This window comes from Paraburkholderia sp. USG1, assembly GCF_031570135.1.
In the GTDB taxonomy this organism is placed as follows: Bacteria; Pseudomonadota; Gammaproteobacteria; order Burkholderiales; family Burkholderiaceae; genus Paraburkholderia; species Paraburkholderia dioscoreae.
The window spans coordinates 1-55305 of sequence record NZ_JAMWXW010000010.1 but is presented as its reverse complement, the minus strand read 5'-3'; the positions used below and the strand labels follow the sequence as shown (position 1 = coordinate 55305).

The window sequence follows — 55305 nt, the reverse complement described above, 5'->3', positions numbered from 1 at the left end:
GCGACGAAGATGTCCTCACCGAAGAAGAGGCCCACGTTGTCGGTCGCCGCGGAGAAGGCGCGCAATTTGAAACGCACCGCGTCGCTGATCTTGCCGAAGCGCGTTTCGGTCGCGCCTTCGGCCATCGGCGCGATCAGCGGACGCACCATCTGCGGATGGCCGCCGAGTCCGGTCAGGCCGACCGCCGCCGTCAACTCCCGCACCAGCAGGTAGACGATCAGAAGACGCCCGGCGGTCGCGGCCTTGATGCCGCCGATCCACGCTTGCGCCCGTTCACGCAGTCCATGCCGTTCGAGCAGACCGATGACGGCAAGCGGCAGGAGAATGATCAACGGGATATTGCGCGTCTTGATGAAGCCCGTGCCGATCTCGGCAAGAATCTTTTCAGGCGGGAAGTGCGCGGCGAGGCCCGTGATAATCGCGGCGACCGCCACGATCAGCATCGGATTGAACCGCAATAAAAAGCCGACGATGATGACGGCCACGCCAATGAGCGGCCATAGACTGACTGTTGTCTGCATCTGGATCTCCAAACAGGGTTTCAACCTTGCCGCTTGTGGCGGCTAACGTGGGCCGGCGCCTGATGGTCCGGGCGCCGTCTTGTTGCCGCGGCTCTTGATGGCCGCGTCTGCTTCGAACTACACCTGCACCTGCTGATCGACTGCGGGTACTGCAATGCGTCCTGTACCTGGTCAACGCCCCGCGTCAGGCGGGGCGTTGGAAGGTGCGCAGGGGTTGAGTCGCGCTGTCCGGCTCGTGCCCGGATGAACGCGTCCGGCTTGTGCCCGTGCCGACGTTCAGGCGCGGGCGGCGCCGGCCGCGTGGACTTCGATGCCGGCGTCCTGGAGCGCGCCGCGGATGCGCCGCGCGAATGCCAGCGCATGCGGGCCGTCGCCATGCAGGCAGATGGTCTGCGCGTTCAGCGGCACCCATTGACCGTCCACGGCCTGCACGCGTTGCTCGCGAATCATCGAGAGCGTGCGCGCCAGCACCTTGTCTTCGTCGTCGAGCAACGCGCCGGGTTCTTTGCGCGGCACCAGCGAACCGTCCGCGCGATAGCCGCGGTCAGCGAAAACTTCTTCGACGGCGGTGAGACCCACGTTGCGCGCGGCCGTCACGAGTCCGCTGTTGGCGAGCGCGAACACTGCCACCGACGGGTCGAAATCGTGCACCGCCGAAACGATCGCGTCGGCGATCCTGCTGTCGCGCGCGGCCTGGTTATAGAGCGCACCGTGCGGCTTGACGTGCGCGACGCGCCCGCCCTCGGCCTGGGCGATCGCGGACAGCGCGCCGAGTTGATACAGCACGCCCGCGTAGATGTCGTTGGCCGGCAGATCCATTTCCTTGCGGCCGAAATTTTCCGGATCATTGAAGCTTGGATGCGCGCCGATCGACACGCCTTTCTGCACCGCCCAGCGCACGCAGTCGCGCATCGCATTGGCGCCGCCCGCGTGCCAGCCGCACGCGATATTCGCCGAGCTGACCAGATCGAGCAGTGCCTCGTCGGACCCGCAGCCTTCGCCCAGATCGGCGTTCAAATCGATTTCCATGGTGTTCCTCTGCCTCAGTATCACAGCGTCGCGACGGCCGACCGGCGCGCGCAGCGTTCTTCATGCATCGCGATCGCGGCGTCGATCTGCCGCAAATACGTGCGTTCTTCGAGTAAAGCCTGACGCGCCTCGTGGGGCGTCGTCGGGATAAAGCGGACGGATGCGTTCAGGCGAACCTGCGCGAGCTTCCAGAGGTCGGCCTGGATCACGGCGCCGATCTTCGGATAACCGCCGGTGGTTTGCGCGTCGCTCATCAGCACGATCGGCTGGCCGTTCGGCGGCACCTGAATCGTGCCGGGCAAGACCGCGTGCGAAAGCAGATCGGTTTTGCGGGTGCGTTTGAGCTCGGCGCCGGCAAGGCGGTAGCCCATGCGGTTGCTGTTCGGCGTGACGAGCCATTCATCGGCCCAGAACGATTCGTGGGCTTCGTCGGTGAAGCTCTCGTATTCCGGTCCGCGCAGCACACGGATCGGCACCGCCCACGGCACGCCCGACGGATGACGGCCACGCCGCAGCGGCTCGTGAACCAGCACGAACTTGCACCAGGCGGGCGCCTTCACGCCGAACTCCGGCGCCTCGGGCGTAAAGCCGGCATGGCCGCGTTGCGGCGGTGCGCCAACCGGCAGACGGTCGCCGTCGCGCAACGCACGGCCGCCGAGTCCGCCGAAATGGCCGGCGAGATCGGTGCTGCGCGAGCCGAGCATCGGCAGGACGTCGACGCCGCCCGCCACGCACACATAACCGCGCATGCCGCGTTTGGCTGCGTTCAGCACCAGTTCCTGGCCGGCCTGTACCGGCAGGCTCCACCACGAGTAGACGGGTTTGCCATCGAGCGTCGCGCCGAATTCGGTGCCGGTGATCGCCACCCGCGTGGCGCGCAGAAAGCGCAGCACGGTCGGACCGAAGGTGATTTCGAGTCCCGCCGCATCGGGGCGGTTGCCGACCAGCCGGTTGCCCACTTCGAGCGACAGACGATCGAGCGCGCCGCCCATCGCGACACCCAGATGCCGATAGCCGTGGCGGCCGAGATCCTGAATCGTGGTCAGCAGACCCGCGCGAATCACATCGATCATGCGTGTATCCCCGCGATGGTGAAGCGCACCAGGTCGCCCGGCTGCAGCAGCGTGGGCGGCCGGCGCGTCGGGTCGAACAGCGGCAGTTCGGTGCGGCCGATCAACTGCCAGCCGCCGGGCGAGGTGGCCGGATAGATGCCGGTCTGCTCGCCGCCGATGCCGACGGACCCGGCCGGCACTTCGAGCCGCGGCGACGCGCGGCGCGGCGTGTGCAGCGCGGCTTCGAGTCCGCCCATATAGGCGAAGCCCGGCTGGAAGCCGAGGAAGAACACCACGTAGTCGCCCTTCGAATGACGTTCGACGACCTCGCGCACGCTCAAGCCCGTGTGATTGGCGACCTCGTGCAGATCGGGGCCGAACTCGCCGCCGTACTGCACCGGAATCTCGACTTCGCGGCCTGGCGCAGGCGCGTCGCTCACCGCATTCCAGGCCGCCTGTAGGTGACTCACCAGGGCGTCGCGGTCGGCTTCGAGCGGATCGAAAACGAGGGTGAGGTTGTTCATGCCAGGCACCACTTCCAGCACATGCGGCCATTCGCGCGCGGCTTCGGCGGCCGCCCACACGCGACGCTGGCATTCCAGCGTGGCCGGCGGCGGCGCTTCGCAGACTAGCGCGGTATCGCCGAGCGGAAAGATTCTTGGTTGGCTCATGGATTAACAGCCCAGATCGAGTCGGAGGATTCGGGCACAGCGTACCCTTTGAACAGCTATCGGCATCGGATGGACGACGATTGAAGCGTACATTATCAATAAAATATCAACAATTTATCAATAAGCGTTTTTGCCAGGCTCCCCTGGATCGGGCGCTCGTCGTACACTCCCGACACCTTCCCAAACTGCCTCTCGAGAATCTTCGCCATGTCGCGCCATCCCACCAAGATCGTCTCCTCGGAACATCTCGTGTCCGAGACCAGCGCGGAGCTGTCAGAACTCGAGTACGCGCTCATCATGGCAGGCAACGCATTCAACCGATGGATGGTGCGCTGCATGTCGGCGGCCGGCGACAAGGACATGACCGCCATCGAGGTCTCGCTGCTGCACCACGTCAGCCATCGCGAGCGCCGCAAGAAACTGGCGGACATCTGCTTCGTGCTGAACATCGAAGACACGCACGTCGCCACCTACGCGTTGAAGAAGCTCGTAGCTAGAGGGTATGTAAAAAGCGAAAAGACCGGCAAGGAAGTGTTCTTCTCCGCGACCGAGGCCGGCCGCGAACTCTGTCTGAAATATCGCGAGGTGCGCGAGAGCTGTCTGATTTCGACGCTCAAGGAAAGCGGCCTGACCAACGAGCAGATCGGCGAAGCGGCGCAACTGATGCGCAACGCGTCCGGTCTCTACGACACGGCCGCGCGGGCGGCCGCGTCTTTATAACGCAGCCCGGTTTGCGCGGCGGCGGCGCAGCCGCTTCGTGCAGCGCTCACCAAACGCTTAATCCGCCGGGTGCGGATAGAGCGCCGCCTCGGTGACGATCAGGTCGAGTGGAATGTCATGGGCTTCGCGCCGCAATGCCGGCGTGCGGCACGCTTCGTACGCGATACCCACGGTGATGGGCTTTTTCGCGCCCGGCCACGCAGCCAGCGTACGATCGTAATAGCCGCCGCCATAACCGAGCCGGTAGCCGTGAGCGTCGAAACCGACGCACGGCACGAACAGCAGCTCGGGAATCACGACCCGCCCGGAAGCCGGCACGGTGATTTTGTGATGACCGATCTTCATGGGCGTATCGGGCGTCCATGCATGAAATTCGAGCGGCACGCCGCGCTCCTTGACCACCGGCAAACTCGCTTCACGCTGCGTGCTTGCCGCAAGCCAGATCGAGATCGCGGCGCGGGCGTCGAATTCGCCGGCGAGCGGCCAGTAGAATCCCACGCTGTTCACGTCGTACTGCTTCAACGCATCGAGCAGGTGCCGTGCGAGCGCGCTATTGCGCGCGGGCTCGGAAGCCGCTTGCAGCCTTGCTTCCAATAGCATTTTACGCAGTGCCTTTTTCGATTCCGCGGCAGGGTTGCATGCTATGCTTGGGTTCAATTCGCGCTCCAGAAACAACGATGTCAAAACGCCTTTACCGAGTATATCGCGCGGCCGGTCTGGCGCTTGCCGCCGCGGCACTCGTCGCGTGCAGCACGGCCTCCGCCGTCAAGCCCGTTCCTCTTTCGCAACTCACGAACGACGACCAGATCTTCGTTCAACTGCGCGAGGCGGCCCGCAGTAACGACGCGGCGCGCGCCGCGCAGTTGGCGAGCATGATCCCGAGCTATCCGGCGCCTTCATATCTGGAGTACTTCCAGATCAAGCCGCAGCTGTTCGATTCTGGCGGGCACGCACGGGTCGACGCGCCGGACGCGCCGGTGCTGAGCTTCCTGCAGAAGTACGACGGCCAGGCGATCGCCGACCGCTTGCGCAACGACTATCTCACGGTGCTAGGTGCGCGGCACGACTGGCGCAATTTCGATCAGCAATACGCCCGCTTCGTGCTGAACGACGACACGCAGGTGAAGTGCTACGCGCTCGAATCGCGCGCCTCGCGCGGCGAGAACGTGGCCGACGCGGCCCGCGCGCTGCTCGTCGATCCGAAATGGTACGGCGACGGCTGCGTGGATCTGATCAACGCGCTCGCCATCAACCAGCAGTTCAGTTCCACCGACGTGTGGCAACAGATCCGCCTCGCCTACGAACAGAACTACACCAACACGGGCGCGAAGCTCGTCGACGCGCTCAGCAACCAGCCGCCCGACCCGGTGCTGTTCAATCAGGCCACCACCACGCCGCCGTTGCTGCTGGCGCGCGGTGTCGGGCCGGATACGCAGTCGCATCAGCTCGCGTTGCTGGCCATCACGCGCATGGCGCGCAACGACCCGGCCATGGCCGCGGCCACGTTCGCGTCGGTGGCGCCGTCGCTGAGTTCGCCGGAGCGCGCCATCGGCTGGGGCACGATTGCTTATCAGGCAGCGGCCAAGCAGATGCCGGGCGCGGTGGACTGGTATCGCCTGTCGGTGAATGCGCCGCTGTCGAACCCGGCGTATGAATGGCGCACCCGCACCGCCTTGCTCGCGGGCGACTGGACGATGGTGCGCTGGTCGATCGAACAGATGCCGGCGGCGCTGCGCAATCAGCCGTCGTGGGTGTATTGGCATGCACGCGCGCTCAAGCAGGCGGGCGACACGAGCACGGCCAACCAGGAATTCGAGTCGATCTCGCAGGGCTACAACTTCTACGGCCAGTTGGCCGCGGAAGAATTAGGCCAGAAGATCACGGTTCCGCCGAAAACCACGGTGACCGACGCCGAAGTGCAACAGGCCGGCAACACGCCCGGCTTCGATCTGGCGCAGCGCTTCTATGCGCTGAATCTGCGGCTCGAAGGCAATCGCGAATGGAACTGGCCGCTGCGCAACATGAGCGACCGGCAACTGCTCGCCACCGCCGAATACGCACGCCGTATCCAGCTGTATGACCGCACCGTCAACACGGCGGACCGCACGAAGACCGAGCACGATTTCTCGCTGCGTTATCTGTCGCCGTTCAAGGATATCGTCGAGCGCGATTCGCAGTCGAATGGGCTGGATGTGGAATGGGCCTATGGCCTGATTCGCCAGGAGTCGCGCTTCATCATGAATGCGCGCTCGGAAGTCGGCGCGAGCGGTTTGATGCAGTTGATGCCGGGCACCGCGCAACTGGTCGCGAAGAAGATCGGCCTGGGTCCGATCTCGCGCGAACAGATGAACGACATCAACACCAATATCCTGCTGGGCACGAACTATCTGTCGATGATCTACAATCAGTTCGACGGGTCCGCCGTGCTGGCCACCGCAGGCTATAACGCAGGGCCCGGCCGTCCGCGTAGCTGGCGGCAATCGTTGCAGCATCCGGTGGAAGGCGCGATCTTCGCCGAGGCGATTCCGTTCCAGGAAACGCGCGACTACGTTAAGAATGTGTTGTCCAACACGGTCTACTATGCGGCATTGTTCGAAGGCCGTCCGCAATCGCTGAAGGCGCGTCTGGGTTACATCGCACCGTAAGCGCCGTGCCGCCGCCGTCTCGTTTCGAGCGGCGGCGCGCCACGCCAGCCGTTGCCGCGGCTTCCACCAGGGAGTCGAAAAATGCGACACAAAGCTATTGCGATCATCGGCGGTTCCGGGTTTATCGGCAGCCATCTCGTCAACGCGCTCGTCGAAGCGGGCAAAGACGTGCGCATCGCCACCCGGCGACGCTACAACGCACGCCATCTCACCCTCCTGCCCATCGACGTGATCGAAGCGGACGTGTTCGATCCGGTTCAACTCGCGCGTTTTGTCGAGGGCGCTGATTGCGTGATCAATCTCGTGGCCACGCTGCACGGCAAACGCGGCACGCCGTATGGTCCGGAGTTCGCGCGAATGCACGTGGAGTTGCCCACCAGAATCGTGGCCGCGTGCGAAGGCAAGGGCGTGCACCGGCTGCTGCATGTCGGCGCGTTGGGCGCCGACCCGAACGGCCCGAGCATGTACACGCGCTCGAAGGGCGACGGCGAGAAGGCCGTGCACGCGGCCAATCTCGCATGGACGATTTTCCGGCCGTCGGTGGTGTTCGGACCTGAAGATCAATTCCTCAACAAGTTCGCCTTCCTGCAGCGGATGTTTCCGGTGATTCCGCTCGCCATGCCGGATGCGAAATTCCAGCCGGTGTACGTGGGCGATGTGGCCAAGGCGATCGTCAACGTGCTCGATCTCGATGCAGCCGGCGGCCGCACCTACGAACTGGGCGGTCCGACCGTCTATACGCTCGAAGATCTCGTCAAGTATTGCGGCGATGTGATCGGCAAGCATGCGCGCATCATCCGCCTGCCGGAAGCGTTCGCGCGCCTGCAGGCGTTGACCTTCGAAATGGCGCCCGGCGAGCCGGTGATCTCGCGCGACAATCTCGATTCGATGAAGGTCGATAATGTGTTGAGCGGACCGCTTGCGCCTGAACTCGGCATCGAGCCGGCCAGCATCGAAACGATCGCGCCGATCTATCTGACTGGCGCGTCGACACGTTCGCGTTTCGACACGTTTCGCGCGAGCGCGGGGCGCTGATTTTTTCTCTCATTTCTTATTCAAAGCATGAAGCTGCTTATAGGTGACAAGAACTACTCCTCATGGTCGATGCGTCCGTGGCTGCTGTTCAAACATTTCGGCATTACGTTCGAGGAAGTGCTGATCCATCTGAATCAGCCGGACACCAATTCGAAAGTGCTCGCGCACGCGCCGTCGGGGCCGGGCAAGATCCCGTGTCTGATCGGCGACGACGGTACACCCACGTGGGATTCGCTGGCGATCGCCGAAACACTGGCTGAGCGTTTCCCTCAGCATGCGCTGTGGCCGCGCGATGCGGCGGCGCGTAGCCACGCTCGCAGTGTGAGCGCGGAAATGCACTCGGGTTTCGGCGAGCTGCGCTCGAACATGTGGATGAACATTCGCGCGTCGTTCCCGGGCAAGAACGCCACGCCGGGCGCACTGGCCGATGTCGCGCGGATCGAGGCAATCTGGCGCGACTGTCTGGACACTTATGGCGGCCCGTTTCTGTTCGGCGAATTCAGCATTGCCGATGCGATGTACGCGCCGGTCGTGATGCGCTTCCGGACCTGGCAGCCGGCGCTGTCGGACGTGTCCAGAGCTTACGTGCAGCGCGTGACGGAACTGCCGGCGGTGAAAGCGTGGATCGACGACGCGCTGAGCGAAACGTATGCGATCGCTTATCAAGACGTATGCCCATGAACATCTATGCAGTAGGCGGCGCGATCCGCGACGAGTTACTGGGCGTACCGGTGCAGGATCGTGATTACGTGGTGGTCGGCGCAACGCCGGAGCAGATGGTGGCGCAAGGCTACCGTCCGGTGGGCAAGGATTTCCCGGTGTTCCTGCATCCGCAGACTCATGAGGAGTATGCGCTCGCCCGCACTGAGCGCAAGACGGCGGCCGGCTATCACGGTTTCCAGTTTTTCTATGCGCCGGATGTCACGCTGGAAGAAGACCTCGCGCGCCGCGATCTGACCATCAACGCAATGGCGCGCGAAGTGCGTCCGGACGGCGAGTTGACCGGCCCGGTGATCGACCCCTTCAACGGCCAGGGTGATTTGCAGGCGCGCCTCTTCCGCCACGTCAGTGACGCGTTTCTCGAAGACCCCGTGCGGATTTTGCGGATCGCCCGGTTTGCGGCCCGCTTTGTGGACTTCACCGTCGCGCCGGAGACGCTGGCGCTCATGCGCAAGATGGTGGCCGACGGCGAAGTGGACGCGCTGGTGGCCGAACGCGTGTGGCAGGAAGTGTCGCGCGGTCTGATGGAAAAGAAGCCGTCGCGCATGTTCGAGGTGCTGCGCGAGTGCGGTGCGCTGGCGCGGATTCTGCCGGAAATCGACGCGCTGTTCGGCGTGCCGCAGCGCGCCGACTATCATCCCGAAGTGGACACGGGCGTGCACGTGATGATGGTAGTCGACCATGCAGCGCAGCAGGGTTATACATTGCCGGTCCGGTTTGCGGCGCTGACGCATGACCTCGGCAAGGCGACCACGCCCGAAGACGTGTTGCCGCGGCATATCGGCCACGAAGGGCGCAGTGTGGATCTGCTGAAGCCTTTATGCGAGCGGCTGCGCGTGCCGAACGATTGCCGCGATCTCGCGCTGCTGGTTGCGCGCGAGCACGGCAACATTCATCGCGTGATGGAAATGGGTGCTGCTGCGCTGGTGAGGCTGATCGAGCGCAGCGACGCGATCCGCAAACCCGCGCGCTTTGCTGAAGCCTTGCAGGCCTGTGAAGCCGATGCCCGTGGGCGGCTGGGGTTTGAGATGCGGGACTATCCGCAGGCTGAGCGGTTGAGAGTGGCGCTCGTCGCGGCGCGGGGCGTGGATGCCGGCGCCGTGGCCAAACGGCTCGCCGACGCGCCGGCCGGCATCAAGGACGCCGTGCATCAGGAGCGGGTCCGGGCCGTGGAAGCGGTCCTCGGCTAAGACCTTCAGGTTGCGAGAGCGGCGGCAAGCGTGAGGCCCACGCCATTGCCGCCGCTAAAGGCAGCGGACCCTAGAGCAGTCTGGCCAGAAGCGACAACACCATCGACAACACCAGCGTCGACATGAACGGAAACGGGTACTCGCGCCCAAAGAGGCGCAAGGTTACGTCACCCGGCATGCGGCCAATGCCAATTTTTCTGAGCCACGGCCAGCACGACGACAACACCGCCACGGCAATAAACGTAGTCAACAGCCAGCGGATCATCGTCGGTTCCTGATGCGGAAATTCACAGGGTATGCGACCGGTCGCCGCTCGCGAATGCTTGCAGCGTATCGTCCAGTCCGCGCGAGAAGGCAATCACCTTGAACAGTTCACCCATCTCCGCTTCCGACAACAACTTCTGCACCGCATTCGCCGCGGGCAAATACTGTTTGGTGTCCGCGGGATCGATCTCCGCCAGCGCCTCGGTGATTCCCGCATTGAGCAGAAACCGCGCTTGCGACGTAAAGCCCAGCAGGTCCGCGCCCGTCTCGACGCCCGCCTCGGCGATGCCGGTGAATTCAACGTGTGCGGTGATGTCCTGCAAGCCGGGGTAGAGGAACGGATCGCCGTGCGCACGATGCCGGTAATGGCACATCAACGTGCCTTGCGCGCGCTGCGCGTGGTAATACTCGTGACGCGGAAAACCGTAATCGATAAAAAAGGCCGCGCCGCGTACAAGCATCGTGCAGATGGTGCGCGTGAATGCGCTGGCGGCTTCGTGCGTCTCCGTCACGTAGTCTTCGCCGGCTGTGTCGATTTCCGACAGCAGCGCGAGATCCGCCGCGGCGGACACGGGCCGGTCGTCGAATGCGAACGCTTCGTCGCGCCACACCACGCCGCGTTCGTGCCAGGCGCCGCCGGTGAAGGCGAACAGCCGCACAGGCATTGCGTCCAGCACCTCGTTGCCGATCACCACACCTTCGAACCGCTCCGGCAGCGCGTCCAGCCAGCGCACTTTGGCGGCGAGCGCCGGCACCGCGGCCTCGATCGCCTCGCGTTGACGCTCACGGAGTTCGCCCGACAGATCCACGATCGAGTAGCTGTCGAATTCGGCACCCAACGCGTCGAGCGCATCGAGCAGGCCGGCGGCGAGTTTGCCGGTGCCGGCGCCGAATTCCATCACGTTGCGCGTGCCGCTCGCCTGCAAGGCTTCCGCAATCGGGCGCGCCAGCGTTGCGGCGAACAGCGGCGACAGTTCCGGCGCGGTGACGAAGTCGCTGCCGTCGTCGCCGCGCAGACCGAATTTGCGGGCGCCGCCGCTGTAATAGCCCAGTCCCGGCGCGTACAGCGCGCGTTCCATGTAGCGGTCGAACGGCAGCCAGCCGCCGGCGGCTTCGAGCTCCGCACGGATCTGCGCGACCAGCGCTTCGGACTGCGCAAGCGCGCTAGGGCCGGGAGCAGGTAAACTATCGGGTTGGTGAGCTTTCGGATTCATCCCCGCATTGTAAATGACCGCCTCTCTGGACACCGTCTCCGCCCGCGCGCCTGACACGCCGCGCGTCGTGCTGATTACCGGCGCCGCCCGCCGTATCGGGCGCTCGCTCGCGCTCGGTTTTGCCGCGCGTGGCTGGGACGTGGCCGTCCATTACGGCGCCTCGGGTGCGCAAGCCGACGAACTGGTCGCAGAAATCACCGCCCTGGGCCGCCGGGCGGTCGCGCTGCACGCGGAATTGGCCGACGAGGCGCAAGTCCAGCGGCTTTTACCGGCTTGTATCGACGCCTTGGGCCGGCCCTCGTGTATCGTCAACAACGCCTCGCGCTTCGAGGAGGACACGGCGTACACCGTCGGTTACGAGCTGCTGCTGAAGCTGACCGCGATGAACCTCGGCGCGCCGCTGGTGCTGGCGCGCGGTTTGTACGAGTTGACGCCGGAGGCCGCGCGCGCCGACGAAAGCTTGCGCAGCGTGGTGATCAACGTGCTGGATCAGAAGCTGTACAACATGAACCCGGATTACCTGTCGTACACGCTGACCAAGGCGGCGTTGCAGACAGCCACCGTCGCGCTGGCCCAGGCGTTGGCGCCGAAAGTGCGCGTGGTCGGGCTCGCGCCCGGTTTGACGATGCAATCCGGCGATCAGACGCCGGAGGGTTTTGAAGCCGCTCACCGTACTACGCCTTTGGGCCGCGCGTCGCGGGCCGAGGATATTGTCGCCGCCGCGCTGTATCTCGCGGACGCAGCGGGCGTGACCGGAACGACGCTGGTGGTCGACGGCGGGCAGCACCTCGTGCCGCTGCCGCGTGACGTTATGTTTTTGATGGGCGCCTGAAGCGCACGGCGAGCCGCCACTCTGGCGGCCGCCGTCGTTTGACGCGCCCCTTTGCGTGCTCCGCACGCTTTTTTCGACTGGAACGAACATGTTTGCCGCTCTTTCGCATCCCCGGCTCGCCGATTGCCGCCGGCTTTTTCTGCGCAATTACGAAGTGCACATCAACATTGGCGTGCACGACTTCGAAAAGCGCGGCGAACAGCGCGTCGTGATCAACGTCGAACTGTTCGTGCCGCTCGCGCTGTCCACGCCGGTCCACGACAAGCTGAACGAAGTGGTCGACTACGACTTCATGCGTTCCACCATCTCGCGCCGCGTCGAGCAAGGCCATATCCACTTGCAGGAAACGCTCTGCGACGATCTCGTGAAGACCATGCTCGAACATCCGCAAGTGCGGGCGGCGCGCGTGTCGACGGAAAAGCCGGACGTTTATCCCGACTGCGACGCGGTGGGCGTCGAAGTCTTCCGTATCAAGGAGGATTGAGCCATGAATGCTCCGGAAATCCTGAACGGCGCCGCAACCGCCGCAACCGCCGCTGCCGCCGAGGCCGTGGGCGCGGCCGGCGCGACGCAAACCGCCGCGCGCGCCAAGTCGCCGCTCACACGCCGCGAACAGAAGGAAGCGTACGAGAACAACAAGCTGTTCAAGCGGCTCGCGCGCCAGGTCGGCGAGGCGATCGTCGACTTCAACATGATCGAGGACGGCGACAAGGTGATGGTCTGCCTGTCCGGCGGCAAGGACAGCTATGCGATGCTCGAAATCCTGATGCGGCTGCGCGAGCGCGCGCCGATCAACTTCGACATCGTCGCCGTCAATCTCGACCAGAAGCAGCCGGGCTTCCCCGAGCACGTGCTGCCCGAATACCTGAAGCAGCTCGACATTCCGTTTCACATCGAGAATCAGGATACGTACAGCATCGTCAAGCGGCTGGTGCCGGAAGGCAAGACCACCTGCTCGCTGTGCTCGCGGCTGCGGCGCGGCATTCTGTACCGCGTGGCGGGCGAACTGGGCGCGACCAAGATCGCGCTCGGCCATCATCGCGACGACATTCTGCAAACGCTGCTGCTGAACATGTTCTACGGCGGCAAGCTGAAGGGCATGCCGCCCAAGCTGCAATCGGACGACGGCAAGAATATCGTGATCCGCCCGCTCGCCTACGTGAAGGAAACCGATCTGGAGAAGTACGCCGAGCTGCGCGAATTCCCGATCATTCCGTGCAACCTGTGCGGCAGCCAGCCGAATCTCAAGCGCGCGGAAATGAAGGCGCTGGTGCGCGACTGGGAGAAGCGTTTCCCGGGCCGCATTGAAAATATGTTCAATGCGTTGTCGAATGTCGTGCCCTCGCATTTGATGGATCACAAGCTGTTCCCGTTCGCCGCTCTGCGCGCGACCGGCGAGGCCGATCCGCAAGGCGATATTGCGTTCGACGAAGAGCCGTGTTCGACCGACGCCGGTAATGGCATGGCGCTTGACGGAGCGCAATCGATTGCAATCGTCCAGTTTGACGATCTTTGACCAAAACGCCCGTGGCACGGGCGTCTCCGTCCATTCCAGTTTGCAACGAGGCCGCTAAAGCGGCCTTTTTCGTTAGAGGGTGCGTGTTAGAATCGTCGGCTCCAAACTCGTCTATTTGCGGTGCCATGAACATTGTGATTTTGGCGGCAGGCACCGGCAAGCGCATGCGGTCCGCGCTTCCCAAAGTGCTGCATCCCCTGGCCGGTCGGCCGCTCCTCGCTCACGTCATCGACACGGCTCGCACGCTCGAGCCCACGCGTCTCGTGGTGGTGATCGGCCACGGTGCCGAAGCCGTGCGCAAAGCCGTCGCGGCGCCGGACGTGCAATTCGCCGTGCAGGAGCAGCAACTCGGCACGGGCCACGCGGTGCAGCAGGCGTTGCCGCTACTCGACCCGTCCGCGCCCACGCTGGTGCTTTACGGCGACGTGCCGCTCACGCGCGCCGGCACGCTGCGGGCGTTGACCGATCGCGCGGGGCAGGGCGGCTACGGCGTGCTCACCGTCACGCTCGCTGACCCGAGCGGCTACGGGCGCATCGTGCGCGATGCGCATGGCAAGGTGGCGCGCATCGTCGAGCAGAAAGACGCGACGCCCGAGCAGCTCGAGATCGCCGAGATCAACACCGGCATCATCGTCGCGCCGACCGAACGTCTGGGCGACTGGCTCGCCGCGCTGAAGAACGACAATGCGCAAGGCGAGTTCTATCTGACCGACGCGGTGGAAATGGCGATCGAGGCCGGTCTCGAAGTCGTCACCACGCAACCGGACCACGAATGGGAAACGCTCGGCGTGAACAGCAAGCAGCAGCTTGCCGAGCTCGAGCGGATTCATCAGCGCAACGTGGCTGACGCGTTGCTGGTCGCGGGTGTGACGCTTGCCGATCCGGCGCGTCTGGACGTGCGCGGCACGCTGGAATGCGGCCGCGATGTCTCGATCGACGTGAACTGCGTATTCGAAGGGCGCGTCACGCTGGCCGACAACGTCACCGTCGGGCCGAACTGCGTGATCCGCAATGCGAACATCGGCGCCGGTACGCGCATTGACGCGTTCACCCATATCGAAGGCGCCGAGGTCGGCGCGAATGTCGTGCTCGGACCGTATGCGCGCTTGCGCCCAGGCGCGTCGCTGCATGACGAGTCGCATGTCGGCAACTTCGTCGAGGTGAAGAACGCGGTGCTCGGTCACGGTTCGAAGGCGAATCACCTCACGTATATCGGCGACGCGGATATCGGCGCGCGGGTGAACATCGGCGCGGGCACCATCACCTGCAATTACGATGGCGCGAACAAATTCCGCACGATTATCGAAGACGACGTGTTCGTCGGTTCGGACACGCAACTGGTTGCGCCGGTGCGTGTGAAGCGCGGCGTGACGATCGCGGCGGGCACCACGGTCTGGAAGGACGTCGAAGCGGACGCGCTGGTCCTGAACGACAAGACGCAAACGAGCAAAACGGGCTACGTGCGCCCGACCAAAAAGAAGAGCTGATGGGCATGACGCGCGCACGAGGCGCGCTCCTTGAAACCCGGCACTAGCACTGAAAAGGAATGATCCATGTGTGGCATTGTCGGCGCGGTAGCGCAACGTAACATCGTTCCCGTCCTGATCGAAGGACTGCGTCGCCTCGAGTATCGCGGCTACGATTCGTGCGGCGTGGCCGTGCTCGGCAGCGACGGTCCGCGCCGTGCGCGCAGCGTCGCGCGTGTGGCCGATCTCGACGAGCAGGTGCGTGAAAGCCATCTCGAAGGCATCACGGGTATCGCGCATACGCGCTGGGCCACGCATGGCGCGCCGGTCACGGACAACGCCCACCCGATCTTCTCGAAAGACACGCTCGCGTTGGTACACAACGGCATCATCGAGAACTACGAAGTGCTGCGCGAAATGCTGCGCGGCAAGGGTTACACGTTTGTCTCGCAGACCGACACAGAGGTTATCGCGCATCTGATTCACAGCCTGTATCGCGGCGATCTGTTCGCGGCGGTGCGGGAAACGGTCGGGCAACTGCACGGCGCGTATGCGATCGCTGTGTTGCATAAAGACCAGCCGCATACGGTGGTCGGCGCGCGGCAGGGTTCACCACTGGTGGTCGGTCTCGGCGAGGGTGAGAACTTCCTTGCCTCGGACGCGCTGGCGCTCGCGGGCAGCACCGAACGGTTCATCTTCCTCGAGGAAGGCGACGTCTGCGAACTGTCGCTTGAGGGCGTGCGCATTGCCGATCGCGACGGCTATGAGGCGCAGCGCGAAGTGCGCCAGGTGGCTGCGTATGGCGGCGCGGTCGAACTCGGCCCGTATCGTCACTTCATGCAGAAGGAAATTTTCGAGCAGCCGCGCGCGATCACGGACACGATTCCGCAAGCGGATTCGTTCGATCCGTCGCTATTCGGCGAGGGCGCGGGCAAGGTGTTCGCAGAGATCGACAGCCTGCTGATTCTGGCGTGCGGCACGAGCTATTACTCGGGGCTGACCGCGAAGTACTGGCTCGAATCGATCGCGAAGATTCCCACTCAGGTGGAAATTGCCAGCGAGTATCGCTATCGAGAGTCGGTGCCGAATCCGAAGTCGCTGGTCGTCGTGATATCCCAATCGGGCGAAACGGCGGACACGTTGGCGGCGCTCAAACATGCACAGGATCTCGGTCACAAACATACGCTGGCAATCTGCAACGTCGGAACGAGCGCGATGGTGCGCCAGACCGAGCTGGCGTTCCTGACCCACGCGGGCCGCGAGATCGGTGTTGCATCGACCAAGGCGTTCACGACGCAACTGGTTGCGCTGTTCGTGCTGGCGGCAACGCTGGGCAAGTTGCGCGGGCGTGTGAGCGAAGAGCAGGAAGCTGAGTATCTGAAGCAACTGCGTCACTTGCCGGCGGCATTGAATAGCGTGCTGGCGCTGGAGCCGCAGATCATTGCGTGGTCGGAAGAGTTTTCGCGTAAGGAACATGCGCTGTTCCTAGGGCGCGGCTTGCATTATCCGATCGCACTTGAGGGCGCGCTCAAGCTCAAGGAAATTTCGTATATCCACGCCGAGGCTTATCCGGCCGGCGAGTTGAAGCATGGGCCGCTCGCGCTCGTGACTGAAGCCATGCCGGTGGTAACGGTGGCGCCGAACGACGCGCTGCTGGAAAAGCTGAAGTCGAATATTCAGGAGGTGCGCGCGCGGGGCGGTCAGCTGTATGTGTTTGCCGACGCGGATACGAAGATCGTCAACGATGAAGGCTTGCATGTGATCCGGATGCCGGAGCATTACGGCCTGTTGTCGCCGATCCTGCATGTGGTGCCGCTGCAGTTGCTGGCGTATCACACGGCGTGTGCGCGGGGTACGGATGTGGATAAGCCGCGGAATCTGGCGAAGTCGGTGACGGTGGAGTGAGGGGGATGGTGTTCGTTTAACGTCACCACCACGCCACGCCGTTGAAAAAACCACCCGCCCACGGGTGGTTTTTTTCGTCCCTACGGTTGGCGCCGAACAACCCTCACTCTCGCACCAATTTCACCGCCGCCGCCGAAACAAACTCCGCGCGCACGCTATCGCCCACTTTCAACTGATCGAGCGAAATTCCCTTCGCGGCCCTGAGCACTTGTCGATGCTTCGGTCCACGCAGCGTCACCATGCGGCTCTTGCGGTCAATCTTCAACACCGTGGCGATCACCCTCACGCTATGCGCCGACGACGCGTAGCCCGCCGAAGCCGGTATCGCTGCGGTCGTCTCCACGCGTTCGCGCACACCCTTGGTGGATAACCTGTCGATGTTAAGCAGTAGCGCCTGCTGATACGCAACATTGAGCTTGTCGCCGATCTTGAGCCGGCTGACATCGGCGAGGGCAGGATTGACGTCCACGTCAGCCAGATTGCCGCGCGGACCGCGCAGCGTAACGCTGTTCGTGGCGGTATTGATTGCGACGACGCGGACTTGAGCGTGAATCAACTCGGCGCGCGCCAGCGCCTGTTGCCCGGCGTGAGCATCGGTGTCCTGCGCGAAGGTGGATTGACAGTGCGCGGCCAGCACGCTCGCCAGCACAACTACCCCAAACATCACAGCGGTCCATGAGCGGACTTTGCGCGAACAGGTCATTCTCTGCTCCCGAAGTGATCATCACGATCAATAACGCAAGCAATCAACTCAAAACCCGCCACGCGCGGGCGCCTACAACTCCGGGCGTGCCAGGTCGCTGGTGACAATATGTTCGCCGTACACCTGCGCTGCGGCGATCGCTTCCAGCTTGGTTGCATACGGCCCGAGTTCGGGCGCGCCGTCGAATGGAAACAGTACGCGTCCGTCCGTGGTTCGAACCACTTTCAGCACGCCGAAAAAACGCTTGTAGCCGGCGAGTTTCGACGTGGCCGAAATGTCGAAATCGTCCTCCGACGTCGCGGGCACGCTTGGAATAAATGCGGTCTTGCTCATTACCTGGGAGCATCGCTTGTTCAATGGGCCGGCATCGGCAGGAAACGCCAAGCCTACACCCGGTTGTCCCGGGAAGACATTCACCGGTAGGCTTCATTGTCTCAAATCCGGGAGGATTCGATCGGCGGATCGGCGAGCCAAACGGCGCTTCTCCTGTCGCCGTGGGGTATGCGGATTCTCGTAGTCTTCACGTCGCCGCTTTCCCGGTCACGCTGAACGACCATCACGCCCCGAAGCCGAACCCGTCGCATTGCGATGCGAAAAGAGCCCTTGGCCGGCTGCGATTCTTAAGACGAATTTATGCTCGTTCTGGGTCTAATTTGGGGGCAGAGCTATAATGCCCGGATCCCTTTCTTTTCCCATCTTCCGCTATGAGCCGGTTACTTTGCCTGATCGTGCTTTCGCTCGGCCTCATACAGACCGCGGCGGCCGACGAGAACAACGAGCGAATGTCCGCGTATCTGACGCACAAATTCGGCCTGGCAAAGGAAAAGGCTCAGAAGATTTCGGACGCAGTGCAATCCGCCGCGTCGAAATACTCCCTCCCGCCGGCGCTCCTGCTGGCGATCATCTCGATCGAATCCCGCTTCAAGGAAAAGGCCAAGGGCGCCAACGGCGCAACCGGGTTGATGCAGGTCGTGCCGGGCGCGCATCGCGGGTTGCTGAGGAACGTCAAGGATCTTACCGAGCCGACCGCGAACATCGAAGTAGGCTCGGCGATCCTGTATGGCTATATGCGCTCTGCCAATGGCGACATGAACGCCGCGCTCAAGAGCTACGGCGGGTCGCAAGCTTATGCACAGAAGGTGAACTTGCGGGTCGGCGATTTCGCGGCGGTCGCCGCACCGCAAGACACGGCGCAGCAGACAGACGCGCAAGCCGCCGCGTGCGCGGCGCAGTCAGTGTCCGATCACTGCGCGGCGCTGGATAACTGGGCCGATGCGTTCACCGTGCCGGCTATAGGCGCAGCCGGGAAAAACGGCGCGGTCGCGTCTTCGATGGGACTTCCTCCAACGTCGCGCTAGGCGACATCCTGTTTCCCTCCGCTCCTTTTCCCGCCACGGCACCGCGGTCATGGTGATGCACTGTCACGTCCTGTAAGACTACGGGTTTGCGTGCTTTTTACGCATATCTGGCAACCGCTCTACAATGCATTCCCATTCGCGCTTACGTGGCGCCTCTTCCGATCGACCATGTTGACCTCGTTTTCCAGAACCACAGCCGCCGCGCTTATCGGCCTGTTGACCGTTGCCGCCTGTAGCAGCACGCCGCAGCTGAAATTCCAGCAGGAACTGTTCGAAACCGGCGCGAGCCCGTACGCGCGCAATTTCAATTCGAGCACTACGGACACCTGTGAGGCCGCACGTCGTGCCCTGTTGAGCCAAGGCTACCTGACGACGATGACGCGCAACGACACCGTCGACGGCACCAAGAATTTCCAGCCGACGGGCGATAGTCACGTGGTGGTCGAATTTCATGTGGTCTGTACGCCGGGCGAAGAGGCGAGCGACACCAGCATCGTCTACGTCAATGCCGTGCAGAATGGCTTTGCGTTGAAGAAAAGCGATACCTCGGCGAGCGTTGGGTTGAGCGTGCTGGGTTCACTGTCGCTGCCGATTCGTTCGAACAGCGATGCGTTGGTCAAGATTTCGAGCGAGACGATTCCGTCGGGCAAGTTCTACGACCGTTTCTTCGGCCTCGTTGATCACTATCTGCAAACGGTGGTGCGCACGCAACCGGTCGCGAGTAGCCGGATCGAGACGCGCCTGCTGCCGGTGCCAGTCGAAGCGACGGCTCCGGCACCCATTCCCGAGATGCCCGACGCGATCGGCGCGGCGGCGTCCTTGTCCCCGGCGAGTGGGGTTGGCGTGGCGCCCTGAGTCACCGGTAGCAGATCTCGTATGAAGGCTGATCAAGCGCCGATCAGCCTTCAATCTCATCACGAAGCGCGGCTTATCCTATGTCTTTTACTTCATACGTATATATATGTAGTAATAGTTAACAAGGGTTAACCCCTTCTGTGGATAACTCGCAAATGTGCCGACATATCAATGTAATACGGACGGCATAACCCTGCGGGACACCTCTGTAGAAAAACTACAGAACCGGGATAACTTTGATGGGCTTGCCCGGCCGGCCGCCTTATCAAGATTCCACTCACAGGCTGTTCCATGCGCTATCCCGAAGTTATTCATAGGCAATTGTGGATAACTCGCCTTCCAGGCGCTTTCTTCACTGCTTGCCGGGCAGGTTTTTCAACTTCGGCAAGCGCTCGGCACCGTACAGACCGCTGGACGGCAGACGCGCACATTGAAGACGGACGGTACAAAGATTGCGTCTGTCTTTTTGCAAGCGCGACTGTTGCTATTTAGTCAAAACGATTTGGGCAATGGCCGATCCAGGCATAGAGTTAAAGTGTTTTCTGAGGTTATTGGTGCAGTGCGGGGGGTGTGTAATGAAACGCAGAACAGCACGACAGCTTGTCCGTCTTCTATCGGATATTCGACATGCCACCCATTGCAGCACGCTGCGGGCGGCAGCCACCAACCGGGCCATCACGCTCGCGTCCGCCGAACACGACGCGGACGTTGCAGACCGCGACGACAATACCGAGGCCACGCGTGATGCGCATCAGGATAAGCCAGCCCGGAGCGGATCATGAGAATGGAGAGCGAGCAGTCGCTGCGGTTTCTTGTGGAAAAATGGCTCGCGCCAGAGCCTTCCGTGCCAGTTCATGTCACCGAATTCAGCCGCACCCGCTTGGGTGGCCGGCGCTACGTACGCGTCGAGACTTCGCTCGAAGCGGGTTCACGCGGATTATTCTTCTTTCGTCACGACGACGGCTGCTGGTGCGTGTTTCCGCCTACCGCCGATACGCCGGCACTGTTTGCCCAGCATTCGCGAGCGGCCTGAAGGCGCGGGTGCGCAACTCACCGACGTCGACCGTCTTCGCAACGGCTTCGCACGCTTCGGCGTGGAATGGAGCGGCTGGCTACATCTTCAGGACGATGCGCGAGGCAAGCGTTCATGCCCGCGTTGCCAGGCCGGCATCACCTGACACACGATCAAACCCGCCAGCACCAGCGCACATCCAGCCAGCGCGCGCGCCGACATTGTCTCGTCGAGCACGAGCCAGGCTGCCAGCGCGGCGAATACGCCTTCCATGCTGAAGATCACCGCGGCGTGCGACGGCGCCGCATGCTTCTGCGCGACCACCTGAATCGTATAGGCGACGCCGACCGACAGCGCTCCGCCGTACACGATAGTCGGTGCGGCGCGCGCGATTACCGCAAGACTGAACGGTTCGATGGCGAGACCGACAACGAGGCACGCGAGCCCACACGTCACGAACTGCACGAGTGCGAGCATGAGCGCGTCGTGGCGCAGCGCGAAGCGTCCGACCAGCATCATCTGGATGGAAATCACGAGTGCACCGGCAAGCTGATACCAATCGCCGTACAGTATCGAAAACTGCTCGTTCACGCTCAGAAAATACATGCCGACCGCGGCGAGCGCCGCACCGAGCCACGTGCCGATTCCCGTGCGATGTTTGAAGAGCACACCAAGCAAGGGCACGATTACCACGTACAACGAACTGATGAAGCCTGCGTTGGCGACCTTCGTGTATTGCAGGCCGATCTGTTGCAGCGAAATCGAGGCGGCCAGCACCATGCCGAGCAGCACGCCCGCGCCCAGCAGTTCGCGTGCGCCGCCGGGTTCGCGCTTCGACAGTTCAGCCAGCGCGGAGCGCCGGACGCAAACGATCAGCGTCAGCACGACGAGTGCGCCGAGCAGGAAGCGCAGTCCGGTGAACAGAAACGGTCCGATCGCATCGAGACTCAGGCGCTGAGCGACGAACGCTGAGCCCCAGATCATCGCAGCGATCAGCATCAGCACATTGGCACGCAGGTGTTGGCGGGTTTCGGCTTTCAACGGTGGTCTTTCAGTTTCGGTGGTTGTCACAAGGTGTTCGCGGCCGGTCGGCGACGGCTCGAGCGGTACGCCGCGGCTCGGCGCAGACATGATACCTGGGCACGGCAGCTCTGGCGTTCGCACATCGCGCAGTGCCGGCATCCTCGAACAGATGCGCTTGGCGTCGAATGCTCCAATTGACCCACGGCCGCGCGCCGATGCCGACTCGCGCGATAATCGCGCGACGGCCATTGAGCTCAGTACACCACTGGCCCGACGAGCCGGCTGATTCTCAGGCAAACGCAATGGACGAGAAAGACTGGATCGCCGGCGCCGCGAAAGCGCTGGCGATCATCGAAGCATTCGATGAAGAGCACGCGCGCATGACGCCAGCCGCAGTGGCCGCTCGCGCAGGCCTGTCGCGCACGGCGGCGCGGCGCTATCTGTTGACGCTGAGTCGGCAAACGCCGCGCTGCACCGCGTGTTGCCAACCCTTCTGGAGAACGCCAGCCTGCTGCGCAACCTGGTTTGAGGCGGTCTAGGTGAATGCCCTGGTATGGGATACTTAACGAGTGAAAGGACGCCGAAAGCAAGCTGTCTCCCGGAAAATACATATCGAGTTTTGGGCATGACAAACCGCCTACACTGGGTAATACTCTCCCGCGGGGAGCGGGAAGGCGCCTCAAGCCCTGTCTGCTTCACCGTGCAGCTTATTCATTCACATTGACTCAGTCGTCCAGGTTTGGGGAACAACACATGAAAAAACTTATCGTCTCGCTCGCAGCCGCTTCGATCGCGCTGGTTTCCGTTCAAGCTTTCGCACAAGCGTCGGACGCAGCACCGGCTGCTGCAGCAAGCGCGCCGAAGAAGCATCACATCAAGAAGCTGAAGACGCACGGCAAGCGCGCTCCGGTTTCGGCAGCCGCTTCGGCAGCCGGCACGAATGACAAGGGCACGCAAAACTAAGCTGTCGCCCGATTCTTCGGGCCAGCTTCGCCGGTCAACCGCATCGCGCCGCTAGCCGGCCGGCGCAGTGTGAACCGGATGAAGGCGTTGCAAGCAAAAAGGCCAGAGTTCATGCTCTGGCCTTTTTGCATTCGGGGCGCGGTTTGCGCGGCCCTCAGCCCGCAAGGCCCCGCTTGATGACTTCGTTCAGCAGCCCTGTCATTCCTTCTGGATGGGTCGCTGCCCGCTCTTTCAGTTCGGTCACCAGATCGCCGTTCAGCTTGCACGCGAATGCGACGAGACCCTGTGCCTGATCGAGCTTGCGCTGTTCGCGGCGATCGAGTTTCGGCTCGGCGGCCGCCGCTTTGCCGAAGCGCTCGGCGGTCGACAGCTTCATTGCGTTGTTCAGCTTGAGCGCCTTGTTCTTTTCAAGGTCGGTTTTTTTCATCGCCATACGGAAGGCCTCTGCCAGATAAGTAATCCCGCATTGTACGCACCGTGCCGCACGCCGCGCGAGTGCGTGGCGTTCGGGGTTTCATGCACATGTATCGCCGTGCGCAGAGGGAACGAAGGTGGACCTCAAGCGAGGTTTACGCGGACCGGTCCGGCGCGGCAGCCACGCTGTCCATCAGCGCGCGCATTCTTTGCCAATGCGTACCCTCCCAGAACACGCGACGGCACACGTCGCAGGTCACGAACTGGGCATGCCTTTCCAGTACGCCGTCGGGAGCGCGCGTGCCGACTTCCTCCTTGGGGATACGCCGTAGCGGCACATTGCACATCAGACACAGGCGGAACGGTTGCGCGCTGCCGGCCAGATCGAGCCGTTCAAACACTTCGCGCAATTGTTCGCGCGGCCTGAGCGTGCGGACGTAGCAGCCATGCGTGATGTTGCGGCGTTTCAATAACTCGCGGTCGCGCGTCAGGACGATGCGCTGTTGCGCAGCGGCAAGTGCTTCGATGTCGGCGTCGGGAAAGTGATTGTCGTACAGCGTATCGAAGCCGGCGAGCCGCAGGAGCGGCGCGAGGCCGCCCAGATGCGCGTCGGCGATGAAACGCACCACGCGCAGCGGCCGCTCGCGTACGCGCAGGAGCGGCTGGATGTCGAGCGCTTCAAACTTCGGATAGACGGCTATGCGATCGCCGTCCGCGAGGGGATGATTGAAACCGACCGATTCGCCATTGACCAGAATCAGTTCGACTTCGGTGTGCGGCACGCCGAGCGCTTCGATCATGTGCTTGGCGGTGGCGCCCGGCGCACAGGCGTAACTGAACGCGCGCCGGCGCAGTGGGCGGGCGAGAAAATCGTTCAGCTCCTCGTAGAAGCGGAATGTCGCGGTCACCATTGCTGCAGTATCGCACCGTGTTTCGTTGCGTGCTGTCCTGCACGTGTCGCATGGGTGTGCTTTACTTCCAGTTCTTTAGAAGACGGAGCGACAGATGGACATCGGTTTTATCGGTCTCGGCGAGATGGGCGCCGCGATGGTTGCAAACATTTTGAAAGCCGGGCATCAGGTGCGCGTGTGGAACCGCTCACCGGAACGCGCGCAACCGCTCGTCGACGCAGGCGCGCGGATTGTCGCGACGCCGGCCGAAGCGTTTGCGGGCGACGCCGTGTTCTCGATGCTCGCCGACGACAGCGCGTTGCGCGAAGTCATCACCGCCACCCTGCTGGAACATGCTCCGCGCGGGCTCACTCACGTGAACATGGCGACGATTTCCGTGGCGCTGGCCGAGGAACTGGCGACCGCGCACGCGTCGCGCGGTATTCACTACGTGGCCGCGCCGGTGCTGGGCCGGCCCGATGTCGCGGCGGCGGGCAAGCTGACCATTGTGGCGGGCGGACCGGCCGAGTCGATCGACCGCGTTCAGCCGATTTTCGACGCGATCGGCCAGAAGACCTGGCGGATCGGGTCGCTGCCGCAGCAGGCGAACGTCATGAAGCTGGCCGCCAACTTCATGCTCGGTGCAGCGGTCGAGACGCTCGGCGAAGCGGCCACGCTGGTGACCGGGCACGGTCTGGCCATGCAGGATTTCCTCGACGTCATTACAAGCGGCCTGTTTCCGGGGCCGGTCTATTCGGGCTACGGCAAGCTGATCGCCGAGCAGCGCTACGAGCCGGCGCTGTTCAAGGCGCGACTCGGCCTGAAGGACATCCGTCTTGCACTGGCAGCGGCCGATGCCGTGACCACACCGCTGCCGATCGCCAGCGTGGTGCGCGACAGCCTGATTGAAGCCGTAGCTCACGGTGATGGTGAGAAGGATTTCGCGGTGTTGGGGCAAGTCGCCGCACGGCGAGCCGGGCGCTGAGAGGTAGGGAGAGGTACGGGAGGCGGCGCTGAGAGGCAGGCACTGACAAACAGGCGGGCGTACTGCGAGGCGGGCACTGACGGGGCTGCTATGGCGGCAGGCGTCACACTGACAGGCGCGGGCGGGCATAATAGCCGTCCGCTCCCTTACCCGCCTCGATTCCCATGAGTCTGCATACCTGGTGGCTGTTCGTCGCCACTGTCTTTGTCGTTTCTGCGATTCCCGGTCCGAACATGCTGCTCGTGATGACGCACGGCGCCCAGCACGGCCTGCGCCGCTCCAGCGCGACGATGGCGGGTTGCCTGTCGGCGCTGGTGCTGATGCTGGCGGTATCGGCCGCGGGGCTCGGCGTCTTTCTCGAAGCCTGGCCGGCCATGTTCAACGCGCTGCGGATGATCGGCGCGGCCTACCTCGTGTATCTCGGCATCAAGGCGTGGCGCGCGCCGGCCGACGAAGCCGCCGCCAGCGACGCCGACGACCTGGCCGCGAAGCCCGCACGTTCGCGCCTGGCGCTGTTCCGCAACGGCTTTCTCGTCGCAGGCAGCAATCCCAAGGCGATTCTGTTCGCCGCGGCGCTGTTGCCGCAATTCATCGACGCCGCGCAACCCAAGCTGCCGCAATTCGGTGTGCTCGTCGCCACCTTCGCCGTGATCGAAGTGAGCTGGTATCTGGTGTACGCGGGTTTTGGCACGCGTATCGGCGCGAGGTTGAAAAGCCGCAGCGTCGCGCGGATGTTCAATCGGCTGACTGGCGGCGTGTTTGTCGGATTCGGCGCGATGATGGCGCTGGTGCGCCACTGAGCCCCAAGCGGCAACGCCTCATTAACGGAGGCCATAGGATATTTTACAAGATGTTGTTTTTTTGCAACGTTGAGGGTCAACCCTAATTTGTATGTTGCGACGCACCAAAGCATTTGCTATAGTTTGTCTTGTCTCCTCCATGTCTCCTCTGATATGGATTCAGCCCGCCCAAATAGGCGGGCTTTTTTTTGCCCTGAATTTGCAGCGTCCCGGAAAAGACAAAGCCGGCTGGCCCTTGCACCGGGCCGCCGGCTTTTTTGCGTCAAGGCTGAACTCAGAACTTGTACGAGACGGCGAGGAAAGAAATGATCGGATCGGCCTTCAGTTCCGCCTTCGACACCCCCAGTTCCGTGCCGTCCGCCGCCTTGATGATGACCGACGAGGTCGTCTTCAGCGGAATGTAAGTGACCGATGCCACGAGGCCCCAGTGATCGGTGATGTTGTATGCGAGCCCCGCATTGAACACCGGCGCCCATGATGACGACGCCTTCGCCGACACCTGCGTCTGCCCCGGCTTGCCCGCACCGGCGGCCAGCACCGCGCCGAGGTTGTTCTGCGTCGACTGGATGAAGTTCTGGCTCAGCTGAATGTCGGAGAACCAGTTATACGACACGCCGACGCCGACGAACGGCCGGAATTTCGCCGTCGGCGCGTTGAAGTAGTACTGGAACAGCAGCGCCGGGCTCCACTGGCGCACGCTCTTGACGATCGGATTGGACTGCGGATCGCCCAGATCCTGCTGGCCGAGCGCGCCGGCCGGTCCCGGCGGTTTGATGACGCCGTGCCCATAGATCTTGAACACCGGCGGCACACCTGCCACCGTCGTCACCGCAATGTGATCGGTGAGGTAATGGCTGAATACCAGACCGACCGTATCGGCGCTTTTGGTCGACAGGCTCGTACCGGGCGACGTGAACGAACTCGGCAGGCGCAACGGCGTGTTGATCGGCGTCGGCGCGACATTGGTGGTGAGCGGCGTGCTCGAATCCTGCGGCATGACGTGAAACCAGCCGAGGACCGCGACGTTGTCGCCCGCATGCTGGGCGTGCGCGCTGGCGCACAGGCAGGCGGCCAGTAACGCGAAACAGATTCTTTTCATGTTGTTCCTCCTGAGGCGCGCGTGAAGCTGATCGCGCGCGGCAAGCGGCGGCAGGTCGATGACCACGCCGGTGCATTGCATATTCGTTGGGCGCCGGTTGCCGCGCGGTGACGCTGCGCGGCAACCGGAACGCGAACGCCACGTTGCGGATTGGCGGCGCGTGGGCGCCCATTACTGGACGAAGGCACCGATCGTGAAATATGGCGAGGCCGCGTTGGTCAGATCGAGGTAGCCGAACACGCCGCCCGTGAAGATCATTTTTCCGGTCGGTGTGGTGCCGGTCGATGCGCCCACTTGCGTCGTCGTCACCACACCCGGCACGGCTTGCGTGAAGTCCAGATTCAGCGCCGTCGCAAGCGATGCCTGCGATGCGTTGAACGGATCGAGCAGCGTGGCTTCGGCGCCTTCGAGCGCGGTGGTGCGGTAGTCGAACTGGCTATCCACGCCGATGTACTCACCGTTCTGCGAGTTCACCGCGATCGCGCTCTGCGGCGCCAGGATCGAGATGCCCGACTCATCGTCGGCGTACGGTCCGAGCGCGCCGTTTTGCGGCACGGTCACCGACGAGTTCGCCGCGCCCGTGCGCACGAGGATCGGCACCAGCTGGTTACGCAGCTTGCCGACGATCATGTAGCCGCGCGCTTCCGGAGTCGTTGCGAGCGTGGGCTTCGCCTGGCCCAGGAAGTTGTTGGTCTGGAACGCGCCGCTGCCGTCCGCAGATTGCGCGAAATTGCCGCCGGGCTGCTGACACTTGCCAGCGTTGATGCCGGAGTTGTCGCACTCGGTCCACGTACCGTCCGCGTTGATCGTGATCTTTGAATCGACCGCGACCGGCGCGAAGTTTTGCGACGGCACCTGGTGATAGCCGAGCTGGTTGTACGTGCCGGCCACGTTCGCGAGATTCGTTTCAATCGACGAGAAGCCGATGAACGGGTAGTACGGGAACTTGGTGTCCGGCACGGCGCCCACGCCGAGAATCCCGCCGAACGAAATTTCGGCGCCCGGAATCGTGCCGCCCGCCACGCCTTCGCCCACAAAAATCCGTGCCGGACGATTCGGGTCGAGACTCGCGCCGTTCAGGCGGAACGCGCACTGGTTGAGCTTGTTGGTCGGCAGCATGGTTTCCTGGGTCAGCGTGCCGCTGGCTGATTGCCCGGCGCGCGTCGGGACGACAGTGCCGGTGGTGGCAGGAATCGGCGACTCGATGTAATTGATCTGCCAGGTCATCTTGGTCGTATCGAGTTGCAGCTTGACCAGTTCGCCGTCACCGCCGCCGCCCGTGAATAACGTACTGTAGTCCAGCGACGCAGGGCACAGACGCACTTCCGTCACCGGCCCGTCACCACCGCCGCCGCCACCACATGCCCCCAGCAACGGTGCAGCAAGAGCGAGCACCGAAAGGATTCTCCATTTCATACCGCCTCCAGAATTTTCTCGTTGTATGTGGCCGGCTCCCAGTCCAGCCACCTGCTTTATTTATGTCTCGTACTGCGAACTGCCGGTCCGTTATCGCTCACTTGCTGATTTGCGCGCCAATGCCGAAGTAAGGAGCGCTCGAAGCCGTGCTGCTGAGTTGCGACGTCGGCGCTACACCGCCATTCACGGTCCCTTGAATCTCGATGGCGTACAGCCCGCCGGAAGCGATCGCGAGGCCGGTCTGACCGTTCGCCTGCTGCACACCAACCAGTCCCGGGCTCGGCAAGCTGTAGCCGAGACCGAAGCCGTCTTCCGCTGCGGAAGTCGACGGGTTGATGAAAGTGCCGACGCCGCCCTGGATCAATGCCGCGGTGTACCTGAAGTTGGAGTCGGCACCCACGTAGCCGCCGTCGAAGCCGCCGGATGCAAGCGGCGTGGCCGCCGCGAGCATCGCGATGCCGGACTCGTCGTCGACCTTGGCGTCGGCGTGCAGCAAGGCGGCCGTACCCAGATTCACGGAACCCGTGCGAATGACGAGCGGCACCGTCGCGCCATTGATCTGGCCGAGAATCATGTGCGCCTGCGCGGACACGCCGCTCGGCTGGTTCAGCGGCGGCAGCTTGAGCTGCGCGCCGATCTGCGGTGCGTTCTGGCTGTCGAAGTAACCGCTGCCATTGGCGGTCCACGCCGTGCCGGTCGTCAGGCAGCCGCTCGCGCTCGGCGTGAAGGCCGCGTTCGCCGGATTCGAGCCCGTGCAGTTGCCGGCCGCGTCGAAGGTTTCGACCGTGTTGGTGGCCGTCGCCGCGTACGAGCCGGACGGCACGAGGTGGTACAGCAAACCGTTGTAGGTGCCGGCCAGCCTGGTGATGTCGGTCGTCGTGCTGGCGAAACCGAGGAACGGATAGAAGTCGAAGTGCCGGTTCGGCACTGCGCCAACGTGATCGATGATGCCGGGAACGATGGTCAATCCGTCGTACTCGACGGTCGCGCCCGGAATACCTCCGCCGGCCACGCCCTGGCCGACCAGAATCATCGGCGGGTTCGGGTTGTTGACGAAGTCGGGTGTCGTGTAAGTGGAGCCGTCTGCGGGCGCGGTGCCGGTGCCTTTGCCGAGAATGAAGGCGCAACGGGTTTGCTCCGCAGTCGGCAGCATGCCGGTCGGCGGATGAATCACCGCACCGGTGATCTGGGTGCCTTCGCGCGTGATCGTGACGTCGGCGCTGGTCAGCGGGATCGGTGACTTGAGCCACTTCAGCGTGTAGGTCATCGCTGTCGCATCGATGTTCAGTTGCACGACTTCGCCGCTACCCGCCCCGCCCAGGAACGTGCTCTTGACGATGTCGGCAGTCGCGGGACACAACGCAGCCGCGCCGGCTCCCGAGGGTGGCGGACCTTGCACGCCGCAGCTCGCGCCCGAACATTGCGCTGGGTTGACCGGGCCTGGATTGTCGGCCTTGCCGCCACCGCAGGCGATCAGGAATGGGGCCGTGGCAATGGCCATCGCCAGGCCTCGAGTAATGGCGTGCGACATGCTGCTGTCTCCCTTCATGTAATTGTGCGAGCTAATTTCGCTGTGCGGATAATGGCTGTCAATTGAATGAGCCGTCTAAAAAGACTGATTCAAACAACATGTTTTTTGCCGGGCGCGCACCGTCTGGACAGAGGCGGCCCTTTTAAACAAAAAAGGAATTTTCTGCTGGAAGGCGGCATCGTTGCTTCGCCGCACTCCCTTGACAGGCAAGCCTTGCAGCAAAATGGCTCTATCATCTTCGAACGACCGTTCGCAAAAAAATCCGGAGTTTCCCTATGCGGAAAACTATGCTGTGGACGTCGTTATCAGGAATGAATTACCGGCGCTTTATGGGTGGTCCCATTTTTATTTTTTAAGTAATGCGGGCTACTACTGATTAAGCGCGGAGAAAGGAATTGGGATTGGCGGTTTTTTAAAACAGAAAAGCCGGTCCATCAGGACCGGCTTTTCTGTAGCTCGACGGCGAGGTCGCCGTCTGTATTTTTCCATGCTTGTTCAGCGTTTCAGGCCGCTTTCTTCATTGGCGCCGATCGCGAGGTTCATGCACTGGATGGCCGCGCCCGAAGCGCCCTTGCCCAGGTTGTCCAGCCGCGTGACGGTCACGAAGCGCTCTTCGTTGCCGAACACGAACAGGTCGACGCGATTGGTGTCGTTGTTCGCCTGCACGTCGAAGAAGCCGCTGTCGAGGTTCGCTTCCGCGTCGAACGGGGCAACGTGTACGAAGGCTTCGCCCGCGTAGTACTCGGCGAACAGCGCCTGCACGTCTTGCGGCGTTGCTTTCTTCGCCAGTTGGTTCGGCGAGAAGAACGTGGTGACCGCGAGTCCCTTGTAGAAGTCGCCGACGATCGGCGTGAAGACCGGCGCCGACTTCAGGCCCGTATGCGCGGCCATTTCCGGCAAATGCTTGTGCGTGAGACCGAGCGCATATGGACGCGGGCTCTTGAGCTTGTTGTTGCCGCCGGCTTCGTAGTCGGCAATCATTTTCTTGCCGCCGCCGCTGTAGCCGGTAATCGAGTAGGCGTGCGCGGCGAACTCGGGCGCCACCACGCCTGCTTCGACCAGCGGACGCATGGCGAGCACGAAGGCCGACGCATGGCACCCCGGCACGGCAATGCGTTTCGCCGTGCGCAGACGCTCGCGTTGCGAGCGCGCCAGTTCGGGCAGGCCGTAGGCCCAATCGGCGGAAGTGCGGAACGCGGTGCTGGCGTCGATCAGCACGGTGCGATCGTTCTCGACTAGCGAGGCAGACTCGCGCGAGGCGACGTCCGGCAGACACAGGAACGTCACGTTCGACGCGTTGATGAGACGACGGCGCTCTTCGAGGTCTTTGCGTTTCGCTTCTTCGATACGCAGGATCTCAACGTCGGCGCGTTGCGACAGGTATTCGAAAATCTTCAGGCCGGTCGTGCCTTCCTGTCCGTCGACAAAAACTTTCGTGCTCATCTCGCTCTCACTGGCTTGCTGGAAACAGGGCGCTACGCCGCGCCGGAACGCTATTTTAAGACCTGATGGCGCCGGGCGTACAAAAGGGGTGAAAAAACGACGATGCACGCCGAAGATGACATCGGCGTGATCCGTTATGCAGAAGATGCAAGCCGATGCCGGCCGGTTCGCCGCAACCTGCGCATCGATCCGCGTTTCAGCGCGCCGCGGCGATCCAGCGCGCCGTGACCGCGGCCACGCGTGCGCCGAACATGCGCGCCGTTTCCAGATCGCCGGGGGGCGGTGCTTCTTCCGGCGACGCGTCGGCCGGCGACTGCGTAAGCAGTCCGGTAAAGCCACCCACGTAGTTCAGGTCGTTGCGAGTCGCTGCCTTGGTGTTCGACGGCATCATGCCGGTGCCCGCCCAGATCATGCTGTGCTGCATGGCCAGCGTGACGAAGTACTGGATCGTCGAGAACTTGTCGCCGTTCATGGTCGCCGAATTGGTGAAGCCGGCCGCGATCTTGTCCTTCCACGTCTGTCCGAACCATGGCTTCGAGCTCGCGTCGGCGAATTTTTTGAAGTCGGCGGAAGGGCCGCCCATGTACGTCGGCGCGCCGAAGATGATGGCGTCGGCCGCGGCCAGTTCGGCCCAGGCCGCGTCGTCGATCTCGCCGACCGGCAGCAGCTTCGCGTCCGCGCCGGCTTCGACGGTGCCTGCGAGCACGGCCTCGGCGACTTTTTTCGTGTGGCCGTAGCCACTGTGATAAACGATGACGATCTTCGACATAACACTCTCCAGCAAGGTGAAAAGAGGGAGGGGCAGGCACGGCGATGGTGCGCACCTGTATCGGCGCTGCTTCGGCAAGCATGACGCTCGCCGGCTGACTGCACATTAGCGTGCACGGATGACAGAATTTCCGCGCGGGCAGCAATAGGAGGCAAGCGGCTGCAAGCAGATGCAAGCCGTGCGCCAGGCCGCGCTCCGGCCGGCGCCCGTGTGCCGGGGTTGCGCGAGCCTAGCGTCCGTAACTGACCACCATCCGCGCACTGCCGAGCGTGGCCGTGCTGATTTCGTGGTCGAACATGAGCGCGGGGCGGCCTTGCGCGAGACGCAGATCGGCGGTGCTCAGCGCATAAACGGTGATGATGTAGCGATGCGGCTTGCCCGGCGGCGGACACGGGCCGCCGTAGCCGTCGGTATCGAAGTCGTTGCGCGCTTCGACCGCGCCCAGTTTGCTGAGGAACCCGGAAGCACTCGCGTTCTCCGGCAAGCTGACGACCGTAGCCGGAATACCCGCAACCGACCAGTGCCACCATCCGCGGCCCGGCGCATCCTGATCGAACATGGTGACCGCGAAGCTGCGCGTGCCGGGCGGCGCGTCGCGCCAGGAAAGTTGCGGCGAGCGGTTGCCGCCTTTGCAGTCGCCCTGATTGAAAACCTGAGCGGCCTCCACCGTGCCGCCCGCGTGGAAGCTGGCGCTGGTCAACGCGAACGCACCCTCGGCGAAGGCGTGCGGCCCTTGCGCTGCCAATAGCGCGAGGCCCAGCATGGCGCAGGGAAGGGACGGCAAACGGCGGAACGGCGAAGCATTGGAAACGACCAGGCAACGCGAGCGCATGTGCCGGTTCTCCTGTGAGGGCGCGAGGCATTTGCACTCGCGAAAGTTATTGTCCCTATTTTGTGCCTCAAGGTCGAATCAAGTCTAACATTAGCTCTGCTACGCACCATTGTTGCGCACTCCAGTGGAATTTGCGCGCCGGAATCGGCTATAGTCGGAGGAATTGTCCGCGCGAAACTCAAGCCGCGTCCTCACTCGTTTGAGCACTAGAACACAAAGGCATGTCAGAAGTTTTGGAGAGTGGTTTATCTGCCGAAGGGAGGGCAATGCAAGATCCAGTCAGGGTCGTGGTCGCTGACGACCATCCGGTTATTCTGTTCGGCGCCGAGCAGGCTTTGCTCAAGTTTCCTGGTCTGCAAGTGGTCGCCCGTGCACGACAGTCAACCGAATTGATCAAGGTGCTGCAAACCATTGCCTGCGACGTGCTCGTCACGGATCTGGCAATGCCGGGCGGCCAATATGGCGACGGCTTGCCGCTGATCGGCTATCTACGCCGCAATTTCCCCAACCTTCCCATCGTCGTATTGACGATGCTCGAGAACGCCGCGTTGCTCAAGCGGCTGAGCGAACTCGGCGTAACGTCGGTCGTCAACAAGTCGGACGATCTGAGCCACATCGGGCTCGCGGTGCAGCACGTCAGCCGCAACCTCGAATACATGAGCCCGTCGGTCAAGGCGTCGCTGGATGCATTGCGCATGAACGCCGGCGGCAAGAACGACGAAGTCATGTTGTCCAAACGTGAGCTGGAAGTGGTGCGCCTGTTCGTGTCCGGCATGACGATCAAGGAAATCTCGGAGCAACTCAACCGCAGCATCAAAACGATCAGCACGCAGAAGAACACCGCCATGCGCAAACTCGGCATCGAGCGGGATTCCGAGTTGTTCCAGTACGCGCAGAGCAACGGCTTGCTGAACCTGTCGTCGCATTCAACGGACGCACCCGATGGGGTGTCTTAACGTCGCGCACGTTTTATAAGGTGAAGATAGAAAAAGGGCGCCTGTCGATAAGACAGGCGCCCTTTTTTATCCGATCCGTGTCAGGCGGTGAAGCTTATTGCGGCGTCGAGGTTGCGCCGCCATGTGCAGCCGACCATTCAGCCGGCGCGTGCAGGAATTTTTCCACTTCGTCGAGCGTCTTGGTGTCGAAGTACTTGTTTTCCTTGGCAACGCGCAACACGTCCCACCATGTGGCGAGCGCGTGCAGATCGACGTCGATGTCTTTCAGCACCGACACGCTTTCCTTGAAGATGTTGTAGTGGAACAGCACGAAGCAGTGATTCACGGTGGCGCCGGCGGTGCGCAGCGCGTTGATGAAGTTGATCTTGCTGCGGCTATCCGTGGTCAGGTCTTCGACCAGCAGCACGCGTTGGCCTTCGGTCAGCAGGCCTTCGATCTGCGCGTTACGGCCGAAACCCTTCGGCTTCTTGCGCACGTATTGCATCGGCACCATCAGGCGATCGGAGAGCCACGCCGCGAACGGGATACCGGCGGTTTCACCACCGGCGACCGCGTCGATCTGTTCATAACCGACATCGCGCAGGATCGTGGTCTCGGCCATTTCCATCAGACCGCGGCGCACGCGAGGATACGAGATCAGCTTGCGGCAGTCGATATAAACCGGGCTCGCCCAGCCGGACGTGAAAATGTACGGTTTCTCCGCGTTGAAGTGCACTGCCTGTACTTCCAGCAGCATCTTGGCGGTCGTGTCGGAGATCGTCTGGCGATCGAAGCCTGTCATGGGCGGATCCTTGGGTGTCAGCGGGGAGAAGCGGGCGCGAGGCCCGGTGGCGCAGCAAGTGGGGTATGCCGCACCATGTTGGGCGGCGCCTTGATAGGCAAATACGCTGCCGGTCAGTGGAGTGCAGACCGGTTTTGCTGCGCGCGTAGGCCGACATTTTACCTGAAATGAGCCCTTCGGAGGAGGCCGTCGCGCGTGCCGGCGGTGAATGATGGTCATGACGGCCGCGCTGCGCACGCAGGCTTGGCGTCCAATGAACGGACGCGCCGGCCGAGCACTTGCGCTCGCGCTTTTTGGTTCGCTTGTGAGCAGCGGGGGGCGCCTTTACACTCACGCGAATTTCCCGGGCGCTTGCTGCCGTTGCCGCCCCTTCGACCTACGGAATGCTTTCAATGAACGCCGCCCCTTCCGCCACCGATACCCGCGCATCCGCGAAAGATGGCTACGCCGGCCGCGCGCTGCTCGCCTCGGTACTCGGTTACGCAATGGACGGCTTCGATCTGCTGATCCTCGGCTTCATGCTCCCCGTGATTACCGCCGATCTGCATCTGAGCTCCGCGCAAGGCGGTTCGCTCGTCACGTGGACGCTGATCGGCGCGGTGGCGGGCGGTCTGATCTTCGGCGTGTTGAGCGACTATTTCGGCCGCGTGCGCATGCTGACGTGGACGATCCTGATCTTTGCCGTCTTCACCGGCTTGTGCGCGCTGGCGCAAGGCTATGCGGACCTGCTGATCTACCGGACGATCGCCGGGATCGGGCTCGGCGGCGAGTTCGGCATTGGCATGACGCTGGTGGCCGAAGCGTGGCCGGCGTCGCAGCGAGCACGCGTGTCGTCGTACGTCGGCCTGGGATGGCAGCTCGGTGTGCTGGCGGCGGCCTTGCTGACACCGCTGTTGTTGCCGCTGATCGGCTGGCGCGGCATGTTCGCGCTCGGACTGCTGCCGGCGGTGGTGTCGTTCTTTGTCCGGCGCCATGTCGAGGAGCCGGCGCTCTTTACCGAGCGCGTCGCGCGCGGCATGCGCAAGCTGCCGCTGAAATTGCTGGTGGCCGATGGTCGCACCACGCGCGCCAGCATCGGCGTGGCGATTCTCTGTTCGGTGCAGAACTTCGGCTACTACGGTTTGATGATCTGGCTGCCGAGCTATCTGTCGAAAACCTTCGGCTATTCGCTGACCAGATCCGGACTGTGGACCGCCGTGACGGTTCTCGGCATGGCGTGCGGCATCTGGCTGTTCGGCATCGCCGCCGACCGCTTCGGCCGCAAGCCGGCGTTTCTGTTCTACCAGGCGGGCGCGGTGGTGATGGTCTTCGTCTACGCGCACTTGAGCACGCCAATGGCGCTCCTGATCGGCGGCGCGGCGATGGGCGTGTTCGTCAACGGAATGATCGGTGGCTACGGCGCGCTGATCTCCGAGCTTTATCCGACCGATGCACGCGCCACCGCCCAGAACGTGCTGTTCAATGTCGGCCGCGCAGTGGGCGGTTTCGGACCGGTGGCCGTGGGCGCTCTGGCCGCGCGCTACTCGTTCGGCGCGGCGCTCGCCGTGCTCGCGTCGGTCTACTTGCTCGACATCTTCGCGACGCTTTTCCTGATTCCCGAACGACGCGGCGCTGAGCTCGAATGAGCGCTAACAGCACGCGTGTGACCTGCGAATGACAAGCGGCGCATGCCCGCCGCATGCGGCGCTGCAGCATTGCCGGCCGCTGTTTCGCCGATGGTGAGCCGCGTTAACCGCTCAGTCCATCGACGCATTCGGGGTGTACACTAATCGACCCGCTAAGCACTCCGCACCGTCCCGTCCCCCGGTGAGGTTCGACGCCACGCCCAACCGGCGCATGCGAAAGCCGCCTCGGTCGATTATCCATTCGATAGATGTAAGCGACGCCGATTGTGTGGTGTGCCGGGCTCAATTACTTACGTCTCGCAGGTCAGAAAATGGACGAACAACTTAAGCAAAGCGCTCTCGCCTATCACCAGAACCCGAAACCCGGCAAGATTTCGGTCACCCCCACCAAGCCGCTGTCGAACCAGCTCGATCTCTCGCTCGCATACTCGCCGGGTGTCGCCGCAGCCTGTATGGCGATCTACGACGAGCCGCTCGACGCGCAGAAGTACACCTCGCGCGGCAACCTGGTCGGCGTGATCACCAATGGCACGGCCGTGCTCGGTCTCGGCAACATCGGTCCGCTCGCCGCGAAACCCGTCATGGAAGGCAAGGGTTGCCTCTTCAAGAAATTCGCCGGCATCGACGTGTTCGACATCGAGCTCTCCGAGTCCGATCCGGACAAGCTCGTTGAGGCGATCGCCATGCTCGAGCCCACGCTCGGCGGCATCAACCTCGAAGACATCAAGGCGCCCGAGTGCTTCTACATCGAGAAGAAGCTGCGCGAGCGCATGAAGATTCCGGTCTTCCACGACGATCAGCACGGCACTGCGATCATCGCGTCGGCGGCGATCCTGAACGGGCTGAAAGTGGTCGGCAAGAAGCTCGACGAAGTGAAGCTCGTATGTTCCGGCGCGGGCGCGGCAGCGATCGCGTGTCTGGATCTGCTGGTGAACCTGGGCCTGTCGAAGAAGAACATTCTCGTCACCGACTCCAAGGGCGTGATCTACGAAGGCCGCGGCAATCTGGATCCGTCGAAGGAACGTTACGCGGCGAACACCGGCGCGCGCACGCTCGCTGACGCGATCCGCGGCGCCGACGTGTTCCTCGGCTGTTCGAGCGCAGGCGTGCTGAAGCCGGAGATGGTCGCCGAAATGGGCACCCAGCCGCTGATTCTCGCGCTGGCGAATCCGGAGCCGGAAATCCGCCCGGAAGACGCGAAGGAGGTCCGTCCGGACTGCATTATCGCGACCGGCCGTTCGGATTACCCGAACCAGGTCAACAACGTGCTGTGCTTCCCGTTCATCTTCCGCGGCGCGCTGGATGTCGGCGCCACCACGATCACGGAAGAAATGAAGCTCGCCTGCGTGCGCGCGATCGCCGAGTTGGCCGAAGAAACCGATCAGGGCGATGAAGTCGCGAAGGCGTACGAAGGTCACTCGCTGGAATTCGGTCCCGAGTACCTGATTCCGAAGCCGTTCGATCCGCGCCTGATCATCAAGATCGCGCCGGCTGTCGCGCAAGCGGCAATGGATTCTGGCGTTGCGACCCGTCCGATCAAGGACATGGATGCGTACCGCGAAGAACTCGGCACGACCGTGTATCGCACGGGCATGGTGATGCGCCCGGTGTTCGCCGCGGCGAAGTCGGAACCGGCGCGCATCGTGTTCGCCGAAGGTGAAGACGAGCGCGTGCTGCGCGCCGCGCAGTTCGTGCTGCTGGAAAAGATCGCCAGGCCGATTCTGGTCGGCCGTCCGTCGGTGATCGAGATGCGTCTGAAGAAGATGGGCTCGAAGCTCAAGTGCGGCGATGACTTCGAGGTTGTCGATCCGGAAGACGATCCGCGCTATCAGCAATCCTGGCAGGCCTATCACGAACTCGGCGCGCGCGAAGGCGTGACGCCGGACGTGGCAAAGGCCGCCATGCGCAAGTTCAATACGCTGATCGGCGCGATCCTCGTGCGCCTCGGCGAAGCCGACGGCATGATCTGCGGCATGATCGGCCAGTACCACACGCACCTGAAGTTCATCGAACAGGTGCTGGGCAAAGCGGAGAACGTTCAGAACTTCGCGGCAATGAACCTGCTGATGCTGCCGGGCCGCAATCTGTTCATCTGCGACACGTACGTGAACGAGACGCCCACCGCCGAGCAGCTCGCCGACATGACGATGCTGGCTGCTAGCGAGATCGAGAAGTTCGGTATCACGCCGAAGGTCGCGTTGCTGTCGAACTCGAACTTCGGCAGCGCGCCTTCTTCGTCGTCGCAGCGTATGGCTGCGGCTCGCAAGCTGATTGTCGAGCGCGCGCCAACGCTCGAGATCGACGGTGAGATGCACGGCGATGCGGCATTGTCGGAAGCGGTGCGCAAGGCCGCGTTCCCCGGCACGACGCTGAGCGGCGAAGCCAACCTGCTGATCATGCCGAACGTGGAAGCGGCGAACATCACGTACAACCTGCTGAAGATGATCGGCGGTGAAGGCGTGACGGTTGGCCCGTTCCTGCTGGGCGCGGAAAAGCCGGTGCACATCCTGACGCCGGCGGCGACCGTGCGCCGGATCATCAACATGACGGCGGTGGCTTCGGCCAACGCGCGGAAACCGGCAAACGCGAAGTAATGCAGATGCCTTGAGGATTGACGCGGCGCCTCATCGAGGCGCCGGCGACGAGCCTGCTAGAACGCCATGGAAGTTGATTCCGTGGCGTTTTTTGCGTGTGCGGCGCGTTCGTGGTCGGCGGCGTCTTCGTCCTAATAATTCTTAGTTCGTTTCGTGTGTTTGGGAATGTTCCTATTCGATTGGCCGTGACGCGTTTGTAAAGTGACTCCTGAAGCGCAGCACATGCTGACAGTAACGGAACAGTCGGCTGGTCAATCCCTGTTGTCGTCGTGCGCTGCGCTTCGCCACGTAAATGTCCGTTGTGTTGCAAGAAGTAGCAGTACCAGCAGTACCGCCGGTCTGGCGCACATGCATGACGTGTCGAAACCGGAAACAAAAAAGGCGACTGTCCGCGAGGACAGCCGCCTTTCCCATTTGTGCCCGATGCGTCACATCCGGTCAGGCGAACACGATCACGCTGCGTGTTGCGTCTTTCCCGTCTCCGGCGAACGCCACCGCGCCAGCAACTCGTTCCATTTGACGCGCACGCCCTTCAGGTTGTTCTCCTTCACGTGACCATAACCGCGAATGCCGTCCGGCAGATTCGCGAGCTCTATGGCCAGCTCACGCGTCTGCGCAGTCAGGCCGCCAATCAGCTCACGCACCAGCGCTTCATACTCGACGATCAACGCCCGCTCGGTACGGCGCTCTTCCGTCTTGCCGAACACATCGAACGCGGTGCCGCGCAGGAACTTGAACCGGGCCAGTACGTGCATTGCGCTGAAGACCCAGGGACCGTACTTCTTCTTCACCAGATGGCCCTTCGCATCCTTCTTCGAGAACGTCGGCGGCGCGAGGTGAATGTGGAGCTTCCAGTCGCCTTCGAAATTCGCCTTCAGCTTTTCGATGAATGCCGGATCGCTGTACAGACGCGCAACTTCGTACTCGTCCTTGTAGGCCATCAGCTTGTGCAGATTCTTCGCGACCGCCTCGGTCAGCGGCAACTGGCCATCGATCGAATCGAGCGCCGACTCGGCCGCACGTACCTGCGACACCAGCGCGCGATAACGGTCGGCATACGCGCTGTTCTGCCACGCCGTCAGATACGCGGCGCGTTTGTCGATTAGCGTGTCGAGCGCTTTCGGCGTGTGCAGCGAGATGATCTTGCTGCTCATTGCTTCCGCGGCGGCGCCGCGCCCCTGTGATTGCGCGAGCTGGCGTACCGCGGCCAGGTCGTGCGCTGCACGGCGGCCCCATTCGAACGCCGCCCGGTTCTTTTCGACCTGGACGTTGTTCAGCTCGATGGCGCGCATCAGCGACTGATACGTGAGCGGCACCCAGCCGCGTTGCCATGCGTAGCCGAGTACGAACGGATTCGTATAGATCGCATCACCGAGCAATGCGACGGCGAAGTGATTCGCGTCGACCGTATCGACGCCTTCGTCGCCGGCGCCGGCACGCACATCGGCTTCCGTGCTGCTGCCCGGGAAGCGCCAGTTCGGGTTCTTGATGAGCTCGGCGGTCGGCGTATGCGCCGTGTTCAACACGACGCGTGTGCGGCCTGCCTGCATGCGCGAGACGCATTCGTCGCTGGCGGTCACGATCGCATCGCAGCCGATCACCAGACTGGCTTCACCCATAGCGATACGCGTTGCGTGGATGTCGGCCGGATTCTTCGCGATCTGCACGTGGCTCATCACGGCGCCGCCTTTCTGCGCGAGGCCGGTGACGTCGAGCACTGTGACGCCCTTGTTCTCCAGGTGCGCGGCCATGCCGAGCAGCGCGCCGATCGTCACGACACCCGTGCCGCCGACGCCCGTCACCAGCACGCCGTACGGCCTGTCCATAGACGGTAGTTCGGGCTCCGGCACCGGCGGCATCGCGTCGCCGACAATGCCTGAGGCGGCCTTGGGCTTGCGCAACTGACCGCCTTCAACGGAGACGAAGCTCGGGCAGAAGCCGTTCACGCATGAAAAGTCCTTGTTGCAGGTGGACTGATTGATCTGGCGCTTCGTGCCGTACTCGGTATCGAGCGGCTCGACCGACAGGCAGTTGGACTTTACCGAGCAATCGCCGCAGCCTTCGCACACTGCCTCGTTGATCACGACGCGGCGCGCCGGATCCGGATAGGCGCCGCGTTTCCTGCGACGGCGCTTCTCCGTCGCGCAGGTCTGGTCGTAGATCAGGATCGTCGTGCCGGACACTTCGCGCAGCTGGCGCTGCACGTCGTCGAGCTTGTCGCGGTGATGGACGTCGATGCCCGGCGCGAGGCCGACGTTCGCCGAGTATTTCTCCGGCTCGTCGGTGACGATCACGATCTTCGTCGCGCCTTCGGCGGCGAGCTGGTGGGTGATCTGCGGCACGGTCAGCACGCCGTCGACCGGCTGGCCGCCCGTCATGGCCACGGCGTCGTTATAGAGAATCTTGTAGGTGATGTTCGCCTTCGACGCGATCGCCGCGCGAATCGCGAGCAGCCCGGAGTGGAAGTAGGTACCGTCGCCGAGATTGGCGAAGACGTGTTTGTCGTTCGTGAACGGCGCCTGGCCGATCCACGCGACGCCTTCGCCGCCCATCTGGCTGAACGTGCTGGTGCCGCGGTCCATCCAGACCGTCATGTAATGGCAGCCGATGCCAGCCATCGCGCGCGAGCCTTCCGGCACATTAGTCGACGTATTGTGCGGGCAGCCGGAGCAGAACCACGGCTTGCGTTCGGCTTCGACGCGCGGCCGCGCCAGCGCTTTTTCCTTCGCTTCGATCACCGCGATGCGCGTGGCGATACGAGCGCGCACGTCGGAAGGCAGGTCGAATTTGTCGAGCCGTGTGGCGATGGCCTTCGCGATGATCGCCGGCGAGAGTTCGTAATGCGCCGGCAGCAACCAGTTGCCCATCGGCACCGACCATTCGCCGCCCGCGCCGTCCTTTTCGTCGAACTTGCCGAACACGCGCGGGCGCTGCGCGTCGGGCCAGTTGTACAGCTCCTCCTTGATCGCGTACTCGAGAATCTGGCGCTTTTCCTCGACCACGAGAATTTCGTCGAGGCCGCGCGCGAAAGCCTGCGCGCCTTGCGCTTCGAGCGGCCAGACGCAGCCGACCTTATAGAGACGGATACCGATGCGCGAGCACGTTTCGTCGTCGAGACCGAGATCGGTCAGCGCCTGACGCACGTCCAGATACGCCTTGCCGCCGGTCATGATGCCGAAGCGCGCATGCGGCGAATCGATTTCGACGCGGTCGAGTTTGTTGGCCCGCACATAGGCGAGAGCGGCGTACCACTTGTAGTCGAGCAGACGCGCTTCCTGCACCAGCGGCGGATCCGGCCAGCGGATATTCAGGCCGCCCTCGGGCATCGCGAAATCTTCCGGCAGGACGATCTTCGTGCGGTGTGGATCGATATCGACCGAAGCCGACGACTCGACCACGTCGGTCACGCACTTCATCGCGACCCACAGGCCGGAATAGCGGCTCATTGCCCAGCCGTGCAGACCGAAGTCGAGATATTCCTGCACGTTCGAGGGAAACAGCACCGGCAGGCCGCACGCCTTGAAAATGTGTTCGGACTGATGGGCGAGCGTGGAGGACTTGGCCGCATGATCGTCGCCGGCGAGGACGAGAACGCCGCCGTGTTGCGCCGAACCGGCCGAGTTGCCGTGCTTGAAGACGTCGCCGGAACGGTCGACGCCGGGGCCTTTGCCGTACCACATCGAGAACACGCCGTCGTATTTGGCGCTCGGGTACAGATTGACTTGTTGTGAACCCCAAACGGCGGTGGCCGCGAGGTCTTCGTTGACGCCTGGCTGGAACACGACCTGATGCGCGGCGAGATGCTGTTTCGCCTTCCACAGGGATTGGTCGAGCCCGCCCAGAGGCGAACCACGGTAACCGGAGATGAAGCCGGCGGTGTTGAGCCCGGCGGCCCGGTCGCGTTCCTGCTGCAGCATCGGCAGACGCACCAGCGCCTGAATGCCGCTCATGTACGCGCGGCCGCGTTCGAGGGTGTATTTGTCGTCGAGCGTGACGGAAGATAACGCGGCTTCGAGCGAGGCTCGCTGACCTGCGTCTAGCGGGGCATTCATTATGTGTACTCCTCCAACCAGTTTGGGATCACCAAAACTTTTTTTGAGCCCCGGCATCTTGTGAATGCGGAGGGCCGGGGCCGCCATATTGACGTGTTTCAAGCGATGGTAGCACTGGTGAAAACCCGCCGCAGGTCTTCAGAAAAGGCGGCTTCGCAGCGATACTGGCCGGCTCGTGCAGCGTTTTGCTGTCGACACCTGCAACACCTGCTCGTGTGCTTGTAACAAGCTGTAAAAACTATAAATCTGCGGAACCGTAGTTGAAATTTCTGTCTAACACCCCACCTGCGACCAATGTCCGCGCAACGCTCCGCATTCGGCGGAGCTTCACGACAGCAGGGTAGTTAGAAAAGGAGTACGCATGAACACGAGAAACATCCAGACCTTCCTGATGGTTTCGGCCGCATTTTTTGCCATGAGCGCACCGGTGCGCTCGAACTCGGGCAGCGTAGGGGCGCAGTCAAACGCGGTGACTCGCACGGCGCAGGTGGCGCCCGCACGTATTGCCTTTGGCAGCGTCACGCGATCCACCAAGGCCGACGGTCAAGACCAGAATTCGTGATACGCCGCCTGTGCAGCGTGTCGATTGAATAACCGGCCGTTGTCCCACCAAGCCATCCAGGGTCCGCTTGAGACAACGGCATAAATGAAAAGGGCGAGGATCGTGAGATCCTCGCCCTTTTCATTTGGTATCTACCGATCCCGCGCCACCATGAGCGTCAGGCTTTGTCCTGCACCACGCCACGGCGAATCTGATCCAGTTCGATCGATTCGAACAGCGCCTTGAAGTTGCCCTCGCCAAAGCCCTGATTGCCCTTGCGCTGAATGATCTCGAAGAAGATCGGGCCGATCTGGTTTTCGGTGAAGATCTGCAGCAACAAATCTTCGGGCGCGCCGTCGATCAGAATCTTGCGTTTGCGCAGTTCGTCCAGCGGCTCGCCGTGATTCGGCACGCGGCGATCCACCAGTTCATAGTAAGTGTCGATGGTATCGAGCAGCGAGATGTTCGCCGCGCGCAAGCCGTCCACCGTGCGATAGATGTCGTTGGTGCCGAGCGCAATGTGCTGAATGCCTTCGCCGCGGTACGCGTCGAGATACTCCTGAATCTGGCCGGCAGTGTCCGAACCTTCTTCATTGATCGGGATGCGGATCTTGCCGCACGGCGAAGTCATCGCCTTCGACTTCACGCCCGTCACTTTGCCTTCAATGTCGAAATAGCGCACTTCGCGGAAATTGAACAGGCGCTCGTAGAACTCCGCCCACTCCTGCATGCGGCCGCGATGCACGTTGTGCGTCAGGTGGTCGATATAGGTCAGGCCGTGACCCACCAGATTCGGGTTCGCGCCGGGAATCGGCTCGAAGTCGACGTCGTAAATGTCGATGTTGCCGACGCTGTTCGGCTCGGCGCCGTTCTTGCCGCGCCAACGGTCGACGAAATAGATCAGCGAGTCGCCAATGCCTTTGATCGCTGGAATGTTCAATTCCATCGGGCCGGTTTTGTTGTCGAAGCCCCAGGCGCCTTTTTCCAACGCCTGCTTGTACGCCTTGGCGGCATCCTGAACGCGGAAAGCGATCGCGCAGATCGACGGGCCGTGCAGACGCGCAAAGCGTTGCGCGAACGAATCCGGCTCCGCATTGACGATAAAGTTGATTTCCCCCTGGCGATACAGCGTCACGTCTTTATGACGATGCCGCGCGACCGCAGTGAAGCCCATCTGTTCGAACAGCTTGCCGAGCGCCTTCGGATCCGGTGCGGTGTACTCGATGAACTCGAAACCGTCGGTGCCGAGCGGGTTTTCCCAGGTTGAAACCTGCATTGTCTGTCTCCTCATGTGGGCCGGCGCGTGGCGCGAGCGGGGGTATGCGGGTAAGCGCGACTGAATGGCGCAAGTGTAAAGGCCTGCCTGCGACCAAAACTTGCGAAGTTAATCGCGTACCGATACGCTGACGCTATTTTGTAGCTCGATATAGCGAATGGACGGCAGAAAATGGCCAATGTAGAGATAGATGCCATCGACAGGCGGATTCTGGCGATCCTGCAGGAGAATGGTCGGCTGTCGAATCAGGAGATCGCCGAGCGCATCAATCTTTCGCCGAGTCCGTGCCTGCGGCGTATCCGCCGGCTGGAAGAGAGCGGCGTGATCCGCGGCTATGTCGCGTTGCTCGACGCGCAGCGACTTGGGCTCGATTTACTCGCGTACGTGAATGTGCGGTTGGAAAAACGCGGTGGTCTGGCGCTCAGCCCGCGCGGCGACGCGACCCATGCCGATCTGTTTCGCGCGGCTGTTCAGGCGTGGCCAGAAGTGGTGGCGTGCCATGCAATGACCGGCGACATGGACTATCTGCTGCGTGTCCAGGTGGAGGACATGGCGCACTTTTCGCGCTTTGTGCAGGACCAGTTGCTGCACCATCCGTCGGTGATCGACGTGAAAACGAGCTTCTCGCTCGAAAAGATCAAGGAGACGACGGCGCTGCCGATTTTGTGAGGACGTCAGCGTGTGCGCAGGCGCGCTCGACAAACAAAAAGGGCAGTTCACAAAGTGAACCGCCCTTTATTTTTTCCAACGCACAAGGCTGTCAGGCTGCGGCCGCAACCTTCGTCGGCATGAATGTTTCAAACAGCTTGGACGCCTGACGTGCCTGGCGCTTGAGCGCGTAGTCGAACACCGCAGCCTGCTCCTGCAGCATTTCGGCGATGATGCTCGAGTGGTCCGCCGGCGGCAGCGTCAGATAAGCGTCTGCCTCGCCATAGGCGTATTCGATCTTCATGCCCGCCTTCTTGGCGATGTGCATCATGGTCGAGTTGCGCGACAGGCAGTGCATATACAGCGTGGTGACGTGCGTATTGCGGCTGCGAATGGCGGCGCGTTCAAAGAGTTTCGAGCCGATGCCCTGGCCGCGAACGCTTTCCAGCACGGACACGCCGAACTCCGCCGTGCGCTTGTCGCCTTCAGCAGGCAGATAAGCCAGGTGGCCGACGCCGGTCAGTTGCAATTGGCTGTTGAAGACGCCGAAAACGGTGTCGCGCGTGAAGTCGATCGCGCGGACGTAGTTTTCGATCACATGGTCCGGCACGATCTGGCCGAAGCGCAGCAGGCGGTCGTCTTCGTCGAGCGCGAGGAAGTGGGTAAGCAGCCGTTCGCGGTCGACGGCGGTGAGTTCGCGGACCAGAGCTGGCGCACGACCGGCTGGCTGCGTCGAACGATCGTGCGCGACGATCGGCTCAGCGGCGCGGGGTGTAATCAAGTTCATGGTCGGGTTCTCCTTTTAATCGAACGGCGTGGTGCACCGCAAAAGCAATTTTAGCGGAAACCCGCCTCGATCACTAGGGAAAACCCGTACAAAATTCTGAAGGGAATGCCTAAAAAGGTAGCGCCCTATTTTTATGTTATTGATTTTTTTGTGAAAATAAATAAAACGAGCGTTCTCGATATGATGTCGTATATCGACCACTTCGCATCACTATGTCGGCTGAATATTGTTGCGGTGCGCAATCAGGCCGGATTCGAACTCAGCCCGTGGTCCACCATGCCGACTACCTGCTCGGCGAATTCACGGTAACCCAGGCGACCATCCGGCTTCAGCCAGGTGAATGTCCAGTTGATCATGCCGAACACCATCATGGTGAGCGCGGTCTGGTTTTCGCGCGTGGCGCGCTCTGGGTAAGCACGCGCCAACTGCCGCGCAAATGCCGCGACCACATCGCGCTGGCGGTTCAGGATCACTTCGCGCTGGGCGTCGACCAGATACTTCACGTCGTTCAACAACGCGACGTGCCGGCTGTGCGATGTCTCATATTCCGACAGAAACGCGCGGATCAACTCCGCAAAGGTTTCCCGCTCCGACAAGCCGCGCCGCTGGCTCGCGCCTTCCACCTCGGCGATGATCAGCATGAGCCGCTTGGTGTAGCGGTCGAGCAGATCGAACAGGATCGCTTCCTTGCTCGCGTAGTAGTGGTAGAGCCGCGCTTTCGACGTGCCGCTCGCCGCGGCGAGATCGGCCATCGAGGTGCTGGGATAGCTGGTCTGGGCGAATTTCGCCGCGGCAAGCTCGAGAATCTGCTCGCGTTGGGTTTCGTGGTCGGGGGCTCGGGTACGGGCCATAGTCGTCTGTTCTATTAGTGTGGACAGGGGGCGAACGCCGCGCACAATTCCAGCGTGCGCCACGCGTTCGCGTCGCCGCGCAGCTTGATGCGCCGGGCTGCGGCCAGTTCGCGGAAGCGCCACAGCACAATGCTGTCGCTCACCAGAAATCCGAATTCGGCGGCCATCAATGCGGCGGCAACGCGCGCGGCGGGCTGCCAGTCATCGCTGACATGCTCGAGAATCAGCGCGTCCAGTTCCATGAAGCTGCCGCTCGTGAACGTGTTGTCGCGCCAGCGCCGCGTTTCGCCGTTCGCGTGTTTGACTTCCTGCCATTCGAGCGCGAGCCGGCTGATGCGCAGCACGGAAATCGGCGCGGCGTCCGCCAGCCGCGCTTGCAGCACGGTCGGCGCGAACATGCCCACAGACGTCGCCCGGTCTTTGCGGCTGTGCGCCCATGCGCCCGGATCCGTGAGATCGCGGATCGACAGACGCACTTCGTTCAGCCGCTGCGGGCTGTTGCGCAGGTGATAGCAGACGCGGCGCAGCATCAACTGATCCGAAGCGCTGTCGCCGTGCCAGACCACGAGGTTCACTTCGGCGCGCACGATGTTCTCCAGCGCCGCGTCCTGCTCGCGGATTTCCCGAAGGAAATCGCGCCGGGTGTCGGCGCTTACGCGATCCCAGAAGTCCGCGCGCACGTCGGGGGCGTCGTCGACGCCGCGCAACGGGCCGACTGCGAGATCGTCTCGCAGCGCGTGCACGCGATCGTCGCGGCCCGCATCCCGCAGCGCGGTGCGCAGTGACTCGGCGGCGACGTCGCCGTTGGTGAGGTGGATCGTGCTCATCGGCAGTGGCGTAGGGCGGTTAACGACATGAGGGGCTGCTCACCGACCGGAACGGGCGTCCGGTCGCGAGCGGCCCCTAGTGTAAGCGGATCGCGGAACTGCTCAAAGCGTGGCTCAACGTTCGTCGTAGCTCACCACCACGCGGTCGCTGACCGGATGGCATTGGCACGTCAGCACGAAACCGTCGCGGATTTCGTGTTCTTCGAGCGTGTAGTTCTTGTCCATCTTTACTTCGCCTTCGAGCACCTTCGCGCGGCAGGTGCAGCAGACGCCGCCCTTGCAAGCGTAAGGCAGCGCGAGGCCGGCGCGCAGGCCGACGTCGAGTACGCTCACGCCCTGATAAGGCAGACGCAGCTTGCGGCGTTTCCCGTCGAGCACGATTTCGAGGTCCGCGGCCGGGGTGTCCTCGGTGATTTCGATCTGCGGCACGCCCGCTTGCGGCAGCGGCGAACCGAAGCGCTCCACGTGCACCTTTTCCGGCGGCACGCCGGCGGCTTTCAGCGCGGCTTCGGCGGCGTCCATCATTGGAGCGGGGCCGCAGATGAACGCTTCGTCGATCGCATCGGCCGGCAGCAGATTCTCGATGAAGGCCGCGCACTTTTCCTGATCGAGCACGCCATTGAACAGTTCGACGTCCTGGAGATCGTCCGACAGCACGTGATAGAGCACGAAGCGGTTCATGAAGCGGTTCTTCAGGTCTTCGAGCTCTTCCGCGAACATGATCTGATCGACGCTGCGATTGCCGTAGACGAGCGTAAAGGTGCTGCGCGGCTCGACTTCGAGCGTCGTCTTGATGATGGCCAGCACCGGCGTAATGCCCGAGCCGCCCGAGAACGCCAGGTATTGCTGACCCTGATCGGCGTTCAGGTGGGTAAAGAACCGGCCGTCCGGCGTCATCACGTCGATCGTGTGGCCAGGCTGCAGCGTGTCGAAGGCGAAGTTCGAGAAGCGTCCGCCGCGCACGCGCTTGATGCCGATGCGCAGTTCGCCGTCGCGGTCGTAATCGGTGACGCCGACGCAGATCGAATACGAACGGCGTGTTTCCTCGCCGTCGATATGCGTCTTCAACGTGACGAACTGGCCTTGCGTAAAGCGATACTGTTCACGCAGTTCAGCGGGGACTTCGAAGGCGACCGAGACCGCGTCGGCGGTTTCGGGCCGCACTTCGCGGATACGCAGCGGATGAAATTGCGGGGTGGCCATATCAGTATGGTTTGAAGTAGTCGAAGGGTTCGCGGCAGTCGAGGCAGCGGTACAAGGCTTTGCAGGCCGTCGAGCCGAATTGCGCAAGACGCTCGGTATGCGCCGAGCCGCAACGTGGGCACGACGGCGCGGGCAGCGCCCGTGGCACGAAGCGCATCACTTTTTCCTGAGCCGGCGTGGCGGAACCGCAATTGCCCGTGGGCGGCGCGATGCCGTAGGCGCGCAGTTTTTCGCGCGCGTCGGCGGTCATCCAGTCGGTGGTCCAGGCGGGCGCGAGCACGGTGGCGACCCGATACGGCTTGAGCTCCGCCACGTCGAGCGCATGCGCGACGTCCTCGGCAATCTGCGACATGGCAGGGCAACCGGAATAGGTCGGCGTGATCACGACTTCGAGCGTGCCGTCGGCGGCGCGCCGTACGTCGCGCAGAATGCCGAGCTCGCGAATCGACACTACTGGAATCTCCGGATCGGGCACCGTTTCGAGCACGGCCCAAGCGCGTTCGAGCGCGGCGTCGGTCGTGCCGGTCGGGCCAAAGGCAGTCGAAGTCGTCATGGTCGGCTTACCAGGTGGCGCCGGGATGCTGGCGCGCAAGGCTCTGCATTTCGGCCAGCACGAAACCCATGTGCTCGGAATGCTCGCCGTGTTTGCCGGTAGTGATGTGCCTGACCGGTTCGGGCAGCTTCAAGGTGGCTTCGTCGAGCGTGGCGCGTACGTCGTCGAGCCAGGCGGCTTCGAGTTCCGAGGTCAGCGGACCGATGCCGGCTGCCGCAATCGTCTCCTCCACCGCATCCGTGCTGAAGAATTCGCGGGTATAGGGCAGCAGATAGTCCAGCGCGGCCTGCGCGCGGCGATGCGATTCCTCGGTGCCGTCGCCGAAACGGATCAGCCACTCGCGTGCGTGATGCACGTGATAGCTGGTTTCCTTGATCGACTTCGACGCGATCGCCGCCAGTTGCTCGTCGGTGGACGCCGTGAGGGCTGTCCACAGATGAGCCATCAACGTCGAGTAGAGAAAATTGCGCACGATGGTGACCGCGTAATCCTTCTCGGCTTTAGCCGTGGCCGACAGCGGGCCGACATGCGGCAACTCGGCGAGCGTGTAGTTGGCGAATTCGCGCTCGGCACGAAAATACGCGTAGTCGTCTTCCGTGCGGTTTTTGCCGGTGAGCTGCTGTTCGAGCGAGGCGGCGTGCGTGTAGAGCAGGCGCGCCTGGCCGATCAGGTCGAGGCTCATGTTCGACAGCGCGATGTCCTCTTCGAGGATCGGGCCGTGGCCGCTCCATTCGGTATTGCGCTGACCGAGGATCAGCGCGTTATCCGCGAGGCGCAGCACGTATTGCAGATGTTGAGGCGTGATGTTCATGGCCGCGCTTACATGTGGTTGACTTCGTCGGGGAGCGTGTAGAACGTCGGGTGGCGGTAAATCTTGTCGCCAGCCGGTTCGAACAGCTCCGCCTTGTCTTCCGGCGCGGACGCCGTGATCGCCGACGACGGCACCACCCAGATGCTCACGCCTTCCTGGCGGCGCGTGTAGACGTCGCGGGCCATGCGCAGCGCCATCGGCGCGTCGGCCGCGTGCAGGCTGCCGCAGTGTTTGTGGTCGAGTCCCTGCTTGCTACGCACGAAGACTTCCCAAATCGGCCATTCCTTGTTCATTGCAGATCTCCTGATTCTTTGTCTGACATGCCGCGCGAGTCAGGCGGCGTGCTGTTGTGCGCGCTGGCGCTGCTTTTCGGCGTGGGCGAGGGCGGCTTCGCGGACCCAGGCGCCGTCGTCGTGGGCTTTGACGCGGGTGGCAAGACGCTCGCGGTTGCACGGGCCGTCGCCATTCACCACACGCCAGAATTCTTCCCAGTCGATGTCGCCGTAGTCGTAATGCCCGCGCGCTTCGTTCCACTTCAGATCCGGGTCGGGCAGCGTGACGCCGAGCACCTTGGCCTGGTCGACGGTGGCGTCGACGAATTTCTGACGCAGATCGTCGTTCGAGATGCGCTTGATGCCCCATTTCGACGACTGGCTGCTGTGGACCGAATCCTTGTCGCTCGGGCCGAACATCATCAGCACCGGCCACCACCAGCGATCCACGGCCTGCTGGACCAGCTCGCGCTGTGCTTCGGTGCCGGACATCATCGCCATGAGTGCATCGAAACCCTGGCGCTGGTGGAACGACTCTTCCTTGCAGATGCGGATCATGGCGCGCGCATACGGGCCATACGTGCAACGGCACAGCGGAATCTGGTTCATGATCGCCGCGCCGTCCACCAGCCAGCCGATCACGCCGACGTCCGCCCATGTGGGCGTCGGGTAATTGAAGATGCTCGAATATTTCGCTTTGCCCGAATGCAGCGCCGCGATCAACTGGTCGCGCGACGCACCGAGCGTTTCGACCGCGCTATATAGATAGAGACCGTGGCCGGCTTCGTCCTGAACCTTGGCGAGCAGAATCGCTTTGCGCTTCAGGCTGGGCGCGCGCGTGATCCAGTTACCTTCCGGCAGCATGCCGACGATTTCCGAATGCGCGTGCTGCGAAATCTGCCGAACCAGCGTCTTGCGGTAAGCCTCCGGCATCCAGTCCTGAGCTTCGATCTTGCCGTCGGCGGCCATAACCGCGTCGAATTTCGCCTGCTCGGGCGAGTTGGCGCCCGCGTCGAGCGGGGCAACATTGCCGGGAATATCCAGGGATTGCGTGTACATGGGGACGCTCTCTGCGGAAGTTGTCTGTGTGCGCACAGTATAAACCAACCGACCGGTCGGTTAATAAATTTTTTGAGATAGGTCGGTCGTGCCGATAGGACCGGGACGGTTTCGTCGCCGAGGCGTTTCGTCAGTGCCGATGCCCCGTGCCGACGCTAAACCTATAAAATTGCGAATTGGCCGCAATTTGCGGCCTTCCTGCATCCCCCGGTACTCATGTTACGTCTAAGCGAAATCAAACTCCCGCTCGATCACCCCGAGAGCGCCCTCGAAGCCGCCGTGCGTGCGCGCCTCGCGGAACTCGGCGTGGCCGCGGACGGGCTCATCCGATACACCGTGTTTCGCCGCGCGCACGACGCCCGCAAGCGCGCCGACATCAAGCTCACGTACATCGTCGATGTCGAGGTTGCGGATGAAGCGGCGGCACTCAAGCGGCTCGCCGACGTGCCCCACTGCGGCGTCACGCCCGACATGGCCTACAAGTTTGTCGCCAGGGCGCCGGCGCAGATGACCGCGCCACGTCCGGTGGTGATCGGCATGGGGCCGTGCGGCCTGTTTGCCGGGCTGATCCTCGCGCAAATGGGCTTCCGGCCGATCATCCTCGAGCGCGGCAAGGCCGTGCGCGAGCGCACCAAAGACACTTTCGGCCTGTGGCGCAAGTCGGTGCTCAATCCCGAGTCGAACGTGCAGTTCGGCGAAGGCGGCGCGGGCACCTTCTCGGACGGCAAGCTGTATAGCCAGATCAAGGATCCGAAACACTACGGCCGCAAGGTGCTCGACGAATTCGTGCGGGCCGGCGCGCCGGAAGACATTCTGTATCTGAGCCGGCCTCATATCGGCACGTTCCGGCTGGTCAGCATGGTCGAGAAAATGCGCGCGACCATTCACGAACTGGGTGGCGAGGTGCGCTTCGAAACCCGCGTCGACGATATCGAGATCGATCAGGGCAAAATGCGCGGGTTGAAGCTGTCGACCGGTGAAACGCTGCGCTGCGATCACGTGGTGCTGGCGGTCGGCCATAGCGCGCGCGATACCTTCCAGATGCTGAACGACCGCGGCGTCTATATCGAGGCGAAGCCGTTTTCACTCGGTTTCCGCATTGAACATCCGCAGGGTTTGATCGATCGCAGCCGTTTCGGCAAATTTGCCGGCCACAAGCAGTTGGGCGCTGCCGACTATAAGGTGGTGCATCACTGCAGCAATGGCCGTACCGTTTACAGCTTCTGCATGTGCCCTGGGGGCACGGTGGTGGCGGCGACTTCCGAGCCGGGCCGGGTGGTGACCAACGGCATGAGCCAGTATTCGCGGGCGGAGCGCAATGCCAATGCCGGGATCGTGGTCGGCATCACGCCGGACGATTATCCGGGCGGCCCGCTCGCCGGCATCGCCTTCCAGCGCAAATGGGAAGAGCGGGCTTTTGAACTCGGTGGCGGCAACTATATGGCGCCGGGTCAGTTGGTCGGCGATTTCATTGCTGGCCGGCCGTCCACGTCGCTGGGCTCCGTGGCGCCATCGTACAAGCCCGGTGTGCATCCCACCGATCTAAGCACAGCGCTTCCGGACTACGTGATCGAGGCCATTCGCGAAGCTTTGCCGCAGATGGACAAGAAGATCGCCGGTTTTGCGATGCACGATGCGGTGCTGACGGGAGTCGAAACGAGAACGTCTTCGCCGATTCGCGTGCGGCGCCGGGACGACTACCAGAGCATGAATGTCGAAGGTCTGTATCCGGCTGGCGAAGGAGCAGGCTATGCCGGTGGGATCTACTCAGCGGCGATCGACGGGATCGAAGTCGCTGAAGCGCTCGCGTTGAAGATGACCGGCGCGCAAGCGGCCTGAGTCTGGGGTGAAACGCCGTCGCGCCCACCCGCGGCGGCTGCGGCGATCGGGCACAATGCATGTTTCGCCTCGAACCGACTTCCCCGAATGAGCATTCGCACCTTGGCTGCCGCATGCGGCGCGGCACTGTTTATCCAGTTTGCCGTTTCCCCGACCGCTTTCGCCGCCGACGCCCCGGCACATTGGGTCACCGCATGGGCGACGGCGCTGCAACCCATTCCCCAGCGGGCGGACCTGCCGCCGCTCTATCGCGCGCCGGAAGTCGCGGGGCGCACGGTTCGCCAGATTGTTTATCCGACGCTGTCCGGAAGGTCGGCGCGAGTCCACCTTAGCAACCAGTACGGCAAGACTCCGCTCGTCATGGAGGATTTGCGTATCGCACGCTCGACAGGCGGCGCGGCGGCAGCCGATAACGGTGAGACGCGCGTGGCGTTCGGTGGCAAAGGCGTGATCTCGATTCCGCCGGGCGGGGAGTCGGAGAGCGACCCTGTCGCGATCGACGTCGCCGCAGGGGTGCCTTATGCCGTCAGCGCGTTTATGGGGCCGGAGCAGCGTGTCGTAGCGTGGCATCGCGTGTCGAACCAGGTGAATTACGTTTCCGCGCCGGGTAATCATGCGGCGGATGCGTCTGCGGACGCGTTTCGCGGGCGGTTTACGCAATATGTGTGGGTGACCGGGCTTTCGGTCGACACGACGCCCGCGTCTGCCGCCGTTGCTGCCATCGGCGACTCGATCACGGACGGTATGCGCTCCAGCCTGAACCAGAATCGCCGCTGGCCGGACGCGCTGGCTCGCCGGTTTGCCGCGACGGGGGAGCGCTCGACCGCGATCGTCAATCTGGGCATCAGCGGCAACCGCCTGCTGAGCGACTCTCCCTGTTACGGCGACGCGCTTGCAACGCGCTTTGAGCACGACGCGCTGAGGCGTCCGGGCGTCAAGACGGCGATCCTGCTGATTGGCATCAACGACATCAACTTTGCGGCAATGCCGCCGCGTGGCGGTCTCGACTGCGATTTTCCGCACACCACAGTGACGGCTGCCGACCTGATCGCCGGATATCAGAGGGTGATCGCCACCGCCAGGCATGCTGGCATGAAGGTGTTCGGCGCGACGTTGACGCCGGCATCGCTTCCGCCGCAGCGAGAGAGCATCCGGCTCGCCGTCAACCGGTGGATCCGGACCAGCCATGCCTTCGACGGCGTCGTGGATTTCGACGCTGCACTGCGTGATCCAGCGCAGCCGGACCGCTTGCAGCGCAGCTTTGATAGTGGTGACCACATCCACCCCAGCGACGCCGGCTATGCAGCAATGGCCGACGCGGTTCCGGTGGACGCAGTGGTGAAATCGACCCGTAATTGAGCCGCCAAAAAAGAATTCGGTCAAACCCTTGTCATATGGCCGATGTTCACCTAAGATTCGCCTCCTCGTTTGCGAACGAGGGCCGCGGCAGAAACCAGCGGCCGTAGCGTCAGCAGGTTTTAAGCGAAAGCGAAAAAATGTTGTTGACGAAACGAAAAAGAGCCTTCATAATCTCGTTTCTCTGCTGCTGATGCAGCGACGCAGAACGAAGCGGTGCCGGGTGGTTGTGAGGTTGGCAATTGCGGTGGTGGCGGTTCGGTAGTGAATGCGTACCGATCTTTAAAAATTAACAGCCGATAAGTGTGGGCGCTTGATGCGCGATGCGAGGCGGATCCTTCGGGGTCTGCCGAGAAGCGAAAGTATCAAGTCTCACACAGTAATGAAAGGAAGGTTTGACT

Annotated in this window: 53 protein-coding genes and 1 pseudogene (1 of these 54 only partly in view); 25 read left to right on the top strand and 29 right to left on the bottom strand. The window is 62.8% G+C overall.

All coding sequences use genetic code 11. The features are described 5' to 3' along the window. The 4 genes from NE850_RS15260 to pxpB form a co-directional block, all read right to left on the bottom strand. Positions 1-521, bottom strand: partial view of a DUF969 domain-containing protein gene (locus NE850_RS15260; RefSeq protein ID WP_007179903.1) — the 5' portion only. The gene continues 229 nt to the left of window position 1, outside the view; only the first 521 of its 750 coding nucleotides appear in the window; it begins with the start codon at positions 519-521; its stop codon lies off the left edge, out of view. A 276-nt stretch (positions 522-797) separates the two neighbouring features. Then, the gene (pxpA, locus tag NE850_RS15255; protein ID WP_007179902.1) at positions 798-1550 is read right to left on the bottom strand and encodes a 5-oxoprolinase subunit PxpA; all 753 of its coding nucleotides are present in this window, start codon (positions 1548-1550) and stop codon (positions 798-800) included. Between the two features lie 20 nt (positions 1551-1570). Further along, complete coding sequence (locus NE850_RS15250; RefSeq protein ID WP_007179901.1) at positions 1571-2623, bottom strand: biotin-dependent carboxyltransferase family protein; 1053 nt, start codon at positions 2621-2623, stop codon at positions 1571-1573. Further along, positions 2620-3273: a 5-oxoprolinase subunit PxpB gene (gene pxpB, locus NE850_RS15245; RefSeq protein ID WP_165187184.1), complete on the bottom strand. Its 654-nt coding sequence runs from the start codon at positions 3271-3273 to the stop codon at positions 2620-2622. The genes NE850_RS15250 and pxpB overlap by 4 nt, the downstream gene beginning before the upstream one ends. 207 nt (positions 3274-3480) lie before the next feature. Between pxpB and NE850_RS15240 the strand changes: the two genes are divergently transcribed. Beyond that, the gene (locus NE850_RS15240; RefSeq protein ID WP_007179899.1) at positions 3481-3993 is read left to right on the top strand and encodes a winged helix DNA-binding protein; all 513 of its coding nucleotides are present in this window, start codon (positions 3481-3483) and stop codon (positions 3991-3993) included. Between the two features lie 57 nt (positions 3994-4050). On the opposite strand, the gene NE850_RS15235 is transcribed toward NE850_RS15240, so the two are convergent. Then, positions 4051-4593 (bottom strand): 5-formyltetrahydrofolate cyclo-ligase, encoded by a 543-nt coding sequence (locus NE850_RS15235; RefSeq protein ID WP_007179898.1) that lies wholly within the window; start codon positions 4591-4593, stop codon positions 4051-4053. Positions 4594-4670: 77 nt separating this feature from the next. Here NE850_RS15235 and NE850_RS15230 point away from each other — a divergent pair, with 77 nt between their 5' ends. The 4 genes from NE850_RS15230 (at position 4671) to NE850_RS15215 (ending at position 9583) form a co-directional block, all read left to right on the top strand. After that, complete coding sequence (locus NE850_RS15230) at positions 4671-6638, top strand: lytic transglycosylase domain-containing protein (RefSeq protein ID WP_035517818.1); 1968 nt, start codon at positions 4671-4673, stop codon at positions 6636-6638. 81 nt (positions 6639-6719) lie between these two features. Further along, a complete protein-coding gene (locus tag NE850_RS15225) occupies positions 6720-7673 on the top strand; it encodes a complex I NDUFA9 subunit family protein (RefSeq protein ID WP_007179896.1) in 954 nt (317 codons plus the stop codon). Positions 7674-7700: 27 nt separating this feature from the next. Further along, entirely contained in the window at positions 7701-8354 is a 654-nt protein-coding gene (locus NE850_RS15220) for a glutathione S-transferase family protein (protein ID WP_310698896.1), read from the top strand. Beyond that, positions 8351-9583: a multifunctional CCA addition/repair protein gene (locus NE850_RS15215; protein WP_007179894.1), complete on the top strand. Its 1233-nt coding sequence runs from the start codon at positions 8351-8353 to the stop codon at positions 9581-9583. The genes NE850_RS15220 and NE850_RS15215 overlap by 4 nt, the downstream gene beginning before the upstream one ends. 70 nt (positions 9584-9653) lie before the next feature. On the opposite strand, the gene NE850_RS15210 is transcribed toward NE850_RS15215, so the two are convergent. Both NE850_RS15210 and NE850_RS15205 read right to left on the bottom strand, forming a co-directional pair. Next, on the bottom strand, positions 9654-9848 hold the full coding sequence (locus tag NE850_RS15210; protein WP_007179893.1) for a DUF2905 domain-containing protein: 195 nt from the start codon (positions 9846-9848) through the stop codon (positions 9654-9656). A gap of 22 nt (positions 9849-9870) precedes the next feature. Next, positions 9871-11061 carry a class I SAM-dependent methyltransferase gene (locus tag NE850_RS15205; protein WP_310698895.1) on the bottom strand — a complete coding sequence of 397 codons (1191 nt, stop codon included), beginning with the start codon at positions 11059-11061 and terminating at the stop codon, positions 9871-9873. Positions 11062-11074: 13 nt separating this feature from the next. Between NE850_RS15205 and NE850_RS15200 the strand changes: the two genes are divergently transcribed. From NE850_RS15200 to glmS, 5 genes are all read left to right on the top strand, one after another. After that, a complete protein-coding gene (locus tag NE850_RS15200; protein WP_310698894.1) occupies positions 11075-11893 on the top strand; it encodes an SDR family oxidoreductase in 819 nt (272 codons plus the stop codon). A gap of 88 nt (positions 11894-11981) precedes the next feature. After that, complete coding sequence (locus tag NE850_RS15195; protein WP_007179890.1) at positions 11982-12377, top strand: dihydroneopterin aldolase; 396 nt, start codon at positions 11982-11984, stop codon at positions 12375-12377. A 3-nt stretch (positions 12378-12380) separates the two neighbouring features. After that, positions 12381-13409 carry a tRNA 2-thiocytidine(32) synthetase TtcA gene (gene ttcA, locus NE850_RS15190; RefSeq protein ID WP_165187175.1) on the top strand — a complete coding sequence of 343 codons (1029 nt, stop codon included), beginning with the start codon at positions 12381-12383 and terminating at the stop codon, positions 13407-13409. A gap of 125 nt (positions 13410-13534) precedes the next feature. Then, positions 13535-14896, top strand: a complete 1362-nt coding sequence (glmU, locus tag NE850_RS15185) for a bifunctional UDP-N-acetylglucosamine diphosphorylase/glucosamine-1-phosphate N-acetyltransferase GlmU (RefSeq protein WP_007179888.1) — start codon at positions 13535-13537, stop codon at positions 14894-14896. Between the two features lie 66 nt (positions 14897-14962). Further along, the gene (gene glmS / locus NE850_RS15180) at positions 14963-16780 is read left to right on the top strand and encodes a glutamine--fructose-6-phosphate transaminase (isomerizing) (protein ID WP_007179887.1); all 1818 of its coding nucleotides are present in this window, start codon (positions 14963-14965) and stop codon (positions 16778-16780) included. Between the two features lie 103 nt (positions 16781-16883). On the opposite strand, the gene NE850_RS15175 is transcribed toward glmS, so the two are convergent. Together NE850_RS15175 and NE850_RS15170 are read right to left on the bottom strand one after the other, a co-directional pair. After that, the gene (locus NE850_RS15175) at positions 16884-17444 is read right to left on the bottom strand and encodes a copper-binding protein (RefSeq protein ID WP_232064227.1); all 561 of its coding nucleotides are present in this window, start codon (positions 17442-17444) and stop codon (positions 16884-16886) included. 111 nt (positions 17445-17555) lie between these two features. Continuing rightward, positions 17556-17816, bottom strand: a complete 261-nt coding sequence (locus NE850_RS15170) for a DUF6723 family protein (RefSeq protein ID WP_007179885.1) — start codon at positions 17814-17816, stop codon at positions 17556-17558. Between the two features lie 371 nt (positions 17817-18187). On the opposite strand from NE850_RS15170, the gene NE850_RS15165 reads away from it, so the two are divergent. From NE850_RS15165 to NE850_RS15155, 3 genes are all read left to right on the top strand, one after another. After that, positions 18188-18841, top strand: a complete 654-nt coding sequence (locus NE850_RS15165) for a transglycosylase SLT domain-containing protein (RefSeq protein ID WP_310698893.1) — start codon at positions 18188-18190, stop codon at positions 18839-18841. A gap of 168 nt (positions 18842-19009) precedes the next feature. Beyond that, positions 19010-19696: a DUF2242 domain-containing protein gene (locus NE850_RS15160; protein WP_007179883.1), complete on the top strand. Its 687-nt coding sequence runs from the start codon at positions 19010-19012 to the stop codon at positions 19694-19696. A 778-nt stretch (positions 19697-20474) separates the two neighbouring features. Continuing rightward, positions 20475-20729, top strand: coding sequence for a hypothetical protein (locus tag NE850_RS15155; protein WP_007179882.1), 255 nt, complete (start codon positions 20475-20477; stop codon positions 20727-20729). Positions 20730-20816: 87 nt separating this feature from the next. Here the strand turns inward: NE850_RS15155 and NE850_RS15150 are convergent, their stop codons facing one another. Continuing rightward, positions 20817-21749, bottom strand: a complete 933-nt coding sequence (locus NE850_RS15150) for a DMT family transporter (RefSeq protein ID WP_035518464.1) — start codon at positions 21747-21749, stop codon at positions 20817-20819. Positions 21750-22033: 284 nt separating this feature from the next. On the opposite strand from NE850_RS15150, the pseudogene NE850_RS15145 reads away from it, so the two are divergent. Continuing rightward, positions 22034-22183 (top strand): annotated as a pseudogene (locus tag NE850_RS15145) (helix-turn-helix domain-containing protein); the annotation flags it as partial. 301 nt (positions 22184-22484) lie between these two features. Next, positions 22485-22694: a hypothetical protein gene (locus NE850_RS15140; RefSeq protein ID WP_007179880.1), complete on the top strand. Its 210-nt coding sequence runs from the start codon at positions 22485-22487 to the stop codon at positions 22692-22694. Between the two features lie 154 nt (positions 22695-22848). Here NE850_RS15140 and NE850_RS15135 read toward each other — a convergent pair whose 3' ends face one another. Both NE850_RS15135 and NE850_RS15130 read right to left on the bottom strand, forming a co-directional pair. Beyond that, positions 22849-23127 (bottom strand): hypothetical protein, encoded by a 279-nt coding sequence (locus tag NE850_RS15135; protein ID WP_007179879.1) that lies wholly within the window; start codon positions 23125-23127, stop codon positions 22849-22851. A gap of 136 nt (positions 23128-23263) precedes the next feature. Further along, on the bottom strand, positions 23264-24019 hold the full coding sequence (locus NE850_RS15130) for a Mut7-C RNAse domain-containing protein (protein WP_007179878.1): 756 nt from the start codon (positions 24017-24019) through the stop codon (positions 23264-23266). A gap of 94 nt (positions 24020-24113) precedes the next feature. Between NE850_RS15130 and NE850_RS15125 the strand changes: the two genes are divergently transcribed. After that, positions 24114-24983, top strand: coding sequence for an NAD(P)-dependent oxidoreductase (locus tag NE850_RS15125; protein WP_007179877.1), 870 nt, complete (start codon positions 24114-24116; stop codon positions 24981-24983). 164 nt (positions 24984-25147) lie between these two features. Then, positions 25148-25783: a LysE family translocator gene (locus NE850_RS15120; RefSeq protein ID WP_007179876.1), complete on the top strand. Its 636-nt coding sequence runs from the start codon at positions 25148-25150 to the stop codon at positions 25781-25783. 274 nt (positions 25784-26057) lie between these two features. Here NE850_RS15120 and NE850_RS15115 read toward each other — a convergent pair whose 3' ends face one another. The 3 genes from NE850_RS15115 to NE850_RS15105 form a co-directional block, all read right to left on the bottom strand. Next, on the bottom strand, positions 26058-26882 hold the full coding sequence (locus NE850_RS15115; RefSeq protein WP_007179875.1) for an OmpW family protein: 825 nt from the start codon (positions 26880-26882) through the stop codon (positions 26058-26060). A gap of 171 nt (positions 26883-27053) precedes the next feature. Continuing rightward, positions 27054-28298 carry a DUF2957 domain-containing protein gene (locus NE850_RS15110; protein WP_007179874.1) on the bottom strand — a complete coding sequence of 415 codons (1245 nt, stop codon included), beginning with the start codon at positions 28296-28298 and terminating at the stop codon, positions 27054-27056. Positions 28299-28395: 97 nt separating this feature from the next. Next, complete coding sequence (locus NE850_RS15105; protein WP_007179873.1) at positions 28396-29829, bottom strand: DUF2957 domain-containing protein; 1434 nt, start codon at positions 29827-29829, stop codon at positions 28396-28398. Between the two features lie 66 nt (positions 29830-29895). Between NE850_RS15105 and NE850_RS15100 the strand changes: the two genes are divergently transcribed. Next, positions 29896-30144 (top strand): hypothetical protein, encoded by a 249-nt coding sequence (locus NE850_RS15100; RefSeq protein WP_310698892.1) that lies wholly within the window; start codon positions 29896-29898, stop codon positions 30142-30144. A 180-nt stretch (positions 30145-30324) separates the two neighbouring features. Here NE850_RS15100 and argC read toward each other — a convergent pair whose 3' ends face one another. The 3 genes from argC to NE850_RS15085 form a co-directional block, all read right to left on the bottom strand. Then, positions 30325-31272 (bottom strand): N-acetyl-gamma-glutamyl-phosphate reductase, encoded by a 948-nt coding sequence (gene argC / locus NE850_RS15095; protein ID WP_007179872.1) that lies wholly within the window; start codon positions 31270-31272, stop codon positions 30325-30327. A gap of 196 nt (positions 31273-31468) precedes the next feature. After that, positions 31469-32041, bottom strand: a complete 573-nt coding sequence (locus NE850_RS15090) for a flavodoxin family protein (protein ID WP_007179871.1) — start codon at positions 32039-32041, stop codon at positions 31469-31471. 229 nt (positions 32042-32270) lie between these two features. Further along, positions 32271-32873, bottom strand: coding sequence for a YbhB/YbcL family Raf kinase inhibitor-like protein (locus tag NE850_RS15085; protein WP_007179870.1), 603 nt, complete (start codon positions 32871-32873; stop codon positions 32271-32273). A 266-nt stretch (positions 32874-33139) separates the two neighbouring features. Between NE850_RS15085 and NE850_RS15080 the strand changes: the two genes are divergently transcribed. Then, on the top strand, positions 33140-33829 hold the full coding sequence (locus NE850_RS15080; RefSeq protein WP_007179869.1) for a response regulator: 690 nt from the start codon (positions 33140-33142) through the stop codon (positions 33827-33829). A gap of 94 nt (positions 33830-33923) precedes the next feature. On the opposite strand, the gene NE850_RS15075 is transcribed toward NE850_RS15080, so the two are convergent. Then, a complete protein-coding gene (locus NE850_RS15075; RefSeq protein ID WP_007179868.1) occupies positions 33924-34610 on the bottom strand; it encodes an orotate phosphoribosyltransferase in 687 nt (228 codons plus the stop codon). Positions 34611-35002: 392 nt separating this feature from the next. Here NE850_RS15075 and NE850_RS15070 point away from each other — a divergent pair, with 392 nt between their 5' ends. Both NE850_RS15070 and NE850_RS15065 read left to right on the top strand, forming a co-directional pair. After that, positions 35003-36235: an MFS transporter gene (locus tag NE850_RS15070; protein ID WP_165187170.1), complete on the top strand. Its 1233-nt coding sequence runs from the start codon at positions 35003-35005 to the stop codon at positions 36233-36235. A gap of 311 nt (positions 36236-36546) precedes the next feature. After that, positions 36547-38829 carry an NADP-dependent malic enzyme gene (locus NE850_RS15065; protein ID WP_310698891.1) on the top strand — a complete coding sequence of 761 codons (2283 nt, stop codon included), beginning with the start codon at positions 36547-36549 and terminating at the stop codon, positions 38827-38829. A 452-nt stretch (positions 38830-39281) separates the two neighbouring features. Here NE850_RS15065 and NE850_RS15060 read toward each other — a convergent pair whose 3' ends face one another. Beyond that, a complete protein-coding gene (locus tag NE850_RS15060) occupies positions 39282-42881 on the bottom strand; it encodes an indolepyruvate ferredoxin oxidoreductase family protein (RefSeq protein WP_007179864.1) in 3600 nt (1199 codons plus the stop codon). A 361-nt stretch (positions 42882-43242) separates the two neighbouring features. On the opposite strand from NE850_RS15060, the gene NE850_RS15055 reads away from it, so the two are divergent. After that, on the top strand, positions 43243-43443 hold the full coding sequence (locus NE850_RS15055; protein ID WP_007179863.1) for a hypothetical protein: 201 nt from the start codon (positions 43243-43245) through the stop codon (positions 43441-43443). A gap of 157 nt (positions 43444-43600) precedes the next feature. Here the strand turns inward: NE850_RS15055 and hppD are convergent, their stop codons facing one another. Further along, positions 43601-44698: a 4-hydroxyphenylpyruvate dioxygenase gene (gene hppD, locus NE850_RS15050; RefSeq protein ID WP_165187166.1), complete on the bottom strand. Its 1098-nt coding sequence runs from the start codon at positions 44696-44698 to the stop codon at positions 43601-43603. A 171-nt stretch (positions 44699-44869) separates the two neighbouring features. Between hppD and NE850_RS15045 the strand changes: the two genes are divergently transcribed. Next, positions 44870-45367, top strand: a complete 498-nt coding sequence (locus tag NE850_RS15045) for an Lrp/AsnC family transcriptional regulator (protein WP_007179861.1) — start codon at positions 44870-44872, stop codon at positions 45365-45367. Positions 45368-45458: 91 nt separating this feature from the next. On the opposite strand, the gene NE850_RS15040 is transcribed toward NE850_RS15045, so the two are convergent. The 8 genes from NE850_RS15040 to paaA form a co-directional block, all read right to left on the bottom strand. Continuing rightward, positions 45459-46133: a GNAT family N-acetyltransferase gene (locus NE850_RS15040; RefSeq protein WP_007179860.1), complete on the bottom strand. Its 675-nt coding sequence runs from the start codon at positions 46131-46133 to the stop codon at positions 45459-45461. A 242-nt stretch (positions 46134-46375) separates the two neighbouring features. Further along, positions 46376-46984: a TetR/AcrR family transcriptional regulator gene (locus tag NE850_RS15035; RefSeq protein ID WP_007179859.1), complete on the bottom strand. Its 609-nt coding sequence runs from the start codon at positions 46982-46984 to the stop codon at positions 46376-46378. 14 nt (positions 46985-46998) lie between these two features. Then, on the bottom strand, positions 46999-47811 hold the full coding sequence (locus NE850_RS15030) for a DUF1835 domain-containing protein (RefSeq protein WP_165187163.1): 813 nt from the start codon (positions 47809-47811) through the stop codon (positions 46999-47001). A gap of 114 nt (positions 47812-47925) precedes the next feature. Beyond that, a complete protein-coding gene (gene paaE / locus NE850_RS15025; RefSeq protein ID WP_007179857.1) occupies positions 47926-49014 on the bottom strand; it encodes a 1,2-phenylacetyl-CoA epoxidase subunit PaaE in 1089 nt (362 codons plus the stop codon). A 1-nt stretch (position 49015) separates the two neighbouring features. Then, complete coding sequence (gene paaD / locus NE850_RS15020; protein ID WP_007179856.1) at positions 49016-49567, bottom strand: 1,2-phenylacetyl-CoA epoxidase subunit PaaD; 552 nt, start codon at positions 49565-49567, stop codon at positions 49016-49018. Between the two features lie 7 nt (positions 49568-49574). Next, a complete protein-coding gene (paaC, locus tag NE850_RS15015) occupies positions 49575-50378 on the bottom strand; it encodes a 1,2-phenylacetyl-CoA epoxidase subunit PaaC (RefSeq protein ID WP_007179855.1) in 804 nt (267 codons plus the stop codon). A gap of 8 nt (positions 50379-50386) precedes the next feature. Continuing rightward, positions 50387-50671 carry a 1,2-phenylacetyl-CoA epoxidase subunit PaaB gene (gene paaB / locus NE850_RS15010; RefSeq protein WP_007179854.1) on the bottom strand — a complete coding sequence of 95 codons (285 nt, stop codon included), beginning with the start codon at positions 50669-50671 and terminating at the stop codon, positions 50387-50389. A gap of 39 nt (positions 50672-50710) precedes the next feature. Next, positions 50711-51709, bottom strand: coding sequence for a 1,2-phenylacetyl-CoA epoxidase subunit PaaA (paaA, locus tag NE850_RS15005; protein ID WP_007179853.1), 999 nt, complete (start codon positions 51707-51709; stop codon positions 50711-50713). Between the two features lie 216 nt (positions 51710-51925). Between paaA and NE850_RS15000 the strand changes: the two genes are divergently transcribed. Beyond that, positions 51926-53548 carry an NAD(P)/FAD-dependent oxidoreductase gene (locus NE850_RS15000; RefSeq protein WP_007179852.1) on the top strand — a complete coding sequence of 541 codons (1623 nt, stop codon included), beginning with the start codon at positions 51926-51928 and terminating at the stop codon, positions 53546-53548. A gap of 87 nt (positions 53549-53635) precedes the next feature. Further along, positions 53636-54907, top strand: coding sequence for an SGNH/GDSL hydrolase family protein (locus NE850_RS14995; RefSeq protein WP_310698890.1), 1272 nt, complete (start codon positions 53636-53638; stop codon positions 54905-54907). The last annotated feature ends 398 nt before the right edge of the window (positions 54908-55305 follow it).

Excerpts from the sequence above, each read along its gene's own strand:
- pxpA (WP_007179902.1), bottom strand. The coding sequence starts at position 1,550 with ATGGAAATCGATTTGAACGCCGATCTGGGCGAAGGCTGCGGGTCCGAC.
- NE850_RS15250 (WP_007179901.1), bottom strand. The coding sequence starts at position 2,623 with ATGATCGATGTGATTCGCGCGGGTCTGCTGACCACGATTCAGGATCTC.
- pxpB (WP_165187184.1), bottom strand. The coding sequence starts at position 3,273 with ATGAGCCAACCAAGAATCTTTCCGCTCGGCGATACCGCGCTAGTCTGC.
- NE850_RS15240 (WP_007179899.1), top strand. The coding sequence starts at position 3,481 with ATGTCGCGCCATCCCACCAAGATCGTCTCCTCGGAACATCTCGTGTCC.
- NE850_RS15235 (WP_007179898.1), bottom strand. The coding sequence starts at position 4,593 with ATGCTATTGGAAGCAAGGCTGCAAGCGGCTTCCGAGCCCGCGCGCAAT.
- NE850_RS15230 (WP_035517818.1), top strand. The coding sequence starts at position 4,671 with ATGTCAAAACGCCTTTACCGAGTATATCGCGCGGCCGGTCTGGCGCTT.
- NE850_RS15225 (WP_007179896.1), top strand. The coding sequence starts at position 6,720 with ATGCGACACAAAGCTATTGCGATCATCGGCGGTTCCGGGTTTATCGGC.
- NE850_RS15220 (WP_310698896.1), top strand. The coding sequence starts at position 7,701 with ATGAAGCTGCTTATAGGTGACAAGAACTACTCCTCATGGTCGATGCGT.
- NE850_RS15215 (WP_007179894.1), top strand. The coding sequence starts at position 8,351 with ATGAACATCTATGCAGTAGGCGGCGCGATCCGCGACGAGTTACTGGGC.
- NE850_RS15210 (WP_007179893.1), bottom strand. The coding sequence starts at position 9,848 with ATGATCCGCTGGCTGTTGACTACGTTTATTGCCGTGGCGGTGTTGTCG.
- NE850_RS15205 (WP_310698895.1), bottom strand. The coding sequence starts at position 11,061 with ATGAATCCGAAAGCTCACCAACCCGATAGTTTACCTGCTCCCGGCCCT.
- NE850_RS15200 (WP_310698894.1), top strand. The coding sequence starts at position 11,075 with ATGACCGCCTCTCTGGACACCGTCTCCGCCCGCGCGCCTGACACGCCG.
- NE850_RS15195 (WP_007179890.1), top strand. The coding sequence starts at position 11,982 with ATGTTTGCCGCTCTTTCGCATCCCCGGCTCGCCGATTGCCGCCGGCTT.
- ttcA (WP_165187175.1), top strand. The coding sequence starts at position 12,381 with ATGAATGCTCCGGAAATCCTGAACGGCGCCGCAACCGCCGCAACCGCC.
- glmU (WP_007179888.1), top strand. The coding sequence starts at position 13,535 with ATGAACATTGTGATTTTGGCGGCAGGCACCGGCAAGCGCATGCGGTCC.
- glmS (WP_007179887.1), top strand. The coding sequence starts at position 14,963 with ATGTGTGGCATTGTCGGCGCGGTAGCGCAACGTAACATCGTTCCCGTC.
- NE850_RS15175 (WP_232064227.1), bottom strand. The coding sequence starts at position 17,444 with ATGTTTGGGGTAGTTGTGCTGGCGAGCGTGCTGGCCGCGCACTGTCAA.
- NE850_RS15170 (WP_007179885.1), bottom strand. The coding sequence starts at position 17,816 with ATGAGCAAGACCGCATTTATTCCAAGCGTGCCCGCGACGTCGGAGGAC.
- NE850_RS15165 (WP_310698893.1), top strand. The coding sequence starts at position 18,188 with ATGAGCCGGTTACTTTGCCTGATCGTGCTTTCGCTCGGCCTCATACAG.
- NE850_RS15160 (WP_007179883.1), top strand. The coding sequence starts at position 19,010 with ATGTTGACCTCGTTTTCCAGAACCACAGCCGCCGCGCTTATCGGCCTG.
- NE850_RS15155 (WP_007179882.1), top strand. The coding sequence starts at position 20,475 with ATGAGAATGGAGAGCGAGCAGTCGCTGCGGTTTCTTGTGGAAAAATGG.
- NE850_RS15140 (WP_007179880.1), top strand. The coding sequence starts at position 22,485 with ATGAAAAAACTTATCGTCTCGCTCGCAGCCGCTTCGATCGCGCTGGTT.
- NE850_RS15135 (WP_007179879.1), bottom strand. The coding sequence starts at position 23,127 with ATGGCGATGAAAAAAACCGACCTTGAAAAGAACAAGGCGCTCAAGCTG.
- NE850_RS15130 (WP_007179878.1), bottom strand. The coding sequence starts at position 24,019 with ATGGTGACCGCGACATTCCGCTTCTACGAGGAGCTGAACGATTTTCTC.
- NE850_RS15125 (WP_007179877.1), top strand. The coding sequence starts at position 24,114 with ATGGACATCGGTTTTATCGGTCTCGGCGAGATGGGCGCCGCGATGGTT.
- NE850_RS15120 (WP_007179876.1), top strand. The coding sequence starts at position 25,148 with ATGAGTCTGCATACCTGGTGGCTGTTCGTCGCCACTGTCTTTGTCGTT.
- NE850_RS15115 (WP_007179875.1), bottom strand. The coding sequence starts at position 26,882 with ATGAAAAGAATCTGTTTCGCGTTACTGGCCGCCTGCCTGTGCGCCAGC.
- NE850_RS15110 (WP_007179874.1), bottom strand. The coding sequence starts at position 28,298 with ATGAAATGGAGAATCCTTTCGGTGCTCGCTCTTGCTGCACCGTTGCTG.
- NE850_RS15105 (WP_007179873.1), bottom strand. The coding sequence starts at position 29,829 with ATGTCGCACGCCATTACTCGAGGCCTGGCGATGGCCATTGCCACGGCC.
- NE850_RS15100 (WP_310698892.1), top strand. The coding sequence starts at position 29,896 with ATGAGCCGTCTAAAAAGACTGATTCAAACAACATGTTTTTTGCCGGGC.
- argC (WP_007179872.1), bottom strand. The coding sequence starts at position 31,272 with ATGAGCACGAAAGTTTTTGTCGACGGACAGGAAGGCACGACCGGCCTG.
- NE850_RS15090 (WP_007179871.1), bottom strand. The coding sequence starts at position 32,041 with ATGTCGAAGATCGTCATCGTTTATCACAGTGGCTACGGCCACACGAAA.
- NE850_RS15085 (WP_007179870.1), bottom strand. The coding sequence starts at position 32,873 with ATGCGCTCGCGTTGCCTGGTCGTTTCCAATGCTTCGCCGTTCCGCCGT.
- NE850_RS15080 (WP_007179869.1), top strand. The coding sequence starts at position 33,140 with ATGCAAGATCCAGTCAGGGTCGTGGTCGCTGACGACCATCCGGTTATT.
- NE850_RS15075 (WP_007179868.1), bottom strand. The coding sequence starts at position 34,610 with ATGACAGGCTTCGATCGCCAGACGATCTCCGACACGACCGCCAAGATG.
- NE850_RS15070 (WP_165187170.1), top strand. The coding sequence starts at position 35,003 with ATGAACGCCGCCCCTTCCGCCACCGATACCCGCGCATCCGCGAAAGAT.
- NE850_RS15065 (WP_310698891.1), top strand. The coding sequence starts at position 36,547 with ATGGACGAACAACTTAAGCAAAGCGCTCTCGCCTATCACCAGAACCCG.
- NE850_RS15060 (WP_007179864.1), bottom strand. The coding sequence starts at position 42,881 with ATGAATGCCCCGCTAGACGCAGGTCAGCGAGCCTCGCTCGAAGCCGCG.
- NE850_RS15055 (WP_007179863.1), top strand. The coding sequence starts at position 43,243 with ATGAACACGAGAAACATCCAGACCTTCCTGATGGTTTCGGCCGCATTT.
- hppD (WP_165187166.1), bottom strand. The coding sequence starts at position 44,698 with ATGCAGGTTTCAACCTGGGAAAACCCGCTCGGCACCGACGGTTTCGAG.
- NE850_RS15045 (WP_007179861.1), top strand. The coding sequence starts at position 44,870 with ATGGCCAATGTAGAGATAGATGCCATCGACAGGCGGATTCTGGCGATC.
- NE850_RS15040 (WP_007179860.1), bottom strand. The coding sequence starts at position 46,133 with ATGAACTTGATTACACCCCGCGCCGCTGAGCCGATCGTCGCGCACGAT.
- NE850_RS15035 (WP_007179859.1), bottom strand. The coding sequence starts at position 46,984 with ATGGCCCGTACCCGAGCCCCCGACCACGAAACCCAACGCGAGCAGATT.
- NE850_RS15030 (WP_165187163.1), bottom strand. The coding sequence starts at position 47,811 with ATGAGCACGATCCACCTCACCAACGGCGACGTCGCCGCCGAGTCACTG.
- paaE (WP_007179857.1), bottom strand. The coding sequence starts at position 49,014 with ATGGCCACCCCGCAATTTCATCCGCTGCGTATCCGCGAAGTGCGGCCC.
- paaD (WP_007179856.1), bottom strand. The coding sequence starts at position 49,567 with ATGACGACTTCGACTGCCTTTGGCCCGACCGGCACGACCGACGCCGCG.
- paaC (WP_007179855.1), bottom strand. The coding sequence starts at position 50,378 with ATGAACATCACGCCTCAACATCTGCAATACGTGCTGCGCCTCGCGGAT.
- paaB (WP_007179854.1), bottom strand. The coding sequence starts at position 50,671 with ATGAACAAGGAATGGCCGATTTGGGAAGTCTTCGTGCGTAGCAAGCAG.
- paaA (WP_007179853.1), bottom strand. The coding sequence starts at position 51,709 with ATGTACACGCAATCCCTGGATATTCCCGGCAATGTTGCCCCGCTCGAC.
- NE850_RS15000 (WP_007179852.1), top strand. The coding sequence starts at position 51,926 with ATGTTACGTCTAAGCGAAATCAAACTCCCGCTCGATCACCCCGAGAGC.
- NE850_RS14995 (WP_310698890.1), top strand. The coding sequence starts at position 53,636 with ATGAGCATTCGCACCTTGGCTGCCGCATGCGGCGCGGCACTGTTTATC.